46 protein-coding genes, 4 tRNA genes and 1 pseudogene (1 of these 51 cut by a window edge) are annotated in these 57421 nt (G+C 66.3%); 14 read left to right on the forward strand and 37 right to left on the reverse strand.

Annotated features, from left to right (window positions below; translation table 11 throughout):
* Positions 1–929: prealbumin-like fold domain-containing protein (locus ACTJJK_RS14635; protein ID WP_440730587.1), on the forward strand; the 929-nt coding region annotated here is incomplete at its 5' end.
* 558 nt (positions 930–1487) lie between these two features.
* On the opposite strand, the gene ACTJJK_RS14640 is transcribed toward ACTJJK_RS14635, so the two are convergent.
* Together ACTJJK_RS14640 and ACTJJK_RS14645 are read right to left on the reverse strand one after the other, a co-directional pair.
* Positions 1488–1742, reverse strand: a complete 255-nt coding sequence (locus tag ACTJJK_RS14640) for a hypothetical protein (RefSeq protein ID WP_223621150.1) — start codon at positions 1740–1742, stop codon at positions 1488–1490.
* A gap of 358 nt (positions 1743–2100) precedes the next feature.
* Positions 2101–2176 (reverse strand) — tRNA-Phe (locus ACTJJK_RS14645).
* 170 nt (positions 2177–2346) lie between these two features.
* Between ACTJJK_RS14645 and ACTJJK_RS14650 the strand changes: the two genes are divergently transcribed.
* The 7 genes from ACTJJK_RS14650 to dxs all read left to right on the forward strand — a co-directional run bounded on the left by ACTJJK_RS14650 (position 2347) and on the right by dxs (position 10478).
* On the forward strand, positions 2347–2790 hold the full coding sequence (locus ACTJJK_RS14650; RefSeq protein ID WP_057919981.1) for a DUF6491 family protein: 444 nt from the start codon (positions 2347–2349) through the stop codon (positions 2788–2790).
* Between the two features lie 554 nt (positions 2791–3344).
* Positions 3345–3662, forward strand: coding sequence for a hypothetical protein (locus ACTJJK_RS14655; RefSeq protein ID WP_440730588.1), 318 nt, complete (start codon positions 3345–3347; stop codon positions 3660–3662).
* A gap of 121 nt (positions 3663–3783) precedes the next feature.
* Positions 3784–4266, forward strand: a complete 483-nt coding sequence (locus tag ACTJJK_RS14660; protein ID WP_031370366.1) for an LEA type 2 family protein — start codon at positions 3784–3786, stop codon at positions 4264–4266.
* 131 nt (positions 4267–4397) lie between these two features.
* Positions 4398–6188, forward strand: coding sequence for an acyl-CoA dehydrogenase C-terminal domain-containing protein (locus tag ACTJJK_RS14665; RefSeq protein ID WP_440730589.1), 1791 nt, complete (start codon positions 4398–4400; stop codon positions 6186–6188).
* 160 nt (positions 6189–6348) lie between these two features.
* A complete protein-coding gene (locus ACTJJK_RS14670) occupies positions 6349–7062 on the forward strand; it encodes an HNH endonuclease (RefSeq protein ID WP_081930556.1) in 714 nt (237 codons plus the stop codon).
* Positions 7063–7204: 142 nt separating this feature from the next.
* A complete protein-coding gene (locus ACTJJK_RS14675) occupies positions 7205–8419 on the forward strand; it encodes a hypothetical protein (RefSeq protein ID WP_031370369.1) in 1215 nt (404 codons plus the stop codon).
* A gap of 151 nt (positions 8420–8570) precedes the next feature.
* Entirely contained in the window at positions 8571–10478 is a 1908-nt protein-coding gene (gene dxs, locus ACTJJK_RS14680) for a 1-deoxy-D-xylulose-5-phosphate synthase (RefSeq protein WP_223621153.1), read from the forward strand.
* A 102-nt stretch (positions 10479–10580) separates the two neighbouring features.
* Here the strand turns inward: dxs and ACTJJK_RS14685 are convergent, their stop codons facing one another.
* From ACTJJK_RS14685 to ACTJJK_RS14695, 3 genes are read right to left on the reverse strand one after another with little or no spacing between them, the layout of a single operon-like run.
* Complete coding sequence (locus ACTJJK_RS14685) at positions 10581–10913, reverse strand: DUF3325 domain-containing protein (RefSeq protein WP_440730590.1); 333 nt, start codon at positions 10911–10913, stop codon at positions 10581–10583.
* 10 nt (positions 10914–10923) lie between these two features.
* Positions 10924–12504, reverse strand: coding sequence for a PepSY-associated TM helix domain-containing protein (locus ACTJJK_RS14690; RefSeq protein WP_440730591.1), 1581 nt, complete (start codon positions 12502–12504; stop codon positions 10924–10926).
* Positions 12505–12514: 10 nt separating this feature from the next.
* Positions 12515–12859 (reverse strand): hypothetical protein, encoded by a 345-nt coding sequence (locus ACTJJK_RS14695; protein WP_440730592.1) that lies wholly within the window; start codon positions 12857–12859, stop codon positions 12515–12517.
* A 361-nt stretch (positions 12860–13220) separates the two neighbouring features.
* On the opposite strand from ACTJJK_RS14695, the gene ACTJJK_RS14700 reads away from it, so the two are divergent.
* The gene (locus ACTJJK_RS14700) at positions 13221–14228 is read left to right on the forward strand and encodes a TraB/GumN family protein (protein WP_440730593.1); all 1008 of its coding nucleotides are present in this window, start codon (positions 13221–13223) and stop codon (positions 14226–14228) included.
* A 34-nt stretch (positions 14229–14262) separates the two neighbouring features.
* Here the strand turns inward: ACTJJK_RS14700 and ACTJJK_RS14705 are convergent, their stop codons facing one another.
* The 6 genes and pseudogenes from ACTJJK_RS14705 to ACTJJK_RS14730 form a co-directional block, all read right to left on the reverse strand.
* On the reverse strand, positions 14263–16818 hold the full coding sequence (locus ACTJJK_RS14705; RefSeq protein ID WP_031370375.1) for a PEP/pyruvate-binding domain-containing protein: 2556 nt from the start codon (positions 16816–16818) through the stop codon (positions 14263–14265).
* Positions 16815–17495 (reverse strand): TetR/AcrR family transcriptional regulator, encoded by a 681-nt coding sequence (locus ACTJJK_RS14710; protein WP_051884325.1) that lies wholly within the window; start codon positions 17493–17495, stop codon positions 16815–16817. Before ACTJJK_RS14710 ends, ACTJJK_RS14705 begins: the two co-directional genes overlap by 4 nt.
* 115 nt (positions 17496–17610) lie before the next feature.
* A pseudogene (locus ACTJJK_RS14715) lies at positions 17611–18351 on the reverse strand (YoaK family protein); the annotation flags it as partial.
* An 89-nt stretch (positions 18352–18440) separates the two neighbouring features.
* Positions 18441–19439 (reverse strand): glucokinase, encoded by a 999-nt coding sequence (gene glk / locus ACTJJK_RS14720; protein ID WP_440730594.1) that lies wholly within the window; start codon positions 19437–19439, stop codon positions 18441–18443.
* Complete coding sequence (locus tag ACTJJK_RS14725) at positions 19439–21508, reverse strand: glycoside hydrolase family 97 protein (RefSeq protein WP_440730595.1); 2070 nt, start codon at positions 21506–21508, stop codon at positions 19439–19441. Before ACTJJK_RS14725 ends, glk begins: the two co-directional genes overlap by 1 nt.
* Before the next feature lie 20 nt (positions 21509–21528).
* A complete protein-coding gene (locus tag ACTJJK_RS14730) occupies positions 21529–24273 on the reverse strand; it encodes a TonB-dependent receptor (protein WP_440730596.1) in 2745 nt (914 codons plus the stop codon).
* A gap of 610 nt (positions 24274–24883) precedes the next feature.
* On the opposite strand from ACTJJK_RS14730, the gene ACTJJK_RS14735 reads away from it, so the two are divergent.
* A complete protein-coding gene (locus ACTJJK_RS14735; protein WP_440730597.1) occupies positions 24884–25528 on the forward strand; it encodes a LacI family DNA-binding transcriptional regulator in 645 nt (214 codons plus the stop codon).
* A gap of 74 nt (positions 25529–25602) precedes the next feature.
* On the opposite strand, the gene ACTJJK_RS14740 is transcribed toward ACTJJK_RS14735, so the two are convergent.
* From ACTJJK_RS14740 to grxD, 24 genes are all read right to left on the reverse strand, one after another.
* Positions 25603–25679, reverse strand: a tRNA-Pro gene (locus tag ACTJJK_RS14740).
* A gap of 171 nt (positions 25680–25850) precedes the next feature.
* A complete protein-coding gene (locus ACTJJK_RS14745) occupies positions 25851–26207 on the reverse strand; it encodes a MerR family transcriptional regulator (RefSeq protein WP_031370382.1) in 357 nt (118 codons plus the stop codon).
* Positions 26200–26502: an integration host factor subunit alpha gene (locus tag ACTJJK_RS14750; protein WP_031370383.1), complete on the reverse strand. Its 303-nt coding sequence runs from the start codon at positions 26500–26502 to the stop codon at positions 26200–26202. Before ACTJJK_RS14750 ends, ACTJJK_RS14745 begins: the two co-directional genes overlap by 8 nt.
* Positions 26503–26566: 64 nt before the next feature.
* Complete coding sequence (pheT, locus tag ACTJJK_RS14755) at positions 26567–28963, reverse strand: phenylalanine--tRNA ligase subunit beta (RefSeq protein ID WP_031370384.1); 2397 nt, start codon at positions 28961–28963, stop codon at positions 26567–26569.
* Between the two features lie 123 nt (positions 28964–29086).
* Entirely contained in the window at positions 29087–30097 is a 1011-nt protein-coding gene (pheS, locus tag ACTJJK_RS14760) for a phenylalanine--tRNA ligase subunit alpha (RefSeq protein WP_031370385.1), read from the reverse strand.
* Between the two features lie 389 nt (positions 30098–30486).
* Positions 30487–30846: a 50S ribosomal protein L20 gene (gene rplT, locus ACTJJK_RS14765; protein ID WP_031370386.1), complete on the reverse strand. Its 360-nt coding sequence runs from the start codon at positions 30844–30846 to the stop codon at positions 30487–30489.
* Positions 30847–30858: 12 nt separating this feature from the next.
* Positions 30859–31056: a 50S ribosomal protein L35 gene (gene rpmI / locus ACTJJK_RS14770; RefSeq protein ID WP_027083463.1), complete on the reverse strand. Its 198-nt coding sequence runs from the start codon at positions 31054–31056 to the stop codon at positions 30859–30861.
* Positions 31057–31516: 460 nt separating this feature from the next.
* Positions 31517–32050, reverse strand: coding sequence for a translation initiation factor IF-3 (gene infC / locus ACTJJK_RS14775; RefSeq protein WP_200875790.1), 534 nt, complete (start codon positions 32048–32050; stop codon positions 31517–31519).
* 79 nt (positions 32051–32129) lie between these two features.
* Positions 32130–34031, reverse strand: coding sequence for a threonine--tRNA ligase (gene thrS, locus ACTJJK_RS14780; protein ID WP_223621219.1), 1902 nt, complete (start codon positions 34029–34031; stop codon positions 32130–32132).
* A 441-nt stretch (positions 34032–34472) separates the two neighbouring features.
* On the reverse strand, positions 34473–36341 hold the full coding sequence (locus ACTJJK_RS14785) for an acyltransferase family protein (protein WP_031370389.1): 1869 nt from the start codon (positions 36339–36341) through the stop codon (positions 34473–34475).
* A gap of 238 nt (positions 36342–36579) precedes the next feature.
* Positions 36580–36654 (reverse strand) — tRNA-Val (locus tag ACTJJK_RS14790).
* Positions 36655–36764: 110 nt separating this feature from the next.
* Positions 36765–38795: an excinuclease ABC subunit UvrB gene (gene uvrB / locus ACTJJK_RS14795; RefSeq protein WP_223621220.1), complete on the reverse strand. Its 2031-nt coding sequence runs from the start codon at positions 38793–38795 to the stop codon at positions 36765–36767.
* 133 nt (positions 38796–38928) lie between these two features.
* Complete coding sequence (locus ACTJJK_RS14800; RefSeq protein ID WP_031370391.1) at positions 38929–39381, reverse strand: type IV pilin protein; 453 nt, start codon at positions 39379–39381, stop codon at positions 38929–38931.
* 12 nt (positions 39382–39393) lie between these two features.
* Positions 39394–43233, reverse strand: coding sequence for a pilus assembly protein (locus ACTJJK_RS14805; protein WP_031370392.1), 3840 nt, complete (start codon positions 43231–43233; stop codon positions 39394–39396).
* 10 nt (positions 43234–43243) lie between these two features.
* Positions 43244–43756 carry a pilus assembly PilX family protein gene (locus ACTJJK_RS14810; RefSeq protein WP_031370393.1) on the reverse strand — a complete coding sequence of 171 codons (513 nt, stop codon included), beginning with the start codon at positions 43754–43756 and terminating at the stop codon, positions 43244–43246.
* Between the two features lie 8 nt (positions 43757–43764).
* Complete coding sequence (locus ACTJJK_RS14815) at positions 43765–44994, reverse strand: PilW family protein (protein WP_031370394.1); 1230 nt, start codon at positions 44992–44994, stop codon at positions 43765–43767.
* Positions 44991–45449: a type IV pilus modification protein PilV gene (gene pilV, locus ACTJJK_RS14820; RefSeq protein ID WP_031370395.1), complete on the reverse strand. Its 459-nt coding sequence runs from the start codon at positions 45447–45449 to the stop codon at positions 44991–44993. The genes ACTJJK_RS14815 and pilV overlap by 4 nt, the downstream gene beginning before the upstream one ends.
* Positions 45450–45469: 20 nt before the next feature.
* The gene (locus ACTJJK_RS14825; RefSeq protein WP_161786065.1) at positions 45470–46003 is read right to left on the reverse strand and encodes a GspH/FimT family pseudopilin; all 534 of its coding nucleotides are present in this window, start codon (positions 46001–46003) and stop codon (positions 45470–45472) included.
* Positions 46004–46578: 575 nt separating this feature from the next.
* Positions 46579–46655: transfer RNA gene (locus ACTJJK_RS14830), tRNA-Asn, on the reverse strand.
* Between the two features lie 59 nt (positions 46656–46714).
* Positions 46715–48097, reverse strand: coding sequence for a nucleotide 5'-monophosphate nucleosidase PpnN (gene ppnN, locus ACTJJK_RS14835; protein ID WP_031370397.1), 1383 nt, complete (start codon positions 48095–48097; stop codon positions 46715–46717).
* Between the two features lie 203 nt (positions 48098–48300).
* Entirely contained in the window at positions 48301–51531 is a 3231-nt protein-coding gene (locus ACTJJK_RS14840; RefSeq protein WP_031370398.1) for a TonB-dependent receptor, read from the reverse strand.
* Positions 51532–51892: 361 nt separating this feature from the next.
* On the reverse strand, positions 51893–52489 hold the full coding sequence (locus ACTJJK_RS14845) for a YhgN family NAAT transporter (RefSeq protein ID WP_031370399.1): 597 nt from the start codon (positions 52487–52489) through the stop codon (positions 51893–51895).
* Between the two features lie 13 nt (positions 52490–52502).
* Positions 52503–53252 (reverse strand): SDR family NAD(P)-dependent oxidoreductase, encoded by a 750-nt coding sequence (locus ACTJJK_RS14850; protein WP_031370400.1) that lies wholly within the window; start codon positions 53250–53252, stop codon positions 52503–52505.
* Positions 53249–53569 carry a Grx4 family monothiol glutaredoxin gene (grxD, locus tag ACTJJK_RS14855; protein ID WP_031370401.1) on the reverse strand — a complete coding sequence of 107 codons (321 nt, stop codon included), beginning with the start codon at positions 53567–53569 and terminating at the stop codon, positions 53249–53251. The genes ACTJJK_RS14850 and grxD overlap by 4 nt, the downstream gene beginning before the upstream one ends.
* 191 nt (positions 53570–53760) lie before the next feature.
* Here grxD and ACTJJK_RS14860 point away from each other — a divergent pair, with 191 nt between their 5' ends.
* Positions 53761–54339, forward strand: a complete 579-nt coding sequence (locus ACTJJK_RS14860; RefSeq protein WP_031370402.1) for a superoxide dismutase — start codon at positions 53761–53763, stop codon at positions 54337–54339.
* A gap of 125 nt (positions 54340–54464) precedes the next feature.
* On the opposite strand, the gene ACTJJK_RS14865 is transcribed toward ACTJJK_RS14860, so the two are convergent.
* Positions 54465–55604 carry a 5-(carboxyamino)imidazole ribonucleotide synthase gene (locus ACTJJK_RS14865; protein ID WP_031370403.1) on the reverse strand — a complete coding sequence of 380 codons (1140 nt, stop codon included), beginning with the start codon at positions 55602–55604 and terminating at the stop codon, positions 54465–54467.
* The gene (purE, locus tag ACTJJK_RS14870; RefSeq protein WP_031370404.1) at positions 55601–56119 is read right to left on the reverse strand and encodes a 5-(carboxyamino)imidazole ribonucleotide mutase; all 519 of its coding nucleotides are present in this window, start codon (positions 56117–56119) and stop codon (positions 55601–55603) included. The genes ACTJJK_RS14865 and purE overlap by 4 nt, the downstream gene beginning before the upstream one ends.
* Positions 56120–56183: 64 nt before the next feature.
* Here purE and ACTJJK_RS14875 point away from each other — a divergent pair, with 64 nt between their 5' ends.
* The 3 genes in view from ACTJJK_RS14875 to ACTJJK_RS14885 are tightly spaced (at most 40 nt apart) and all read left to right on the forward strand, a layout consistent with a single transcriptional unit that may run on beyond the window.
* On the forward strand, positions 56184–56453 hold the full coding sequence (locus ACTJJK_RS14875; protein WP_223621228.1) for a Trm112 family protein: 270 nt from the start codon (positions 56184–56186) through the stop codon (positions 56451–56453).
* Positions 56450–57328, forward strand: a complete 879-nt coding sequence (nadC, locus tag ACTJJK_RS14880; RefSeq protein WP_223621229.1) for a carboxylating nicotinate-nucleotide diphosphorylase — start codon at positions 56450–56452, stop codon at positions 57326–57328. The genes ACTJJK_RS14875 and nadC overlap by 4 nt, the downstream gene beginning before the upstream one ends.
* Positions 57329–57368: 40 nt before the next feature.
* Positions 57369–57421, forward strand: partial view of a DUF3301 domain-containing protein gene (locus ACTJJK_RS14885; RefSeq protein ID WP_031370407.1) — the start only. The gene runs 271 nt beyond the window's last position; the window shows 53 of its 324 coding nt (coding positions 1–53); its start codon is at positions 57369–57371; the stop codon falls past the right edge of the window.

Below are 57421 nucleotides of genomic sequence, written 5' to 3' on the forward strand. Positions count from 1 at the left end.
ACTGCACCGCCAATGGCGCCAACACCATCGTCACCTGTGCGCTCAACCCGACCCCGCTCGCGGCCGCGGCATCGCCCGGCGCCAACGGCGGCACGGTCAGCTTCACCATTCCGGTCACGGTCAACTCGCCGACGCTCAGCGGCACCTACACCGCGAATGCCGCGCTCGGCCGCAGCGTGCCGGACGGCGACGGCGATACCACCAACAACGACTACAACACCGCCAATGACACCGCCAGCGGCCCGCTGGTGTTCCAGAAGCAGCCGATTCTGCGCCTGCGCAAGGCGCTGCCGCTGGGCCGTTTCGTCGCCGCCGATCAATTCGCGCTGAGCATCGCCGGCACCGGCGGCCCGGCCACGGCGACGACCACCGGCACGGGCAGCACCGCGACCGGCGAGGCCTTGCTCACGAGCGGCAGCATCGGCTCGGCCTACACCCTGTCCGAAACCGGCGCCGCCGGTGCGAACCTGGCCAACTACACGACCAGCTATACCTGCACCAACGCCCGCGCCGGCGGACAAACGCCGAGCGGCAACGGCAGCAGCTTCAGCCTCACGCCGGTGGCCGGCGACGACTTGACCTGCACGCTCTCCAACACGCGCGCGCCGCTAGCCGATCTGGTGATCACCAAGACCAATACCCCGGGCTCCGGCCCCAACGATCAGAGTGGCGACAGCGTAGTCCGTGGCGCAACGACCCTGTATTCGATCGTGGTTACCAACAACGGCCCCGACGCAGTCACCGGCGCGATCCTGCGCGACCCCATCGCGAACCGCAGCAATTTGAGTTGCACGACCCCGCCGACTTGCAGCGGCAGCGCCTGCCCGCTTACCCCGATCACCCTGTCGACGCTCGACACCGGGGCGACCCTCGGCACCTTGGCGAACGGCGCCAGCATTACGGTGACCTTGAGCTGCACGGTGAACTGAGGCAACGGACTGCGGCCAGAGACGAAAGGCGAAGCGCCACGACTTTCCGCGTTTCGCGTTTCACTTTTCGTTTTTGCACCTTCGGCCAGCGACAGCGACAGCGACAGCGACAGCGACAGCGATGATGCGCTCACAGCGGGGGGCGTCTACCGCAAGTGAAGCCAGCACGCAGGCGTGGAGCGCCCTGAACAACGAGGTGTGCCGTTGGCGCGCAAGCCGCCACAGCCTTTCGAGCAGTCGCCGTCATGTTGCTGGCGGGCCTTCGTTCCCTGAAGGCCCCTGCCGTGTGGAAACAACTACCGAGGGAGGGCCACACGTTGCCAGCCTGGCCAGCTTGGCGATTTGGCCGGCGCTGCGCAGTCGGCGGGCACCGCACCGAAGGGTCGGATTTCCCCTACCCACCGTAAGGGCAAGGCCATCGTCGCTACAGGCCGAGGTTTTTGCACAGACACCTCGCCTCGCAGCCGTCGCCGAATCATGTCCTTTCCGCGGCAGGACAGGACGGTCGAATCCAGTTGAACGGCGCACGAGGCCGGGTCCCGTGGCCGCTGCCGGCCCTCATGGCCGACCGATCAGCGATACGAGGATCATCGCCAAACCGATGATCAACAAAAGGTAGAAGTAGCGATCGACACGAGTGCGATAAGACGCCGCGGTATCCCGCAGTTTCTTCGCATTGTCTGCATAGCCCGCGTCCTCGTGAGCGTCGGCGAGCGAATCGAAGCTCGATGCGCCGCCACGGCCGAAGAAAAACCTGAGAATCACGGCGAAAACGATCATGGCTACGCCGCCGCCGAGAAATTCTTCGAGCATCTCGCACCCAGTCCTTTAGTCGATCGGCACATCGTGATGCCGAGCGCCTTGCCCAGAGTTCGTCATGCGACCGTTGCCGGCCAATACCGGGCTCGGCCGGGCGCTCTGTCCGGGTCCGCTTCGATCTGCGCGATGAAGGACCGGATAGACGGAACACGCCGGGCATCGGCCGACGCGCCTTGATGGAGTCTGGCGGCTTGCGGTCGCGAGTCGGCGTTCGCTGTCGGCACCTGTCGCCGAAGCATCCGGCGAAAGGCGCTGCGCGCATCGAAAGAACCGTCGCGTTCGACGCCGGCACGAGCATGGCCGCGCCACAAAAACCAAGGGCCTAGCGCGAACGCTAAGCCCTTGATGCAAATGGTGGCCGGGGAGGGAATCGAACCCCCGACACGGGGATTTTCAATCCCCTGCTCTACCAACTGAGCTACCCGGCCGTTCTTTCACGGTGCGCCGTGAGAGGAGCGGGATGATACGGATGCCGATGGAATCTGGCAAGCCTCATCGGCGCTGAACGAACCACGAGCTCGATGCGACGCTCCGCCACGGCCGGCGCATCATGTCGGCCTAGCCCGCAATGGCGGCCCGCGCCGCCGAGGAGTGGATCATGAAACGCCTTGTTCCGGCCGCTCTCGCCCTGCTCTTGCTGAGCGCCTGCGCGAGCAATCCCAAGATGGACGATGCGCAGCGCCTGGCGCTGTATCGCGCGCATGCCGCCGCGCCCGTCGACAGCTTCCAGTACTTCGGCCGCATCGACGGCTGGACCCCGCTCGGCGACAGCGCGCTCGCGGTGTGGACCAAACCCAACCAGGCCTATCTGCTCGAACTGCAAGGCCGTTGCCCGGACCTCGACTTCGCCTCGGCGATCAGCGTGAGCAATCAGATGGGCCGCGTGCATTCGCGCTTCGACAAGGTCACCGTGCTCGGCCGACAGTCGATCAAGATGCCCTGCTTCATCGGCCGCATCCTTCCGCTCGACGTCAAGGCGATCAAGCAGGCGCAGCGCGACATGCGCGAAGCCGGGACGATGCCGGAAGATCCGAAGCCCTGATGTTGTGAAGTCGGTGGACGCGCGGCTTCGCATCGCGCTTAAGCGGCGTTCGATCGAACGCGCGGATGGGCGCGAGCGAACGCATGCACCCGTTGCGAACAGGTCCTCGCACATGTCGCCGGCCACGAGCGGACGGCAACGCACCGACGTTTAGGCGCTGCAGCGCCAACCGGCGCCCGGCGACGCCGCCCACGATGATTCGCATCCGGGCCTCCGCAGTCCGCCCTCGCCGCCCTCGCCGCCCTCGCCCGAGGCCGCCTGCAGCCGAACGTGACCGGGGTCAGAAAAATCCTACACGGTGCCGCGCGTTCGACCTACTGCGCCGGACCGCGCCTCGGTCCAATCTGTACTTGCCCCGGCAGCACGGTCGATGCGATGACACGGATGCCGCTCAGCAACGGATTAAGGCCGTCACCTTGAGCAGGTGAGCCAGCGGAGTCGGGGCTACTCTTTGCAAGTGTTGGGGAAGTGGGCATGCACGGCGAAACGGAGTTCGCACCGAGGGCCAGGACGGCCAGTCGGTTTGTGCCGCGTGCTCTACGCGGGATTCGTGCATGAAGGCAGCATCGGTGGTCCAGGACATGCTCCACGAGCTGCCTCGCTATCTCCTCGTACTGGCCGCCGTCTCGGTGCTGGCTTTGCTGGCCCAGGCGGCGGCGCCTTCTTCCCCGCTTACCCCCTCGCCCCTGGCCTCGCCCGATCCCTCGCCCAACCTCTCGCCGCTGGCGGGTGGCCACGACGCGCGCCCGGCGCCGAATCCCCAATCCCCGCCCGCCCAGCGTGGCGGCATGCTGCGCGCAACCGCGGGCCAGCCCCTCGAGCCGGTCGCGACCGCATCGCCCACACACGGCGAATCCCGCGTAGCCCGCTGAGCCCCGGCGCCGGGAGTTACCGCAGCGCTCCGTCGACATTCCGTCCGCCGGCACCACCACCCTGACGACGCCACCATTCGCCGTAGTATCCTCGCGGTTCTCATCACGACGGAGCGGCGGCATGAAAGCAGGGTCCTGGATGCGTCTGTTCGGCCTGGCGCTCGCCGCCGCCTTGCTCGCCAGTTGCGGCGGCGGACAGGTCCGCCGCGTCTCCGAGCCCGCCGCCCGCATCCAGCAGCTGACCGTGCGCGCCAACGGCAGTTGGGCGGTCGAGGTGCGGATCGAGAACTTCAGCAGCATCCCCATGCGCTTCGACCGTTTCGACCTGCAGCTCAAGCTCGGCGAGGACATCGCCGGCCAGCTCCAGGCCCAGCCGGCGGTTTCGATCGGCCCGGAATCGGCCGACGTGGTCACCGTCAGCCTGACCCCGTCGGGTGCGGCCAAGATCGCCATCGCCGACGCCCTGTCCGGCGGCCGCAGCCTGGCCTACAGCCTCAAGGGCGACATCGCCGCGACCCCCGACGAAGCCAAGCAACGCATCTTCACCATCGAGCGCAGCAGCGCGCTGAGCCCGGCGCCGGGCTTGCCCGGGGTGATGCGCTGAATTCGGGAGTCGGGAATGGGGAATAGGGAATCGGTTGAATCCGCCGCTCCTGTTTCCCTGCCCGAATCCGTCGCTCTCACCGCGTCCTTGCCGTTTCGATTCCCCTTTCCCTATTCCCCATTCCCGAGCCTATGAGCACCTATAAAGCCCCCCTCGCCGACATGCGTTTCGTCCTGTTCGACGTCCTCGGCGCCGAAGCGCAGTTCCAACGCCTGGGTTACACCGACGCCACCCGCGACGTGCTCGACGCCGTGCTCGAGGAAGGCGCGCGCTTCAACGAAACCGTGCTCGCTCCGCTCAACGCCATCGGCGACCAGATCGGCTGCAGCCACGACAAGGCCACCGGCGCGGTCACCACGCCGCCGGGCTTCAAGCAGGCCTATACCCAGTTCGTCGAAGGCGGCTGGTCCGGCCTCACCGCCGAGATCAAGTTCGGCGGCCAGGGCCTGCCGCACGCGGCCGGCGTGCCGCTCAAGGAAATGATCGACGCGGCCAACCTGGCCTGGGGCAACTTCCCCCTGCTCTCGCACGGCGCCACCGAAGCCTTGCTGCACCACGGCGAGGAGTGGCAGCAGGAAGTCTTCCTCAAGCCGCTGGTCGAAGGCCGCTGGACCGGCACCATGTGCCTGACCGAGCCGCACTGCGGCACCGACCTGGGCCTGCTCAAGACCAAGGCCGAACCGCAGGCCGACGGCAGCTATTCGATCAGCGGCACCAAGATCTTCATCACCGCCGGCGAGCACGACCTCACCGACAACATCATCCACCTGGTGCTGGCGCGCCTGCCCGACGCACCGGCCGGCAGCAAGGGCATTTCCTTGTTCATCGTGCCGAAGATCAAGGTCGCGCGCGACGGCAGCATCGGCGAGGCCAACGCGGTGCGTTGCGGCAGCCTCGAACACAAGATGGGCATCCACGGCTCGGCCACCTGCGTGATGAATTTCGACGGCGCCCAGGGCTATCTGATCGGCCAGCCGCACAAGGGCCTGATGGCGATGTTCACCATGATGAATACCGCCCGCCTCGCCGTCGGCCTGCAAGGCCTGGGCCTGTCCGACCGCGCCCTGCAGAACGCGTTGCGCTACTCGCGCGACCGCCTGCAGATGCGTGCGCTGTCGGGCGCGAAGTTTCCGGAGCTGCCGGCCGACCCGATCATCGTCCACCCCGACGTGCGCCGCATGCTGCTGACCTGCAAGGCGCTGGTGGAAGGCGGCCGGGTGATGGGTTACGACGCCGCGCTGCAGGTCGACATCGCCCACGCCAGCGGCGACGAGAAAGAACGCGCCGAAGCCGATGCGCTGATCGGCTTCATGACCCCGATCGTCAAGGCCTGCCTCACCGAGTGGGGCGTGGAATGCACCTACCACGCGCTGCAGTGCTTCGGCGGCCACGGCTACATCGCCGAGCACGGCATGGAACAGCTCGCCCGCGACGCCCGCATCACCACCTTGTACGAAGGCACCACCGGCATCCAGGCGCTCGACCTGCTCGGCCGCAAGGTCATGCAGCTGCAGGGCGCCGGCTTGCGCGTGATGCTCGAGAAGATCGAACGCTTCTGCGCCGACAACGAAGGCAATGCCGCGATCGCCGAATTCATCGGCCCGCTGCGCGCCAAGGCCGGCGAGTGGCAGCAGCTGACGATGGCCGTCGGCAAGCGCGCCGCCGCCAACCCCGACGAGGTCGGCGCGGCCGCCTACGACTACCTGATGTACTCGGGCTATCTCTCGCTGGCCTACTGGTGGGCGCGCAGCGTCGCCGCGAGCGAGGCCTCCTCGCAATCGGCGCGCTTCAAGACCGGCAAGCGCGAAACCGCGCGCTTCTACTTCGCCCGCCTGTTGCCGCGCAGCCAGGCCCACGCGATCGCCATCGGCGCCAGCGTCGAGACCCTCACCGGCCTGGACGCAGAAGCGTTCGACGTCTGAGGCGTCGCCCCGACGATGCGGTTCCGCCGGCCGGCTCCGGCGGAACCGTAGTTTCTACGGCATTCGATCCAGACCAGGCCGCCCCTTCGGACCGGGCGCGCGACCCTTCGCCATCGCAACTACCAAAATCGTCATCAAACGGGTATAAGCTGGATTCCCGATGGAGACCGATAGAGCGAAGATCCGCCTGGTCCGAACCGGAACCCACGCTGAAATGCTTCAGCGTGAGCCGGATGCCACCGGCGTCCCCGATCCTTACTCGCCTTGGGCCGGTCCCCGCGCGGTTCCGCGCAACGCTCTCGAACGACTCAACTCCGTGCGGCTGCTGTCGCTCGATGCGCATGGCCGCGTGCTCGACTGGATGAACTGGCAGGAAGCCAGTTGTCTGTACGTGCGCGGCGCGGTCGCCTGGACCTTGGGCGACCCCTGCCTGGAAGTGCACGGCGGCACCAACCGCCTGACCGGCGAACGCAGCGTGCTCGAACTGCATCCGATCGTCGCCGCGCGCGGCCACGCCCGTCCGAGCGCGCTCGACCCGACCCCGGCCCTGACCAACGCCGCGCTGTTTGCGCGCGACAGCCACCTGTGCATGTACTGCGGCCACGACTTCCACCGCCCGCACCTGACCCGCGACCACGTCGTCCCGGTGTCCAAGGGCGGTCGCGACATCTGGGAGAACGTGGTCGCCGCTTGCTTCCAATGCAACTCGCGCAAGGGCAACCGCACCCCACAGCAGGCCAGTATGCCGCTGCTCGCGGTGCCGTATCGCCCGAGCTGGGTCGAGCATCTGATCCTGTCCAACCGCAACATCCTGGCCGACCAGATGACGTTCCTGAAAAACCAACTGCCGAAGAACGCCCGCCTGAACGCATGAAGGCGTGAACCCCGTCGCAGTATTGAGGCAATAGCCCCGGCCGGGGTGCCGAATAAGGGTCATAAACGACGTATAGCGCGCGTTGACGACAATCCAGTCGTCCCGGACACTCGTCGCAATCGATTTCGTGGACACCTCACAGATGCCTTTGACCCTCGGTCTGACCGGCATGGACCCGGCGACGGAGTCCGCCTTGCAGACGGCCTTCAAGGTCGCCAATGCCCAACTCGGCGGTCACTGGACTCTGCTGCCCGAACAACAGGCCCACTTCGTCGTCGTCGACATGGACAGCATGTACGGCCCGATGAGTTGGCTGCGCCTGCATGCGACCGGCAAGTCGGTGATCGCCCTGACCGCGGCGCAACGCACCCAGGCCGATTTCCTGCTGTCGCATCCCTTCACCAGCGATTCGATCTCCAAGCTGCTCGGCGAGATCGCCTTGCAGTCCGGCCAGGCCCTGCCGACGCCCTCCCCGGCACCCGCACCGGCGACGGTCGAGATCCCGAAACAGCCGCTGACCGACCCGACCGCGGCTCTGCCCGAGGTCGTCGTCGAACTGCTGCAGACCGACCGCGCCCAAGCCAACGCGGCGGCGGCCAAGGCGGCGGCGCAGCAAGCCACACCCGCCCCGGCCGCGACGAACGCACCTGCGCCGGCGGAACCTGCTCTGGCGCCCACGCCGATTCCTGCCGTGGCTCCGGCGGCCGTACCGGCGCCAGTGACCGACGCAATCAGCATTGCCGCGAGCGCTATGCCTGCGACCACGCTCACTCCGACCGGCCCGACCATCACCGCACGCGGCGACGGCCTGCTCGACTGGCTGGTGCCCGGCCGCCTGCGCGGCCTGTTGCGCGTGGCCCAGGGCAACGATCGCTTGTTGATCGACGCCGACCAGCGCAAGTACCACGGCCCGGCCGCACTCAAGCCGCTGGCCGACTGGTTCGACCGCGGTTTCGCCGCCTCCGATTTCGAAGTCGTGCCAGCCGCGCAGTGGGAGACCGCCGCTAACGAACTCGGCGCCCCGATGCCGCTGACGCGCCTGGTCTGGTTCGGCAACCTGCTCGCCGGCCAGGGCCGCCTCGCCCCGGGCTACGACCCGCAGCGCCGCTACCGCATGACCAAGTGGCCGCAGACCGAACGCGAGTATCCCAAGCACTTCCGCATCGCCACGGTGATGATGAAGGCGCTCGCGACCGTGGCCGAGATCGCCGAAGCCAGCGGCGTCACCGAAGCCGAAGTCGCCGATTTCATCAACGCCAGCCTCGCCACCGGTTTCGCCGAGCCCGAGGGCGACCCGACTCCGGTCGAGCCGGCCAAGTCCAGCGGCGGCCTGTTCGGGCGTTTGCGCGGCCGCTGAGCCGCGCCTGCGGCAATCCGCCGCGGCGTCCGGTTTTTCCCCGGCACGGCGCCTTGCCGTGCCTGCTGTCTGAACATGAAGCGGCCGGACTTCTTGCTCGCCTCACGCGGGGGCGGGACAATGACCGACTAGCTGAAGACAGATGGTCGTAATGATCGATTCGCAGCGCTACCCGCGTCTTTCCCGTATTCAGGTCCCCGCCGACCTGCGCCGGTTCCCCGAAGAGGAGCTCCCGGCGATCGCCGAGGAACTGCGCGCCTACCTGATCGAACAAGTCGCGCTGGTGGGCGGCCATTTCGGCGCCGGGCTCGGCGTGATCGAACTCACCGTGGCCTTGCACTGGCTGTACGAAACCCCGGTCGACCGACTGGTGTGGGACGTCGGCCACCAGTGCTACCCGCACAAGATCCTCACCGGCCGTCGCGACGAGATCCACACCGTCAAGCAGAAGGATGGCGTGGCGCCGTTTCCGAAGCGTGACGAATCCGATTACGACACCTTCGGCGTCGGCCACAGTTCGACCTCGATCTCGGCCGCGCTCGGCATGGCGCTCGCGCTGCAGCACGCCGGCGACGAGCGCAAGGTCGTGGCGGTGATCGGCGACGGCGCGATGACCGCCGGCATGGCCTTCGAGGCGCTGGCCCACGCCGGCGGCCTGGAAGATCCCGAGCCGAACATGCTGGTGATCCTCAACGACAACCAGATGTCGATCTCCGAGAACGTCGGCGGCGTCACCAAGATGCTCGGCCGCCTCACCAGCAGCCGCACCCTCAACGCGATCCGCGAAGGCGGCAAGAAGCTGCTCGGCGACAAGCGCAAGCCGGCCGCGAAGTTCGTGCGCCGCTGGGAAGAGCACTGGAAGGGCATGTTCGTGCCCTCGACCTTCTTCGAGGAAGTCGGCTTCCACTACACCGGCCCGATCGACGGCCACGACCTGCCCGCGCTGCTGCACGCGATGAAGACGCTCAAGGGCCTCAAGGGCCCGCAGCTGCTCCACATCATCACCACCAAGGGCAAGGGCTACGAACTCGCCGAGGACGATCAGATCGGCTATCACGCGGTCGGCCCGTTCGACCCCGAGAAGGGCCTGATCAGCAAGCCCGGCGCGAAGAAGCCGAGCTATACCGATATTTTCAGCGAGTGGCTGTGCGACATGGCCGCCGCCGACGAACGCCTGCTCGGCATCACTCCGGCGATGCGCGAAGGCTCCGGCCTGGTGCGCTTCAGCAAGGAATATCCGAAGCGTTACTTCGACGTCGCCATCGCCGAGCAGCACGCGGTGACGCTGGCGGCCGGCATGGCCTGCGAAGGCGCCAAGCCGGTGGTGGCGATCTACTCCACCTTCCTGCAGCGCGGCTACGACCAATTGGTGCACGACGTCGCCATCCAGAACCTCGACGTGCTGTTCGCGATCGACCGCGGCGGCGTGGTCGGGCCGGACGGCGCGACCCACGCCGGCAACCTCGACCTGTCCTACCTGCGCTGCGTGCCGAACATGGTGGTGATGGCGCCGGCCGACGAAGACGAGTGCCGCAAGATGCTCAGCACCGGGCATCGTTACGAAGGCCCGGCGGCGGTGCGTTATCCGCGCGGCACCGGCCCCGGCGTGGCGATCCAGCCGAGCCTCGACACCTTGCCGATCGGCAAGGCCGACCTGCGCCGCAGCGGCTCGCGCGTCGCTCTGCTCGCGTTCGGCGCGATCGTGCCCGCGGCCGAACAGGTCGGCGCCGAACTCGGCCTGACCGTGGTCAACATGCGCTTCGTCAAACCGCTCGACCGCGCCCTGATCCTGGAACTGGCCAAGACCCACGAAGGCTTCGTCACCCTCGAGGACAACGTCGTCGCCGGCGGCGCCGGCAGCGGCGTGGCCGAGTTGCTCGCGGCCGAGGGCATCGTCCTGCCGATCCTGCACCTGGGCCTGCCCGACGAATTCCAGCACCACGCCAGCCGCGAGCAACTGCTCGCCGAAGCGGGACTGGATGCGGCCTCGATCCGCGCCTCGATCCTGCGCCGCTGGCCGCAGGTGAGCGCGGCGCCGGTGCAGACGGCGATCGGGTGATTCATGCATCAAGCGACGGCTCACGCCGTCGCTTTAGAGTAGGAGCGGCGCAAGCCGCGACCGTGATGTCGCCGAAGCGACGCGTGCTGGTTTCGGCGGGCCCTACCCCATCCAAACCGGCATCATCACCAGCGCGCTGAGCACGCTGGCGATGGCGATGCGGGTGCTCGCGCGCGGCGCGAGCGTCATCAACAAGGTCCAGGCCAGCGCCGACAGCATCAGCGCCGCGCACCAGAACACCGGCCCCTGCGACCAGCCCCAGCCGGTAACGAACAAGGCGAAGTCGAGCACCAGCAAACCCCAACCGAGCGCACGCAGCCAACGGCCGCGGCGCGGGTCGAATGCACGCGCGAACAACTGCCGGTGATGCTTCTCGAGTCCGAGACTGAGCAGACACCAGGCCGCGACACCGAGACTGAAACCCAACCACAGCATGCGACGCTCCTCAGTGATCGGCCACGGCCGTTTCGTCGACCACGGCATCGCCACGCGCCGCGCGGCCGCGCGCGGGACGCGCCGGCGCCGGCTGGCGCGCCTTGGCGAACGAATGCCGCGCGAGCCAGGCGAAACCGAGGCACAAACCGAGCGCGGTCAGGTCGACGCCGGCCAGGGCCCAGTCGCCGCGCGCGATCGTCGCGAACACATGGCTCCGTGGCGACGTCGCCAGGTTGACCAGCGGAATCAGCGCGCAGGCAACCGCGTTGAGGGCGAAGAAATGGCCCCAGCCACGACTGCGCACCGCCGGGATCGCGGCGTACAGCGAAGCCAGTATCCAGACCGCGCAGAACACGCCGATCTCCCAGCTCGCGCGTTCCGCCGTCGCGGCCGGGATCAAGCGATTGGCGATCAACATCGCCGCGCTCGCCAGCGGCATGCCGCCGACCACGCCGAGATTCAGCGCCTGCACCAGCCCATAGCCCGACCAGGCGCCGGCTTCGGCGACCTTCTTCGCGCGCTTGGCGACCCAGACCTGCATGCCGCTGGCGATCATCACGCAACCGGCCAGGCCGAGCACGAAGTACAGCCAACGCAAGGCGCTACCGCCCCATTGCGCCATGTGCAGGCCGCCGAGGAAGGTATAGGTCTTATAGCCGGACTTGAACGCGCCCGACTCGTGCAACAGCTTGCCGTCGTTGGCGTCGTAAAAGACCTGGTCGAAGTTCCAGGCGACCGCACGGCTGTGGTCGCCGCCGAACGAGATCGTCGCGCTGGTGTCGTCCGGGTGGTGCACGCTGACCCAGGAGATCGGCTGGCCCAGGCGTTCGCGCGCGTCGGCGATCAACTTGTCGATCGGATAGATCGACTTCAGCGGCCGGTGCGTTTCCGGGCGCTCGTAGCTGTCGCTGGCTTCGACATAGAACTTCTCGACGTCGCCGTCGTAGGCCGCGAGCAGCCCGGCCGGCATGTAGTTGGCGACGAAGATCGCCACGCCGGTGTAGGCGATCATCAGATGGAACGGCAGGCCGAGCACGCCGGTCAGGTTGTGGCCGTCGAGCCAGGCGCGCTGCCCGCCGCTGTTGGGGCGGAAGGTGAAGAAGTCCTTGAAGATGCGCTTGTGGATCACGATGCCGGTCAGGATCGCGATCAGCATGAACATGCCGGCGATACCGACGATGTACATGCCCCAGGTTTCCGAATGCAGGTTGTAGTGCAGGGTGAAGAAAAACTCGCCGCCGGCGGTTTCCGGTATCGCCTGGCCGGTGCTGGTGTCGATGTTGATCGCGTCGTGCGGGCCGGCGTCGTAGTACACCGCCGATTGCAGCGCCGGGCTGCGCTCGCTCGGCAAGGTCACGTAATAGGCGTGCGGATGCGGCTTGGCGATGCCCTGCAGGCCTTCGATAGTCCGGCTCAGGTCGATGTTCGCGACCGGGGTCTTGCCGTGCAGCGCCGGCTGCATCCAGTGCGTCAGTTCTTTGTCGAAGCAGGCGATGGTGCCGCCGACGAAAATCACGAACAGCAGCCAGCCGATCACCAGACCGGCCCAGGTATGCAGCCAGGCCATCGCCTGCGAGAAGGTGTTCTTCATGCGCGCGGGCTCACGGTCGGGCACCGAGTTCGGGGAACAACGCGGCGATGCCGTACAAGGCGATCGCCCATAGCGCCGGCGCCCAGCACGCACGCCAGGGCGTGCGCGCGGCGAAGGCGTACATCGCGACGCCGCACCAGACGAAGAAACACAGCAGGCTTGCGGTAACGACCCGATCGTTACGCCCCAGCGGCAACACCAGGGTCAGGAAGGCGGTCGAGGCGTAGGCGACGGCGTAGCCGATCGCGAAGGCGGCGAATGCGCGCACCGCGACTTCGCCGCGATAGCGCCACGACAAGGTCGGGCGTGGCTTGCGGGCGGGCACGGAAGCCGCAGGAGCGAGGGTCTGGGTCATACGCGGATCATGGCCTGGCCGGTCCCCGCGGCACTCCGGCCGGATGGATGGCGAAGCGTGCTCGGAGCGTGCTTGTAATGGGGCGAGCTGCCAGTCTAATTGGCAATGGTTCTCATTTGCAAACCACTCGCATCGCGCCGCATCCTGCCGGGCGCTCCACCCCGCCGTGCTGGCAAGTCGTGACCAAGTCATGGCCGCGCCGTGGCCGAGCGGTCGCCCGACCGAGCTTGCGAACCGGCGCAGTCGCGCACCGGCGCACAGTCCGTACAAGTCCAATACAACTCCGACCCACAGTCCGCCCCGGGACCGGCTACGATCCCGGCTTCCGCTGAGTCCCATCCCCCGCTCAGGAGCGTCACGGATGCGTCGTGCCCTTTTTGCCGTACTGCTGTTGGCCTCCACCGCCCTCGCCCAGCCCGTTGCCCACGCCCAGCAGGCCGCGCCGCCGGCCGGCGACATCCGCGATCTCGACACCCTGGTCGTCACCGGCGAGCAGCCCGGGCCGGGCATGTGGAAGGTCGTGCGCGGCGGCCACGTGCTTTGGATCCTCGGCACCCTGAGCCCGCTGCCGAAGGACATGACCTGGCTGTCGCGCGATGTCGAAGCGGCGATCGCCGAGTCGGAGGAAGTGATCGCCCCGCCCTCGGTCAACTTCGGCACCGAGCTCGGCATGCTGCGCACGATGATGCTGATCCCGACCGCGCTGAAGGCGCGCAAGAATCCCGACGGCAAGACCTTGCAGGAAATCGTCCCGGCCGATCTCTATGCGCGCTGGCTGACGCTCAAGGCGCGCTACATCGGCCGCGACGGCGGCGTCGAGAAATGGCGGCCGATCTTCGCCGCGCAGGAACTCTACGAAGCGGCGATCCGCCAGTCCGGGATGACGCTCAAAGGCGTGGTCCAGCCGGTGGTCGAGAAGACCGCGAAGCAACATGGCGTGCCGATCGTCGAAGCCCGGGTCACGGTCAAGATCGAAGACCCGAAGGCCGCGCTCAAGGAGTTCTCGGCCAGCGCGCTCGACGACCGCGAGTGCTTCGCCAAGACCTTGTCGCGCATCGAAGGCGACCTGGAGTCGATGCGCGCACGCGGCAACGCCTGGGCGGTCGGCGACATCGCCAGCCTGCGCACCCTGCCGCAAGGCGATCAATACCGCACCTGCCTGGAAGCCCTGGCCACCACCGGCGTCGCCAAACGCCTGGGGTTCGGCGATCTGCGCGAGCGCGTCACCGCGACCTGGCTCGAACGCGCGCAAGACTCGCTGGCGAAGAACCGCAGCACCTTCGCGACCTTGCCGGTGTCGGACCTGCTCGAACGCGGCGGCCTGCTCGACCGTCTGCGCGAACAGGGCTATACCGTCGAAGATCCCTGAGCGGCAGCAATCGAACCCTTGCGCCGCTGCGCGATCAATCGCGCAGGCGGCGCACCCGGCCGCGATGGCCGTCGACTTCGATGCGCTCGCCTTCGCTCAGCTCGCCCAGAATGCCGGGCAGGTTCGCCACCGCCGGAATGCCGAACTCGCGCGCGACGATGGCGCCGTGGGACAGATAACCGCCGGTCTCCATCACCAGCGCGCCGGCCTTGAGGAACAACGGCGTCCAGGCCGGATCGGTACTCGGCGCGATCAGCACATCGCCGGTTTCGAGCGCACCCGCTTCGCGCGGGTCGCGGACGATGCGCGCCCGCCCGCTGGCGCGACCGGCGCCGATCGGCGTGCCGAACCAGGCCCCGTCCTCCGCCTCGTACACCGCCCTCGCAGTGCTCTGCGCCGCAATCGCCGCGAATTCGCCGTGTTCGACCACCACTTCGGGTTCGGCCGTCGCTGCCCAGCGCAGGCGCATCGCACGACGTTCGTCGGCGCGGGCCTTGGCATGACGTAGGCCGAGCCGGCCTTCGGCTACGGCGCACAGCTCCTCGGCGGTCAGATCGAAGACTTCGTCGGCCTGTCCGAAACCACCGTCGCTGCACAGGCGCTCGCCCAGCTTCATGGCGAGACGGCGTATCGCCTCGAAGTAAGCCATCAAGGCGCTGCGTGCGGCCTCGCGCTGGTTGCAATCGACGATGGCGCTGCGCAACAGGTGACGGATCAACGGCCGCAGCCAGGCCGGTGTGCACGCGCTCAGACGCTGCCAGGCCTGCGCCGAAATCTCGCGCTGGCGCTGTCGCAAGGCCTCGGCGTCGCGTCCGACCAGGGACGCCACCATGTCGAGCAGATAATCCGGTTGCTCGCGCCAACGCGGCTGGCGCAGATAACTCTCGGCCACCGCGCGGTGGCCGTAGCGTTCGAGAAAGCCGGCGAATTCGCGGCGGAATGCGCTGTTCTCCGGCAACTGCACCGACCACTGCCCACTGTCGCGCCCAGCGCCGCGCAGCCACGCCAATGCGGCTTCGTCTCCGGCCGCGACCTGCGCCAACGCGATCAGGTCGTAGCCTTGTTGCGCGGTCACGCTCGCCTCGCCGCCGGCCATCAACGCCGCCGTCAGCGCCTGCCCTTCGCCGGGACAACGTTTGTCGACCAGGTCGACGAGGGTGGTCAAGGTGCCGCCCGCCGAACCTTGCAGGAAGAACAGTTCGTCCGAGGCGCGCACCTGCGCGACCTGGTGGCGCAATAGCGCGGCGAGCCCGCGATTGCCCTGCGACAAGTCCTGTTCGCGCCAGGCGCGCGCCTGCTCGCGCGCACGGGCCAGGTCCGCCGCCGCGTCGCGGCGTTTCTTCAGCGAGCGCCGCATGAAGCGCAACAAACGTCCGCCGCGTTGCGCGCGTGCGCGCCACGACGGCGCCGGCACCGCAATCGTCCCCTGGCTGCCGCCGAGCAAGGCGTTGATCGCCGCGGGCGCGATGCCGTAGGCGTCATGGCCCTCCCATTGGATCAACGACGCCTCCAGATAGACCCGGCCGTGATGCAGGCTGGCGTGGGCGACGCCGGGCAGTACCCGATAACCGCCGAGTTCGTAACCGAGCGTCAACATGCGATCGGCAGCGATCGCATACAACGACCAGTCCATCGCCGACAGCGGCTCGGGCAGGATTTCCTTGGTGTTGCCGCGCGTCCACAGGCTCGGCTGCTGCGACAGCGCCGGATAGGTATGGCGCGCGCTCGCTGTGACCGGTCGTGCCTGCACGATCCAGAAACGTTCGCCGTCCCAGACCCACTCGACGTCGAAGCGCGGCCGGGCGAAATCCAGCGCTGCCGCGGCATCGCGTGCAAGCGCGGCGATCTCCAGGGCGCCCGCCGCGGTCAGCACCGCGCGCTGGGCCAACTCGCGCGGGGTCTCGGCCAGTTCCGTGCCGCCGTCGGCGCGTTCGCGCGTTTGTTGGCGCTTGGCGCCGATGCGTTGCTCGATCGGCTCCAGGCCGTCGTCGATGCGCCGCACTTGCAGGCGGTATTCGTCGACGTCGGCATGACCGCCGACCAGGGCCTCGCCGAGCCCCCAATGCGCATTGATCAGCACGCGGTCGTCGCGGCCGGACAGCGGGTCGCAGGTGAAGACCACCCCGGAAGCGACCGCAGGCAACAGCGGCATGATCACCACCGCCATCGCCGTGTCGTCGGCCGCGAAGCCGAAACGTTCGCGATAAGCGACCGCTGCAGGCTCGCGCGCCGAATCCCATACCGAGACGATCGCGGTGGCGAGCGCCTGCGCGCCGCGGACGTTGAGGCAGGAGCGATGCAGGCCGGCGAACGAAGCGCGCGCCGAATCCTCCTGCGGCGCCGACGAACGCACCGCGAGTGCGCGCTCGCCCCAACCGCGGGCGTGTATTTCCTCAAGAATGGATGCCAGCAATTCCGGCGGCACCGAGCCGTCCTCGGCCCGTTCGCGGCTGGCCGCGGCAGCGATCACCAGGCCCTCCGGCACCGGCAATCCCAACGTCGCCATCCGGCCGAGTTGCCAGCCTTTGCCGCCGGCCTGCGCAGGCCCGGCCTCGGCCGCGGCCGGCCAGTCCAGCAACGCGGCGCTCATCGCGATTTCCGCACGCCGACCGGACGGCTCGCACCATGCACGAAGACATCGACGATCGCGGCGAATTCGTTTTCCAGATCGCCGTCCGCGCTCGCCAGCCAGCGCATCAGCGCGGCGAGATGCAGATGCTGCAGCAAGCTCGCCAGGTGCGCCGGCGACAAATCGTCGCGCAGTTCGCCGCGGCCCTGCCCGGCGGCGATCAAGGCCTCGAACAAACGCTCCATGCCGCTGCGTTCGCCCTCGTCGTCGCGCGCACGCGCCGCGGCGTCGACCTGCCGGAAACGGAAGCGCAGGTAATGCGGCAGATACGCGCGCCGCCCCTGGTACCACTGCGCCGAGGCCTCCAGCCAGCGCGACAGGCGCGAAACGAAGCCGGCGGGCTCGCGGACGCTGTCGCTCGGCCCCTCCATGGCGCCCATGGCCGAGGCCAGCTCGCCATGGAACTGATGCGCCAGCAAGGCCTCTTTGACCGGAAAGTGGTTGTAAAGCGTGCCCTTGGCCACGTCGGCGGCGTCGGCGATCTGCTCCATCGTCACCGCTTCGAAGCCGCGCGCCTCGAACAAACCGAACGCGGTCGCGGCGAGATGGTCGAGGGTCTGGTTGCGCTTGCGCTCGCGGCGGCCGGGCTCCGCTGCAGGTTCGCGCACGGGTTCGGGCTGCAGTCTGGGAACGGGCATGGCCTTGACCTTGGTGAACCAAGGACAATTTTATACATCGTTCAATTTTAATGACAAGCCCTGGCCGCGGCGCCAGGACGACAGGCCGGCAACCCGCCGGACGCCTCGCTCAACGACGCGAGCGCACGTCGTCCAGCACCGGCACCAGGGCCAAGGTCATCAGCAGGGCGGCGAGCGGGATCGTGGCGCTGAAACCGATCCGGCCGAACCCGACCGCCCCGGTCACGCCGCCGACGAAGAACGCGGCGACCAGAATGGCCAAGGTCCTGAGCTTGCGGGGATTCGCCGCCACCCGCGGCACGCTTTCGCTGTCGGGGGTGCGATTCCAATAGGCGAGCTTGCCGAGCTCGATGCCGAGGTCGGTGATCATGCCGGTGACGTGGGTCGTGCGGATTTCGGCGCGCGACAGTTTGGTGATCATCGCGTTCTGCAGGCCCATGATGAAACACAGCACCATCACCGTGACCGACACGAACAACAGTTGCCGCCCCTGCAGGCTGGCGCCCAGCAGACCGAACGCGAGCAAGAGGCCAGCCTCGATCAACAACGGCAGAGCGAACTCACTGTGTAGCCGGCGTCGGCGCGCCCAATTGATCAGGATCGCCGAACACGCGGCGCCGGCGAGGAAAGACAGCAAGGCGCCGAGCCCGTCGAGCATCAACCCCAGACTGCCGAGCGCGAGGTCGTCGGCCATCGCCGACAAAATGCCGGACATGTGCGAGGTGTATTGCTTCACCGCCAGAAAACCGCCGGCGTTGACCGCGCCGGCGACGAAGGCCAGGTAATACGCGAGGTGGCGGTCGGCGCCCGGACGGCGTTCCTTGCCGGTCAGGTTACGGAGATAAGCGACAGGCATTCGGCCCTCTGCACAACCGCGCCGGCGAATCGCGACGGCCTGCATTATCGCTCGCGCGCGGCGATGCGGCTCGTTCCGCGCCCGTCCGCCTAACTCGCCGCCCGATACTCGTCCGGCAGCGCATGGCGGGCGTAACTCGCCGCACCGAGCAAGCCGGGATGCGGGTGGGTGATCGCCAGCACCGGCACGGCCGCCATGACCGGCGAGAAGCGCCCCTTGTGCTCGAAGCGTTGCCTGAACCCGGAGCGTTGCAACGAGTGCAGCATCTTCGGCACCAGCCCTCCGGCCAGGAACACGCCGTCCCAGGCGCCCAGGGTCAGCACCAGGTCGCCGGCAACGGCGCCGAACAACGCGCAGAAGATGTCGATTGCGCGCAGACAGCGCGCATCGCCCTCGGCCGCCATCGCGGTGATGTCGCACGGCTGCAGCGGACCGGGATCGGTCTTGGCGATCTGGCTCAGGGCGCGATGAATGTTGACCAGGCCCGGGCCCGAGATCAGCCTTTCGTTCGACACCCGACCGAACTCCTTAGACAGATATTTGAGGATCTGGATTTCCTCCGGCGTTCCCGGCGCGAAGCTGATGTGGCCGCCTTCGGTCTCGAGCGGGTGACAGCATCCCTCGCGCACGATCAACCCACCCACGCCGAGCCCGGTGCCCGGCCCGAGCACGGCGTAGTTGCGCGCCTGTCGCGGCTCGTCGGGCCGCCAATCGGCACCACCGACGCTGACCACGTCCTCGGGCTGGAACAACCGGATCGCCATCGCCTGCGCGGTGAAATCGTTGATCAACGACAAACGCTCGAAGCCCAGCATCGCCCGGGTGCGTTCGGTGGAAATCACCCAGGGATGGTTGGTGATGCGCGCTTCCTGCCCGGCGACGCGGCCGGCGACCGCGAACACGCCGCTGCCGGCGCTCGCCTCGACTTGCGCCAGATAGTGCTGGGCCGCATGGCCGAGCGAAGGGAAATCGCCAACCGCGTAATCGCGCACGCTGTCGAGCCGAACCGTCGTCGATCGGTCCGCATCGCACAGCGCGAATCGGGCATTGGTTCCACCGATATCGGCCAGCAGGATATTCGGGGCCATCAGCGCCCGCCGGCCGGTGTAAAACGGATGGCCTGCCCGCCGCCCGGCGCCAGGCGGATCGACAGCACCTCGCCCCGACGCACGTCCCGGCTCTCGCGCGCGAACGAAAAACGCTCGCCCTTCCAGTCGGCATCGGCGCCGTCGCGGTAGATCTCGGCGCGATAGGTCTTGCCGGCATCGAGGAAATCCAGCGGCACCTTCAAGGTCCGTGCGTTCTCGTCGGAAATGCTGCCGAGGAACCAGTCGTCGCCCCCGCGTTGCTTGCGCGCCACGGTCGCGTAGTCGCCTACTTCGCCGTTGAGCACGCGCGTATCCGACCAATCCACCGCCACGTCCTTGATGAACTGGAACGCCTCCGGATAACGCTCATAGTGCTCGGGCAAGTCCGGCACCATCTGGATCGGGCTGTACAGCACGACGTACAACGCCAGTTGCTTGGCCAGGGTGCTCTGGATCGGCATACCCTTGGCGCCGGTCAGGCTGAGGATGCCCGGGGTGAAATCCATCGGCCCGGCGAGCAGCCGGGTAAACACCAGATTGGCTTCGTGCTCGGGGGGATTCGGCGGCTTGCCCCAGGCGTTGTACTCCATGCCGCGCGCGCCTTCGTTGGAAATCCAGTTTGGGTAGGTCCTGCGCAGGCCGGTGCTCTTGATCGGTTCGTGCGCGTTGATTGCAATCTGGTGCCTGGCCGCTTCCGATACGACCTTCAGATGGTGGCGCGCCATGTCCTGGCCTTCGTGCCAGGCGCGATGCAAGCGGCCATCGGCGCCGCGCAGTTGGATATCGCCGGCATCGGCGACATAGCCGGTCTTGACCGCGTTCACGCCCATGCGCTGATACAAGGCCAGCGCCGCCTCCAACTGCGATTCGTAACGGGCGACGTTACCGGCGGTTTCGTGATGGCCGATCAGCTGCACGCCCTTGGACTTCGCGTACGCGCTGAGCTTGGGCAGATCGAAGTCGGGATAGGAACGGGTGAAATCAAACTCGCCGCCGTCGCCGAACCAGTGCCCGTCCCAGCCCAGATTCCAACCTTCCACCAGCACGCCCTTGAAGCCGTTCTTCGCGGCGAAATCGATATGGCGGATCACGTTCTCGTCGGTCGCGCCATGGCGCAGCCCGGAGGACCAGGTCTTGCTGTCGAGATGCATCTCCCACCAGACCCCGGCGTACTTCATCGGCTTGAACCAGGACACGTCGCCGAGCTTGTTCGGCTCGTTGAGGTTGAGGATCAGGTTCGACATCGCCAGGCCACCGGCATCGTCGGCCACCTGGAGCGTACGCCACGGGGTATGGAACGGGGCCAGGCGCACGACTTTGCCCACACCTTCGCCCGGTGTCAGCACGCTCTTGAGCCGGCGACCGTCCACCCGTACCAGGTTCATGCCCGAGTAGTCGACCAGGGCCGCCTCGTGGATCGAGACATGGGTTCCGTCGGCCAACTTCGCCGTGACCGGGGTCTGGGCGAAGCCGATCGCTTCGATGGGCGTGCGGCGATACAGGTATTCCTCGCGATTCCATTCGCCCGCGGGGATCCACCAGGCGGTGCCTGCTTGAGCCAGGTTGAACTCGGTCAGTTCCTCCTCGATCACGACCGGCTCCGGCCCCTGCTCGGGGAACTCGTAACGAAACCCCAGGCCGTCTTCGTACAAGCGGAAGACCACATCGAACCTGCGTTTCGCCCCCAGGGTTTCGCCGATCGCGACGCGCAGTTCGTTGTAGCGGTTGCGCACGAACTGACGCTCGCCCCAGGGCTGCTCCCAGGTGTCGTCGTGCGGACTCGTGCTTTTACTCACGAAGGCGAGGTTCCGCTCCAGACGCCCGCTGCCGAGCAACATGCCCAGACGCGAGTCGCCGATCAACGCGACACCCTTGCGGTCGACGCGATAACTGAGTTTGCCCTCGTCTTCGACGACGACGCTGACCTTCAGACTGCCGTCGGGCGATTGCGCCTCGGCGACGGTCGCTGCGCGCGCGGGCTCGAAGGGCGCCAGCAAGCCTCCAAACAACGACAGCGCAGCCGCCATCGCGCAACGCTGCCGCCAGGATGAAACGAACACGGTTCTCATCGGAAAACTCCACTCGACGGTCAAAAGGCAACTCGCACGCCCAGCTCGAAACGCCGCGCATAGGGCTCGTAGAAGGTGGTAAAGCGCTTGTCCATCGCGTAGGTGTGCTCCTCTTCCTCGGTGATGTTGTAGATCTGCAGGAAAGCGGTGACCGCATCATTGAACTGATAGCTGCCGCTGAAGTCCAGGAAGCCCGAGGCGGCGGTGGTGGCCGGCGTGTTGACCGGCCCGCACACCGAGCAGGCGACGTACTTGTCGCGGTACGAGTACGACAGCCGTGCCGCGATCGGCCCCTTCTCGTAGATGGCCTGCAGGTTGAGGGTATTCCTCGACACGCCGTCCAGCGTGGTGGTCTTGCGCGCGCCGTTGATCGTCACCTCGGCCTTGCTGTCGACGTAGGTGTAGTTGATCTGCCCGCCAAAACCGCTGGGGAACATGTACTGGTAGGCCGCTTCCAGGCCCTTGAGCTTGGCCGTGTCGCCGTTGAGCGGCGCGGTCACCTGGAAGGTCTGGCCCAGGATCGTTTCCGGGAACAGGCCGGAGGTGATGAAGCCGTCGATGTTCTTGTAGAACGCCGCGACCGAAGCCGCCGCGCCCTCGTCGCCGTACCACTCCAGCGAGAGGTCGAAGGCATCGGAGCGGATCGCCTCCAGCTTCGGGTTGCCGTTGCGGGTCACCCGCGGCGGATAGCTGTTGATCTCGTAGTTCACGTCCACGCCGAGTTGCAGGAAGGTCGGCCGGGTGATGGCGCGGGAAGCGGCGGCGCGCAATTGCAGGTGGTCGTTGAAGCGATAAGTGAAATTGGCCGACGGCAGCCAGTCGTCGTAGTTGTGATCGACGTCGACCGGGCGCACGTCCGAGAAGGTCGGCGTGTAGTTGGTGCTGTTCGGGATCGGCACCAAGGCCAGCAGTTCCTGGGTATGCCCCTTCGAGACCAGGTCGGTACGCACATAACGCACGCCGACGTTGCCGTCCCAGCGGTCGCCGCTGAAATTGGCCTGCAGATAGGTACCGTATTGATCCTCTTCGATCTGCGACGACGAACGCTGCTGCAAGCGCGGGGCGATGGTCGCGTTGAAGTAGTCCTGCCCTCGCAACTTGATCGCCGCCGCGAACAAGGCGTTCGCGTCCAGGGCCGGCCACCGGTTGCGCCCGCCCACCAGGCCGGCGCGGTATCCGCCGTCCGGGAACGGCACGACGGCGTCGATACCGGCTTCGCCGAGGGTATCGCCGAAGCCGCAATAACCGCAGCCGCTCGGCGAAGCGTAGTACTGCTTGTCCTTCTGCCGGCTCGAGTAGAACAAGCCGCCTTCCAGGACCGCCATCACATCGCCGAAATAAGTGGTGTAGTCGAGATCCACGCGCGTCGAGAACGCCTCGTCGCGGGTCGACTCGCCCTTCGGCTCCATGAAGTGCAGGCCAATTTCGTCGTTGCCGACGTCCAGGCAGCTGCGCGCGTCCGGCAATACGCAAGTCACGCTCGGCACCGGGCTGGTCGCCTCGTAACGATAGCGGCCGCCATTGACGCCGGCGACGGTGAAATAGCTCTTGCCGCTGTTCGGGCGGTCCGCGACCGAGTAGGCCAGGTCGAACACGGCGGTCAGCTTGTCGGTCGCATGGAAGCGGGTGTTCCAGCCCAGCTGGTACAGGTCGACCTTGCGCTCCTTGCTGTCGGTGCCGATCTCGAGCGGGGTGTTGTCGAGATCGAAGGAAGTGATCAGATAGCGATTGACGCCGCCGCCGTTCCACGGCGCCAGGGTCGCATTGGCGAAGCGTCCCCAACCGTCGTTGCTGTAGAAATTGACGTTGTAGGAGTAACTGGTCTCGGGCGTGTCGTAGCGCGAATAGAACGCATCGACGGTGCTCTTCAGGCGATCGTTCGGCTCCCAGGTCAGCCCCCCAACCCAGCTCAGGCGCTCTCGGTCGCCGGTCTTGACCTGATAGGAAATGATCCCGGGGAACGCGCCGCGCCCGTCGACCCGATCGTTGCGCACGCCGTCGCCGTTGGAATCGGTGGTCTCGGTGCTGCGCGCGAAACTCTCGAACGTGTCCGAGCGCCACTTGCGCTTGTAGTAGTACAGCCCGCCGAAGACGCCGACGGTGTTGTCCTTGAAGGTGTTGCTGGCGACGAAACCCAGGCGCGGAGTCGTATCCGACGAGGCCTCGTCGTACAGACCGCTGAACGAGCCGTTGAAGTGCAACCCCGGCCGCGACATCGGGTCGAAAGTCGACAGCTCGACCAGTCCGCCGATGCTGCCTTCGATCTGCGATGCGGTCGGCGACTTGTAGACCGTCACCCGGCTCAAGGCTTCCGCCGGCATCACGTCGAAACTGAAATCGCGACCGGCGTTGTCGGTGGCGAGGACGCGGCCGTTGAAGGTGGCCAGGTTGAACTGACTGTTCAAGCCGCGGATCGAAACGAAACGGCCTTCGCCGCCGGAGGTGCGGGTGATCTGCACGCCGGTCACGCGTTGCAGCGCATCGGCGATGTTGGCGTCGGGAAACTTGCCGACGTCTTCGGCGCTGATCGTGTCGCTGATGGATTTTTCTTCCTTCTTGCGATCGGACGAACGCTCCAGGCTGCCGCGGATACCGACCACTTCGATCCTGTCCAGGTCGGTGACCTCCGGAACCGCATTCGGTTCGGTCGCTTTGCCGGCAGCGGCCTCGACGGGCGCGTTCTGCGCGTGCGCCCGCTGACTCATGGATGCGATGCCCAGCAGGCAGGCAGCGGCCAAGGCCGCCAACTTCGGTGTCTCGCTCATCGGTGTCACCTCCCGCCGCCGATATGACAGCGCTGTCATAGCGGACACTAGTGCAGAAAATTTGTGCCATGCAATTGCTGCAAACCAGTGTGTTCTTCCATGACAAAACACCTTAAAACTAAGCACATTCCTTAGATCGATGCGCCGACCAGCGAGAAACCATGCGATTGCATTCGTAACGGCCGAGACTGGCCAAGATCGATCCGCGCTCGCGCAGCAGCACAGCGCTGCAGGAATCCCGCATCGCCCTTGGTTTCTTATGCCGAATCAAACGTTTGGCCCCCAGTCGTGGTCCGTCTGGCAATTCGCGCAAGCGTCGAATCGGGGCCCGGCATCTGCGGCGGATGCGGGCGCACTCGTGCTTGCATCCGCTGCCACAACGGCCGGAGCTTGTCGGGCAAAGGACGGCCACGCTCACCGGCACACGGCGGCGAATTGCTGCAAGCGCACAATCCGCTTGCGCAAACACACACTTTGACGCAGCCGACGGACGCGCGAATGCGGCCACGGCCCGTCGCTTCGTTCGTGGGCGCGGTACAACGCAGTCGCCGGACTGCGATCGCTGCCGTCGAACCGCCGCGCTGCCCTCTCCGCGCCGCAGACTCCGTCCTTGAATCACTCCGACGATGCCGCGCCAGGGGACAAGAAATTGCGCCTGGAAGACATCGCCAAGAAGGCCGGTGTTTCGATTTCGACGGTTTCGCGCACTTCGAACGGCGGCGCGCGCGTGAATGCCGAAACCCGCCTGATGATGATCAGCCTGACCCAGCATGCCCGGCACGCCGCGCCCGGCCGTCGGCGCGCTCGCTCGATGCCGGCCAATGCCGCCAGCGACATGCTCGCGATCGGCGCGATGCGCAGGCTGAAGCGCCACGGCCTGCGCATTCCCGAGGATGTGGCGGTGGTCGGCTACGACGACGTCGAGATCTCCACCTACACCCGCCCCACACTCTCGACCGTCCGCCAAGACCCGGTCCAGGCAGGCCGCCTGTTGGTCGCAAAAGCGCTGCTCGCCCACGAGGGACAGAAGCCGACCTCCCAGCGCCTGCCTCTGCGACGCGTAGGGAACCCGTTCGAAGGCCGGCTGGCCAGGAGTTCAACCCAAGCTCGACCGTCACCCGCCCATGCCCCGGCACAAAACGCGTGCGCTCGGCCGCATTCGCCATACGGCGGAGCGCGGACATGCGATAGCTCCGGCATCGTTACCCGGCAGGACGTTGAGTCTGGGAAAGGCCTTGGCCTCGAACGCCGATGAATATCGGCAGCGTCCATCCCGCTGGGATGGAGGACCGCGCGCCCTGCGTGAGGCAGCCGGTCTTTAGAATCTAGTGGTCGGGACGGCCGGATTTGAACCGACGACCCTCTGCCCCCCAGGCAGATGCGCTACCAGGCTGCGCTACGCCCCGACGTGTTGCTAGATCTTTTCCCGAGAAATCCGTTCTCGCGAAATCCGCTCTTGCGAACGGGCGGCAAGTATAGCCGTTGCCGCCGGCAATGGGGAATCGGGAGTGGAGAATCGATGGACCGCGGTGCCGCGTCCGATCCCCCACTCCCGATGCCCGAATCCCGGCGGCCCTTCAGCGGCGCAGCAGTTGCAGGACTTCTTCTAGCTCCATGCGCACCTGCTTGACGATCTGCGAGCTCAGCGCCGATTCGTCCTTCGCCGAGTCGCCTTCCAGGCGCAGGCGCGCACCGCCGATCGTATAGCCCTGCTCGTACAGCAGGCCGCGGATCTGGCGCACCATCAACACCTCGTGGCGCTGGTAGTAGCGGCGGTTGCCGCGGCGCTTGACCGGATTGAGCGTGGGAAACTCGGTCTCCCAGTAACGCAGCACGTGCGGCTTGACGTCGCACAGCTCGCTGACCTCACCGATGGTGAAGTAGCGCTTCGCCGGGATCGGCGGAAGTTCTCGGTTACTGCCCGGGTCAAGCATGCTCGCCTCCGCTGTAGGCTTCGACGCGTTCCTTCAGTTTCTGGCCCGGACGGAAGGTCACCACCGTACGCGCCGAAATCGGGATCTCCTCGCCGGTCTTCGGGTTGCGACCGGGCCGCTGGTTCTTGCGGCGCAGATCGAAATTGCCGAACCCCGACAGCTTGACCTGCCGTCCCTGCTCCAGAGCCTCGCGCAACGCATCGAAGAATGCGTCGACGAACTCCTTGGCCTCGCGCTTGTTCAGCCCGACTTCGTCGAACAACCGCTCCGCCATTTCCGCTTTCGTTAGTGCCATTTTGTCCTCTGCGCGACGCCCGGGCTGGGACCGGAGCCGCAATCGCCACACGCCTCGCGAGTACTCACGTGCGCAACCGGGCGCCGTGTTCGCGTTCCACCGCTGCCGTCACTTCGGCCACGACCGCGTCCACATCCCGATCGGTCAGGGTGCGCGATTCATCCTGCAGAATCAAGCCCATAGCGAGACTCTTGAATCCGGTTTCCACGCCCTTGCCCTGGTAGCGGTCGAACAGGACCAGCTCGCGCAGGCTGGGGCCGGCGGCCGCCTGAACGGTGGCCTGGATGGCCGACCACGCCACCGATTCGGCGACGATGAAGGCCCGATCGCGGCGCACCGAGGGGTACTTGGACAAGGCCGCGGCCCTGGGGATGGCGCGCTCGACCAGCGGCGCCAGGTCCAGCTCGAAGGCGACCACGTCCTGATCGAGGTCCAGCGCCTTGAGCAGACGCGGATGCAGCTGGCCGATCCAGCCCAGGCGGCGCTCGGCGCCGCCGTCGACCCGGTAGACATCGGCCGAGCGGCCCGGGTGGGCCCAGGGCTGCTGCGACGGACGGTAGTCCAGGCGCGCACCGGCGGCAGCGGCCAGGCTGTCGAGGTCGCCGCGCAGGTCGTGGAAACCGACCGGGCGCGCGCTGGCGCCCCATTGCTCGGCCTGGACATCGCCGCAGACCGCCGCGGCGATGCGCTGGGTTTCCAGCGGCGAAGCGGCCGGATTGGCACGGAACACGTTGCCGAGCTCGAACAGGCGCACGCGCGCCTGCTGGCGCGAGGCGTTGCGGGCCAGGGCTGCGACCAGCCCCGGCAGCAGCAGGGTGCGCATCACGCCGAGTTCGGCGCTGAGCGGGTTGGCCAGCGGCACCGCGCCCTCGCCGGCCTGCCACAGCGCCAGCCAGGCGGCGTCGACGAAGGCGTAGTTGACTGCTTCCAGATAATCGCGCGCGGCCAACTGGCGGCGCACGGTCGCGGCATCGACGCGGGTCTCGCTCGGAGCGACCAGGCGCGCGGAACCGGCCGGCAAGGTGGTCGGGATCCGGTCGTAACCGTGGATGCGGGCGATTTCCTCGATCAGGTCTTCCTCGATCGCGATATCGAAGCGTCGGCTCGGCGGCGTCACCCGCCAGCCGTCGTCGCTGGCTTCGACGGTCAGGCCGAGCGCACCGAGGATGCGCTCGACTTCGGCGTCGGCCACGGTCAGCCCCAGCACACGCGCCAGGCGCGCGCGTCGCAGCCTGACCGGTTGCGGATGCGGCAAATGCTCCGGCAGCGCCGACTCGCTCAGCGGCCCCGGGGTGCCGCCGGCGATGTCGAGGATCAGACGGGTCGCGTATTCGATGGCGATGCGCGGCAACTCGGGATCGACGCCGCGCTCGAAACGGTGGCCGGCATCGGTGTGCAGGCCGAGCTTGCGGCCGCGGCCAATGATCGCGGCCGGGGCGAAATGCGCGGCCTCCAGGAACACGTTGCGGGTCGCATCGGTGACCCGGCTGTCGAAGCCGCCCATGATGCCGCCGAGGGCGATTACGCGCTGCGCGTCGCCGCTGCCGTCGGTGATCGCCAGGAACGACTCGTCGAGGCTCACGGTCTGGCCGTTGAGCAACTGGGTGGTCTCGCCGGCACGGGCATGGCGCACGCCGACCGGCCCCTGCAGGGTGTCGCGGTCGAAGGCATGCATGGGCTGGCCGATTTCGAGCATCACGTACTGGGTGACGTCGACCAGCAGCGAGACCGGACGCACGCCGCTGCGGCGCAGGCGCTCGGCCATCCACACCGGGGTCGGCGTGGTCGCGTCGAGGCCTTCGATCACGCGGCCGCAATAGCGCGGCACGTCGGCGCCGGCGTCGAGCTCGACCTGCAGGCTCGCGGCGATGGCGGCCTCGATCGGCGCGACCTGCAACGGGCTCACCGCACTGCTGGTGGCCGCGGCGACGTCGTAAGCGATGCCGCGCACGCTGAAGCAATCGGCGCGGTTCGGGGTCAGCTTGATCTCGATGCTGGCATCGGGCAGCGCGAGATATTGCGCCAGCGGCGTGCCGACCGGGGCGTCGGACGGCAGTTCGAGCAGGCCCGAAGCATCCGGGTCGACGCCGAGTTCCTTGGCCGAACACAACATGCCGAAGGACTCGACGCCGCGCAGCTTGGCCGCCTTGATCGCCAGGCCGCCGGGCAGCGAGGCGCCCACCGTGGCCAAGGGCGCGATCAGGCCGGCGCGCGCATTGGGCGCGCCGCAGACGATCTGCACGATGCCGTGGCCGGTATCGACCTGGCAGACCTGCAGGCGGTCGGCTTCGGGATGCTTCTCGGCGCTGACGATGCGGGCGACGACCACGCCGTCCAGCGATTCGCCCAGGGCGACGACTTCTTCGACTTCGAGGCCGATCGCGGTCAACGTCGCAGCGAGCTGCTCACGCGTGGCGGTGGTCGGCACATGCTGACGCAGCCAGTTTTCGGAGAATTTCATGGGAGGCCGGGAATCGGGAATAGGGAATGGGGAATCGGACGGCGCTACGCGGGTCGGGGTGGGAGTGTGGGAATCGGAGCTCTCGCTCTTACGATTCCCTATTCCCCATTCCCGATTCCCGCCTCAAGCAAACTGCTTGAGAAACCTGACATCGTTCTCGAAGAAACTGCGCAGGTCGTCGACGCCGTAGCGCAGCATGGTCAGGCGCTCCACGCCCATGCCGAAGGCATAGCCGGTGTAGCGCTCCGGGTCGATGCCGACATTGCGCAGCACGTTCGGATGGACCATGCCGCAGCCCAGCACTTCCAGCCAGCGGGTGCTGCCGTCGGGCTGCTGCCAGGCGATGTCGACTTCGGCCGAGGGCTCGGTGAAGGGGAAATAGCTCGGGCGGAAGCGCATCTCGAAATCGCGCTCGAAGAACGCGCGCACGAATTCGGCCAGGGTGCCCTTGAGGTCGGCGAAGCTGGAGTGTTCGTCGATCAACAGGCCTTCGCACTGGTGGAACATCGGCGTGTGGGTCTGGTCGCTGTCGCTGCGATACACCTTGCCGAGCGCGATCATGCGCAGCGGCGGTTTGTTCTGCAGCATGTAGCGCACCTGCATGCCCGAGGTATGGGTGCGCAACAGGCGCGCGACGCCGGCCTCGTCGGGTGCGAAATAGAACGTGTCGTGCATCGCCCGCGCCGGGTGATGCGGCGGGAAGTTCAGGGCTTCGAAGTTATGCCAGTCGTCCTCGATCTCGGGACCGTCGGCGAGCTCGAAACCGAGGCGGCCGAAGATGTCCGCCATGCGCTCCATGGTGCGGCTGACCGGGTGCAGGCCGCCGCGCGCGGCGTCGACGCCGGGCAGGGTCACGTCGATGGTTTCCGACGCCAGCCGCGCATCGAGCGCGGCATCGTCGAGCGCGATCTTGCGCTCGCCCAATGCGGCGGTCAGCGCGTCGCGCGCCTTGTTGATCGCTTCGCCGGCAGCCTTGCGTTCTTCGGCCGGCAGGGTGCCGAGCTGCTTGAGCTGGGCGGTGACGCTGCCGGACTTGCCGAGCAACGAAACGCGCAGCGCTTCGATCGCATCGGAAGACGCCGCCGCGGCGATCTCGTCCAGCGCCTGTCGGGTCAGTGCTTCGATTCCACTCATCGCCTTTCCAATCTCTTAGCGCCCGACGCGGATGTCGCCGGGCATCGTCCTCGGACCGTCGCTGCGGCGAACAACCGGACCCCGCTGGCGGTGGCGCTGTCGGGAACCGAAGCGCGGCGACCGCAAGAACGGATGGATTCGGCTTTGACCGAGCGACGAGCGGTACAGCAGCCTGCCGTTGCCGCGAACAAACCGCGGTAGCGACCGGATCGAACGACCCCGCCGGAAACCCGCCGCGGAATCCGACGATGGATCCGAAAGCAGGGCCTGGGAACGGGGCCCAGAAACGACAATGGGGAAGGACTTGCGCCCTTCCCCATGCCTTAACCTTGTGCCCACGTCGCGAACCTCGTGCATCGGCACTCGGCTCGGACGGGGAATGAAGCAGGTTACGCCGCGAGCGCGCTCTTCGCCTTTTCGGCCAGCGCCGCAAAACCCTTCGCGTCGTGCACGGCGATATCCGCCAGCACCTTACGGTCGAGGGTGATGCCGGCCTTCAGCATGCCGTTGATGAAACGGCTGTAGCTCAAGCCGTTGATGCGGGCCGCCGCATTGATGCGGGTGATCCACAGCGAACGGAAATTGCGCTTCTTCTGCTTACGACCGATGTAGGCGTACTGCAGAGCCTTCGTGACCGCCTGCTTGGCGACGCGGAAGACCTTGCGGCGGGCGTTGTAGTAGCCCTTGGCCTGCTTCAGGATTTTCTTGTGACGGGCTCGTGCCGTTACACCACGCTTAACTCGTGCCATTTTCTATTCTCCTCACAAATACGGAAGCATGCGGTCCAGACGGCCAGCGTCCTCGGCACGAACGTGGTTCGTCTGCCGCAGGTTGCGCTTACGCTTGGTCGCTTTCTTGGTGAGGATGTGGCTCTTGTTGGCGTGGCCGCACTTGTACTTGCCGGAAGCGGTCTTCCGGAAGCGCTTGGCTGCCGCCCGATTGGTCTTGATCTTGGGCATTGCGATGTCCTTTCGGAGGTTTATGTCACTGGCCTGGGCGGTGGCACCGATGCGCGCAATGCGCTGGCCACTCTTTCCGTCCTGCCCTTGCCGGCTTGTAAGTCGTTGATCTGAAACGAATCTACGACAGGTCCGTGATGCTGCATACAACAACCCCGGCGAACCGGGCCGCATAGTATGCGCGAGGCCGGAAGCTTACGCAAATCAGCGGCTTACGAGGCTCGGTTCGCGGCCGGGCCGGCAGGCCGGCGATGCCTGGCCACAGGGCCGGGACGGGGCCCGGCCAGGGCCGAATGCGCGAAACCTCCGCGCCGGCCCGCGGCCCGATCTTCGATGCGGCCGTCGATGCGGGCCGTCGTGCGGCGAGCGCCGCAGCCGCTGTGCGGGGGCGATCGACACGGTTCGCAGCGCCGGTTCGCGGCGCTACGAAGAAGGGCCGCTTTCGCGGCCCTGTGCAGGCTTACTGCTTTTTCTTCGGCGCGATCATCATGACCATCTGCCGCCCTTCCAGTCGCGGACGCGACTCGACGACGATGTCCTCGCCCAGGTCGGCCTCGATCCGGGCCGCCATCTCGCGACCGAGTTCCTGATGGCTCATCTCGCGGCCACGGAAACGGATGTTGACCTTGACCTTGTCGCCCTCTTCCAGAAAACGGCGCATGTTGCGCAGCTTGATCTGGTAGTCGCCTTCGTCGGTCACCGGACGGAACTTGAGTTCCTTGATTTCGACCTGCTTCTGCTTCTTTTTGGCCGCATTGGCCTTCTTCTGCAGTTCGAACTTGTACTTGCCGAAGTCCATGATGCGGCAGACCGGCGGATCGGCATTCGGCTGAATCTCGACAAGATCCAGCGCCTCGTCCTCGGCCATGCGCAAGGCTTCGTCGCGCGTAAGCACGCCGATCATTTCGCCATCGCTGCCGATCACGCGTACGCGCGGTACGCGGATCTCGTTGTTCTTACGATTCGGCTTCTCGGGGGTACTGATTGTTGCAATCTCCAAAGTGGATACGCTGTTTGCGCATCGGGCCGTCCCGGGCTCGGACCGGGACGGGATCTGTACGAGCTGCGCGCGGTTAGCCGACGTTCTCGCCGTTCAAACGCGAAGCGAACTCGGCGACGGTCATCGTCCCCAGGTCCTCCCCACCCCGCGTACGCACCGCAATCATGCCATTGTCCTTCTCGCGGTCGCCGGCCACAAGCAGGTACGGCACGCGCTGCAGCGTGTGCTCGCGAATCTTATAGCCGATCTTTTCGTTCCGCAAATCCGACTGGACCCGGAACCCTTGATTTGCAAGGAGTTTCCGGACTTCGTCCACATAATCGGCCTGGGCGTCGGTGATGTTCATCACGGTGGCCTGAACCGGGGCCAGCCAGGCCGGGAACTGGCCGGCGTGGTGCTCGATCAGGATGCCGATGAAACGCTCCATCGAGCCGACGATGGCCCGGTGCAGCATGACCGGGGTGCGGCGCTGGCTGTTCTCGTCGACGTATTCCGCGCCCAGCCGGCCCGGCATCATGAAGTCGACCTGCATCGTGCCCAGCTGCCAGGTCCGGCCGATCGCGTCCTTGAGGTGGTATTCGATCTTGGGGCCGTAGAAGGCGCCCTCGCCCGGCAGTTCCTGCCATTCGACCCCGCAGGCGCCCAGGGCGCTGCGCAGGGCCGCCTCGGCCTTGTCCCAGGTGGCGTCGTCGCCCAGGCGCGAGTCCGGGCGCAGGGCGATCTTGATCTGGATGTCCTCGAAGCCGAAATCGCCGTACACCGCCAGGGCCTGGCGGTGGAACGCGGTGACCTCGGACTCGATCTGGTCTTCCAGGCAGAACACGTGGCCGTCGTCCTGGGTGAAGCCGCGCACGCGCAGGATGCCGTGCAGCGCGCCGGAGGGCTCGTTGCGATGGCAGGAGCCGAACTCGCCGTAGCGGATCGGCAGGTCGCGGTAGCTGTGCAGGCCCTGGTTGAACACCTGGACGTGGCCCGGGCAGTTCATCGGCTTGACCGCGTAGGTGCGCTTCTCCGACTCGGTGAAGAACATGTTCTCCTTGTAGTTGTCCCAGTGGCCGGACTTCTGCCACAGCGACACGTCGAGGATCTGCGGGCAACGCACTTCGCCGTAGCCGCTGTCGCGGTAGACGCGGCGCATGTACTGCTCGACGACCTGCCAGATCGACCAGCCCTTCGGGTGCCAGAACACCAGGCCCGGCGCCTCTTCCTGCAGGTGGAACAGGTCCTGCTGCTTGCCGATGCGGCGATGGTCGCGCTTCTCGGCTTCCTCGATACGCTGGATGTAGGCCGCCAGCTGCTTCTTGTCGGCCCAGGCAGTGCCGTAGACGCGCTGCAACTGCTCGTTCTTGGAGTCGCCGCGCCAGTACGCGCCGGAAATGCGGGTCAGCTTGAAGGCCTTGAGGAAACGCGTGTTCGGCACGTGCGGGCCGCGGCACATGTCGACGTATTCCTCGTGGTAGTACAGGCCCATCGCCTGCTCGTCGGGCATGTCCTCGACCAGGCGCAGCTTGTAGTCCTCGCCGCGCGACTGGAACACCGAGATGACCTCCTCGCGCGGCGTGACCTTCTTGATCACGTCGTAATCCTTGTCGATCAGCTGGACCATGCGCTGCTCGATCGCGGCCAGGTCCTCGGGCGTGAACGGACGCTCGTACCAGATGTCGTAATAGAAGCCTTCGTCGATGACCGGGCCGATCACCATCTTGGCGGTCGGGTACAGCTGCTTGACCGCGTGCCCGACCAGGTGGGCGCAGGAATGGCGGATGATCTCGACGCCTTCCGGGTCCTTGGGGGTGATGATGCGCAGCTTGGCGTCGTGATCGATGCGGTCGCTGGCGTCGACCAACTTGCCGTCGACCTCGCCGGCCACGGTGGCCTTGGCCAGGCCGGCGCCGATCGAGGCGGCGACGTCCATGACGGACACGGGATGTTCGAATTCGCGGCGGCTGCCGTCGGGGAGCGTAATGGCGATCATGGCGGGGTCTTCGTAGGCTCGAGCGTTGGTGAGTGACCGCCCCAGCCGGCAGCGCCCCTTGCGAGGGCGGATCTGCGGCGGCGGCAGCGACCCGGAATCGGGAGTCGGTGCGAAACAAACAGCGGGGAGCGGCGAAACCGGTGGGATCGCCCGACGGGCAACCCCGGATCGGGCAGCGCCAGTGGAGACGCCGACAAGCCGGCGGCAAGAAAAAAGCGCCACGAAGGCGCCTGCATCTGCGGGGCCTCGGGCGATTCAGCGATGGGCGCGGGTAGTGTCCATGTCGCACGCTAGGCCGGCGGTTCGCGCGGGCCACCTCGGGTTCGGGAACGGCCCAGTGCCGATCCAGACAGCAATAGTTGGGGACGCGGGCAGCCAAGTCAACGGCGACAGGCCGGCCGGCTCAGCAGATCCGAGCCCAGCCGGGCCGGCGCCGGTGAATCAACGCCGGGAATCCTGCCACTGCTCCGCGAAGCGGCGTGCCGCCGTGGAGGAAATATGGTCGTCGTCCCAATACAGCGAGAACCCGTCTCGCAGGACGCCGCAGGACTCTGCGCTGCAGAAGTAGGCCTCCGGGTCGACCACCTGCACGTTCGGGTAAGTCGCCGCCACGGCATAGAGCAACCTGCGCGACCGCTTGGTGCGCGCCGCATAGTGCGCCCTGGGTTCGGCGCAGGATTGCAGCTTGCCGAGATCGATGCACTGCTGCGCGCGTGCGGCGAGCTCGGGAGTCGGGCCCATGATCAAAACGCGCTCGGCCAGCCCGCTCGCGATCGCCATGGTTTTCATGAACGCGCTCTCGAATTCCGCCGCGCGCGCATCGCCGAGGAACGACGACCATCGCGCGGCGACGATCAACGTGTGCGGCCGGGACCGCCCGAGATACGCCAGCGCCATTCGATTCGAGGCCTCGCAAGCCGGCGCCTTCGACTCGTATCCCTTGACGCCGGCGAACCCCAATGCCGGACCGCAAGAATCGCGAGTGATGTTGATGGCGGCGCGATCGGCGATCTCCCAGGCGAACGGCTGCCATGCCAAGGCATGAGAATCGCCCCATATCACCGTATCGATCGCCTCGCCGGACGAGGCGCACACCGGATCGGGAGCCGCCGGCACCGGCGACGAACTGCTGGCATGGCAAGTCGCCATATTCTCGGGGCGGTCGCGCGACGCGCGCGCACCGGCGCCCTTGCCGTTATCGATATAGCCGACTAACCCTAATAGCCCCATGGCGAGCGCGGCCGATATCGCAGTACCTGCACTAATCGTCCGGACCGGGCCGGCGCCGACCATGCCGCGAAAGGGCCGTTCGATCCAGCGATAACTGAGCCAGGCCAAGACGATGGCGGCGAAGACCAGCCCTGCCTTCAGCTCGGGCGACATCGCTCCGATGCTTCCAGCCTTGGCGATCGCCAACAACGGCCAATGCCACAGGTACAGCGAATACGAGATCAAGCCGACGAATACCATCGGGCGTGCGCGCAACAGGGCACCCGCAGCCCCCAAACGGCCATCGACATGGATGCTCCACAGGATCAAGGCTGCGCCGGCGACGGCGGGCAGCGCGCCGAGCCCAGGGAAGCGCCCCGGCAGAAACGCCACGAACAACGAGATCACCGCCAGGGCCACGCCCGCGTAACAGGCAAGCAGCGCTCCCCTGCCCGTTCGCATCGGCGACATCGCGACCAGACCGCCGGCCGCCAGCTCCCAGAATCGCGTCGGCATCTGATAGAAGGCCGCGTCGTTGCCGGCGCCGATGAGGCGCTCGGCCGCGACCAAGGAGGCCGTCGCCAGGCACAAGGTCAGTGCGATCATCCACGGCCGCCGCAGCCGCAGCAGGCCCAGCAACAGCAGCGGCCAAAGCAGGTAGAACTGCTCCTCCACGCCCAGCGACCACAAATGCAGCAAAGGCATGGCGCCGGAGTCGGCGTCGAAGTAGCCGCCGGTTCGCGACTGGAAGAAGAAATTCCCGACGAAGAGCAAGCTGGCCGCGCCCGATTGCGCCACGGTGCGCTGATCGTCCGGAGATGGCACATACAGCGCCGTCGCGACGACGGTCGCGATGCATACGACGATCAGCGCCGGCAGCAGCCGCCGCGCTCTGCGCGCATAGAATCCGAGAAAATCCAGGCGCTTCCGCTCGTCCCATTCGCGCAACAACAGGCGGGTGATCAGGTAACCCGATATCGCGAAAAAGATATCGACTCCGACGAAGCCGTTGTCGAGCAGCGGCACCCCGGCGTGATAGAGCACTACGCCGATCACCGCGATCGCACGCAGACCATCGATTTCCGGACGATAGGCCGGCATGCCCGGACCCGGATGGCGATCCGCTCTCATACCCATCAGTTCGTCGAATTCGCCATGACCAGCCCCGCCCCGGACCGCGCCGGAGCTCCCGAGTTTCGCGATTGCCACGGCCAGACCGGCCGGCCGGATTCCCCATGAGCCACGCGGCAATGCGTGGCGCACACATCCTATCGCCGCACGCCCGGCCGCGCCAAAAAACAGAAAGGCCCGGCTTGCGCCGGGCCTTTCGTCACCGAATTGGTGGGCGGTACAGGGTTCGAACCTGTGACCCCTACCATGTCAAGGTAGTGCTCTACCGCTGAGCTAACCGCCCGTCGCCGTATTGCCCGAAACCTTCTGCAAACTCCCCGGCGAGGGGCGCGCAGTGTAGCCCAGCCTGCGACGGCGAGCAACCGTTTTTCGTTTCGGCCGAGCAGGCCGCCCTCATGCCGCGAACCCGGCGTCCTTGAGCCGGCGCAACTGGTCGCGCACCGCCGCGGCCTCCTCGAACTCCAGATCGCGGGCGTGCTGGTACATCTGCTGCTCCAGGGCCTTGATCCGGGCGGCGAACTGGGACGGGCTGAGCGCGGCGTAATCGGCGGCCTCGTCGGCGACCTTGCGCCCCTTGCCGCGGGCTTTGAGGCCGTCCGGATCGACGCGCGCGCCTTCCATGACGTCGACGATGGTCTTGCTGACCGACTTTGGGGTGATGCCGTGCTCGGTGTTGTACTCGACCTGCTTGTGGCGACGGCGGTCGGTCTCCTCGATCGCCTTCTGCATCGAGTTGGTGACGCGATCGGCGTACAGGATCGCCTTGCCGCGCAGGTTGCGCGCGGCGCGGCCGATGGTCTGGATCAGCGAACCGGCCGAACGCAGGAAGCCTTCCTTGTCCGCGTCGAGGATCGCTACCAGCGATACCTCGGGCATGTCCAAGCCCTCGCGCAGCAGGTTGATGCCGACCAGCACGTCGAACTTGCCCAGGCGCAGGTCGCGGATGATCTCGACGCGCTCGACGGTGTCGATATCCGAATGCAGGTAGCGCACCTTGACCCCGTGCTCGGCGAGATACTCGGTGAGGTTCTCCGACATCCGCTTGGTCAGGGTGGTGATCAGCACGCGGTCGCCCATCGCGACCCGCTCGCGAATCTCGCCGAGCACGTCGTCGACCTGGGTCGCGACCGGGCGGATCTCGACCTGGGGATCGATCAAGCCGGTCGGGCGCACGACCAGTTCGGTCACCTGCCCTTCCGACTTGCGCAGCTCGTACGGCCCCGGCGTCGCCGAGACGAAGATCGAGCGCGGCGAGCGGCCTTCCCACTCTTCGAACTTCAAGGGCCGATTGTCGAGCGCCGACGGCAGGCGGAAACCGAACTCGACCAGGGTTTCCTTGCGCGAGCGGTCGCCTTTATACATCGCGCCGATCTGCGGAATGGTCACGTGGGACTCGTCGATGACCAGCAGAGCGTCCGGCGGCAGATAATCGAACAGGCACGGCGGCGGTTCGCCCGGCATGTGCCCGCTCAAGTGCCGCGAGTAGTTCTCGATGCCGTTGCAATAGCCGACCTCGGCCAGCATCTCCAGGTCGAACTGGGTGCGCTGGGCCAAGCGCTGGGCTTCGACCAACCGGTTCTGGGCGTAGAGCAGCTCCAGCCGTTCGCGCAGCTCGTCCTTGATCGTTTCGATCGCATCGAGCACCGTGCGCCGCGTCGTCACGTAATGCGAGCCGGGATAGATCGTGTACCGCGGGACCTTGCTCAAGGTTTCGCCGGTCAGCGGGTCGAACAGGGTCAGGTTCTCGATCTCGCCGTCGAACAGCTCGACCCGCAGGGCCTCCGAGTCGCTTTCGGCCGGGTGCACGTCGATGACCTCGCCGCGCACGCGGTAGGTCGCACGGCGCAGCTCGGTGTCGTTGCGGGTGTACTGCATTTCGGTGAGGCGACGGATCAGCTCGCGCTGGTCGATACGCTCGCCACGGACCATGTGCAGGACCATGCGGAAGTATTCGTTCGGGTCGCCGAGGCCGTAGATCGCCGACACGGTGCAGACGATGATCGCGTCGCGCCGCTCGAGCAGGGCCTTGGTCGCCGACAGGCGCATCTGCTCGATGTGCTCGTTGACCGAGCTGTCCTTCTCGATGAAGGTGTCGCTCGAGGGCACGTAGGCCTCGGGCTGGTAGTAATCGTAGTAGCTGACGAAGTACTCGACCGCGTTGTGCGGAAAGAACGCCTTGAACTCGCCGTACAGCTGCGCGGCGAGGGTCTTGTTCGGGGCCATGACCAGGGTCGGCTTCTGCACCGCCTGGATCACGTTGGCGACCGTATAGGTCTTGCCCGAGCCGGTCACGCCGAGCAGGGTCTGCTGGGCCAGGCCGTTGTCGAACCCCTGGATCAGGCGCTCGATGGCCTGCGGCTGATCGCCCGCGGGCGAATAAGGCGCGACCAGCTGGAAACCGGGGGACTGCTGACTGTCGTCCATCATGCGACCCGAGCGTTGCGAGTCGTCCAGTTTAGCCAAGTCGGTCGCAGCGGGTGCGACCGGTGCCCCCAACGGCGAAGGCCCGCTCCAGGAGCGGGCCTTCGAGGGCGTCCGAACTACCGGCACTCGAAGATCAATTCAGGTTCCAGCATTCTTTCCGCGGAGCATCGTTTGGCGTTTTCACACCGGTATTGGTAAGCCCGAGTGTGCCGCACTTGTCCTTGTCCTGGCCGGTACTGGCGCTCGGCACGGCCTGTAAGCTGAATGCACTGGCGCTGGGCGCCCCGTTCAAAGAAATCGTGTATTGGGGCGTATCCGCCCCTTGTGGAGACTTGGTCGGTGCGCCGATCACGGCCAAATCCGCTCCGACATAGGTATTTCGCATCGTGTAGAAACGTTCCATTGCCTGAGCCGCTTCGGCCAAGTCGGCCTTGGCTTGGCCGCGACGGCTCTTGCGCACGCTGTCCTGATAGGCCGGCACCGCGATGCCGGCCAGGATGGCGACGATGGCCACCACGACCATCAACTCGATCAGCGTGAAACCCCGCTGCAGGCGCTGTGCCGCTTTCGCAAACTGCTGCTTCATGTCGGTTCCTCGTTATCGGATCTGGCGCCAGGACTGGCGGCCGCAGGGTCGGGGCAGATAGATAGGCTGTGACCCGGAGGTCTGCACCATCACCGAGCACTTCGAAGCAACCGCTTGAGCGATCTGCTCGTCGGTCGCAGTAACCGGCAGGATATCGGTCTTAGGCGTCGCCACCACTGCGATGTCCTTGACCGGCGCCGAACCCTTGCCGCTCGCCTGGCCCTTCAGCTTGACCGCGCCGACCTTGTCGCCGAAACGATTGCCAGTCGCCGAGCCGACGCGCGCATTGGCCAAACCGCCCGCGCCGCTGAGTGCATCCAAGCCGTACAGCCAGTTGTTGCCGTCGGTCGAACAACCGTCGGCGCTGTTCGGATCGTAGGTCGGGAAGAACAAGATGCCGTTCTGCAGGCGTGGATTGCCAATGAAGCGCTCGCCTTTCGCGACCGGATTGCCGGTGCCCGCGCTGTCCACGCCGAGATTGATGTACCACCCCTTCTTGGTGGCATCCAGACGACTGTCCGTCATATAGCGCAGCATCGCACCAGAGGAGTCCCTCTCCTCTTTGATGAACTGCGCCTGCAATTCGCTGCGGCCGGCGACGACCGCGCCCCGGTCGATAATGCCGTAAACGCTCTGCATCGCCTTGTCGCTGGGGTCGTCGCTGAACGAGAAGCTGCCGGTACCGAACAGCACCATGACGTCGTTGCCGACCGTGGTGACTTCGAGGCCGCCGAGGATCGGCTGGCGCAAGGCATAGTCGTCCTTGTAGCGCGCGATGAACAGCGGCTTGCCGCCGAGGGCGACCGAATTGTCGCGCAGGTCGAACTTCCAGACCGCACCGTTGAGATCGCCGGCATACACGGTGTCTGCGAAACCGTCGCGAACCTGAGTGGTACCGGTACCTTGATAGCGGTCGATCACGACGACATTGCCGAGACCATTCTTAGTCCGGGTCGGCAGGGTACCGCTGGTCTCGGTGGCGGTGATCCGGGTCACCTTGCCGTCGGCGATGTCGACCAGGAACAGCACGGCCTTGCCGTTGACGCTGTCGTAACCGTTGCCGAAGATCGCCTTCCACTTGATCGCACCGCCGGCTTCCTTGACCGGCACGATCGCGATCTTGCCGAGCACGCTGCCGATGTCCTTGCCGCCGTTGGCGTCGCTAACCTTGTCGTTGATCTCCCACAGCACGTTCAAGGAGGTCTGGTTCGTCACATCCAGTGCGAACACGCCACGGCCACCGGCGCCGACACTGGCTGCCACCACGGTCTTCCAGGCACTGCCGTCGTGCGCGTCGGATACCGTCACCAGGCCGTCGACGTAGTAACGGTGCTGGAACACCTGGTCGTTACGGTCCGCGGCGACATAAGGGAACAACAGATTGCCCATATGGCCCACCGACGTAGCCGGGATGTAGGCGAAAGCCTCCTTACCGTTGGAACCGTCGAAAGCGTGGAACATGCCGTCGTTCGCGCCGACATAGACGAACGGCTCGCGAGTGCTGGTGCGCTTGGTCGTCAAATAATTGGCGTAGTTCAGCACGTCGCCGGTCGCACCGTCCGCGCTGCGCAAGCCGCGATAACCGTAATCGTCGCCCTTCGCGGAGATAATCGGAGTCGAATTGACGATGTCGCCGAGCAGGGTCGTACGCTTGCGCAACTTGCCGCCGTCATTGGCCCTGTCGCCGCGCAGGTAGGCCACCGCCTCGGCGCCGGTCACGCCGCCGACGATACGGTTGAACTTGCCCGCACAATTCTGCAATGCATCGGCGCACAACGCGGTCTGTACCGCGGCATCGGTAGCGCCCAATGCGGACGCGGCGAAATCGACTACGGTCGGCTTGACGTTGCCGCCCGCGGTCGTTCCGAACCTGACCGTACGACCCGCCGAATTGATCTGACTGGCAGCTTCCCACTTGGTGGTGAAGGTGATGGTGCCGGTGATGGGATTGTTCTGCGCGGTATACGCGGTCAAGCGGCTGAACCAGTCGGTGCCGCTGTTCGCCGACTCATAAGTCGGTTCGACCGATAAGGTATTGCTACCGACACGGGAACCGCTCAGACCGATCGTGCCCGAAGGCGTCGCGCCGCCGCCGACCGAAGCCAGGATCTCGCGCATGGCCGAGGTAATGTCGGCGGGGGTGCTGGCATTGATAAATTTGCCACGCGCGTTCATCGTCGCATGCCAGATCTCGTCCACGGTGCTCGGGGCGTCGTTCTGATAGGCGCGCCAGGCAGGGTATCCGGCCGGCGTGTACGGATCCGGCGTGTTCGTGACCGGGTTGTAGGTCTTCCCGTAGATGTCGCCCTTGGCGCCAAGCGTGATCCCATAGAAATTCATGTGGGGATCGGTACGACAATCGAGCTTGGGATCGTTCGGCGTGGTCTTGCAGGCCTCAGGCACCGGCACCATGCCCAAGCCCAAATCGCTGCGCAACCTTGCTTTGTAATACTTGGCCGCGATATCCGCCAGCGTATCGGCGTGGCCGTCGGCGAGCGGCGCCGGCATATCGGCATCCAGACTACCTACGCTCGGGCCGCCGTCGTTGCTGTAGCCGTCGGTGAACAGCATGCCTGCATTGATCTGGCAGCCGAACCTGATCGGAGCCTTGTCCTTGAGGGGATTGTCCGGGTCTTGCGGGTCCCGCTCCTTTCCGCGCATGAATTGCTCGCCGATATGCTGGACAGCCCAACGGTTCGGCGTATTACCGTCCGCCTTCAAGGTCAACAAATCGGTCGTATAGAGCGCCGCCTTATCCGTCGCGACCGACATATCGCGCATGGTGACTTTCGGATAGTTTCGCGTATCCAGATCGCTGTTGATCGTGAACATGCCGACGCGCATCTTCTCGGTCCTCTCGAGAGATTGCGTCATTGCGGCTTTCATCGCGCGATTGCGGTTGCCGTAGAAACTGAACCAATTGGCGAAGTTCTGCAGCGCCGCGTCGAACTTGGTCTGAGAAGAGAAATTATCTTTATGGATCTTATAGCGGTACAGGCTGCACCCACTACCGCAAGCATTCACCGCCTCTGGAGCAGCGCCGGTATAACCCCACGCGGCACCGGCCGTAGCAGACTTGAGATAAACCACCGCCGGGTAATACTCCATCGCAACTTCGCAGTTGCCGGTCATGGTCAACGCCGAATTCAACGTGCGCCACGCCCCTCCGCCGGTCAGCCCGCCGCAGTTATTGTCCTGCCAGGTCCGATAGACCGTGCCAGTAGGCAAGGTCGTGCCTCGCGGAATATAGAAGTAATCGTCGCGGGTCGCGTTCGAACGCCAATTCGAGGCAAGACTGATCGTCGGGCTGGCGAGGTCGGGATCGACACGGGTAGCGGCCGTACTGGCCTGCGGATAGTCGACGATCTCATTGGCGCCGTTTGGCCGCTTCCAAGGCGTATAGGTCACCAGCGGATTGAAGTAGGCAGGATTGACGTCCGGCGAACGTGCAAAACCGAAGTTATCGATCGGCGCGATCGCGCGGCGTTCGGCGGTACCGATGCGGTAGCCGGCCGACGGGATGTTGTGGTGGAAATTGTCGAGGTCGAAGCTATCGCTCTGAGTGCGCGGGCGGGCGCTGGCCCCGGTGCCGATGAAATAGCCGTTGGTCGCCGCCGCATCGTTCTCCCAGAACGCCGCGCCGTCCTTGCCCGGGAACAGGGTCTGGAACCTCATCGAGCCCGAATCGTCGACCGCCATGATGAAGGCCGGCGGCACCGTGATCGAAGAATTCAACGGCACCTGTGCCAGCGAGCCGCCGGCCTGGATGGCGTTGGCGTTGTAGAGCCAGTAGCCGCCGCCGGCAAGCGCCAGCACGAGCGGAACGGCGATGTATACGCGCGGGGAAGTCATGGCGATACCCTCAGGGCACGAAAATGGTGTCGATGACGGCGTCCGAACCCGGATTAGCGCCGCGATCCACGGCGTAGGCCGTGACTTGGAAAATCAGATTGGTATTTTCGCTGATCGGTGCGGTGCCCATGCCGATGCCGGTGCCGCCGGAGACGCACTCGTCGATGCGACGGGTATAGCTGAGCTTGGCCGGCAGCGGGTTGGCGTACTTGAGCGTCTCCGCCCACGCCGAGGGGTCGAAGCCGGCGGTGCAGACCGATTCGTCCAACTCGATGGACTCGCCGCCGCCGCTCTGCACCTGGCGCTGCAGGTCGCTCTCTTTGCCGCGCGCACGGCCCTCGGCGTTCTGGAACGCCATATTGGTCGAGCGATAGCTGGCGGTCATGCGCTCCTGCAGTCCGGTAACCTGCATTGCGGTGATGCCGATCAACGCGAGCAGGATCAGCATGATCAAGGCTACGTACAGCACCGCGCCCCGCTGAGTGCGGGCCCCGGTAAACGGTCGAGGACGGATCGTATTCATGGCGGGCCTCAATTTCCGTACAGCCGATTGCGCAAGGCGATATTGGTTTCGTACACGGTGCGGTAGCGCTGGTCGTTCGGCAATGTCAGCTGGGTACCGAGCGAGCGCGGCGCGGTCGTGCGTTGCTGCGCCGAAGCCGGGTCGGTGCTGCGGATCAACAGGCCGACCTGCATCCCGCCGACACGCTGCCAGCCGCCGCTGCTGTCGCTGGCCGGCAAGAGTCCCGCCGCCGTACGGACGCCGTCGATGACGCCGGTCGGAGGCTGCGCCGGATCGGTAATCGCGTCCTGCGCAAACAGCAACTGCATGTTCTCGACGCTCTCGACGATTTCCTCCGCGATACCGCCGTCCAGCGATACCGCCGCGGCACCCGGGGCCGCGTTGAAGCGGGCCCGGAACAAGGTCGGTTCCTTCATACCATCGGGCCGAACCTTCAAGCCGATGTAGTAGACGAGGCTCTCGGCGCGATACAGACGCGCCTGGCCGGAAGCGAACGTATCCGACCCGTCGAAACTGATTTGATTGACGCCGCTGCTGCCCACGGTAACGACCTTGGCGCCGGTAACGTCGGCGAGCGCACTGGCTTGGAACAGCACCACCGACCGACAGTCTGCGATGCCGAACAAACCGGGATTTTCGACGGCCTTCGTCAGCACGCCCCATTGTGTCGAATTGACTCGGATGGTCGCGGGATTACCGGTGGTAAAGCCCGTGACCTCGGCGCTCTCGGGCGACAAGAAACGCAGCACCAGGATATCGCTGCCGCGGATCGGCTTCGGGTTCAAGGCGGCAAAAAACTGACTCTCCACTGTGGGCACCCAGTCACCAGCGCTGCCTTCGACCGGGTTAGCCGACAGATTCAAGGTATCCGTGGGCCCACTATTGGCAGCTTCGTACCCACGTACCGAGTAATCGAAACGCAGCGGCAGGCGATCGACGGGGACAGTCGTGTAATTGCTGCGATCGCTGAGGAACAGTTCCCCAAACATCCCGTTTCCGGCATAGAAGTGCGCCTGATCGGAGACACAGCCGAAATGCCCGCTCATGCGCGCATCGCGCTGCAGCGCATCGATCGCGAAACGCGAGCTTTCCTGGGCTCGTGCCAGGCCCTGCGCCATCTGGTAGGAGGCGCGAGAGGCCGAGAAGATCTCCACCAGACCTAGCATCAGCAGGCCGCTCAGCAGCAAAGCCACCATCAGCTCGATCAGCGACAAACCCAGTTGCGGTCGACGGCTCACAGTGCGCTCTCCATCAGGAATTCGGTTCCAGTGCCGCTGACGCCTCTCCAACGCTTGTCGTCGTCCCAAGTTATTAAGATGCTGACGGTCTTGTCGGGGTTGACTTGAACGACCGCCTTGCCGCTCTCGCCCAAGGCCTCGCGCATCCGGCAAGTGAAGGCCGCCTTGCGGTCGTCCGGCGTCACCTTATTGATTTTGGCGCAACTCGCGTTCGCGGTCGCCGACGAAGCGAGGTAGGTCCCGCTGTATTTGGCCGCCAGCAGGCGGTTCGAACGGATATCGTCGAGCAGATCGCTGGAGAGGTTGGTCGCGATGGTGCGCTGGTTTGCGCTCTGCGATAGGCGCAGATTGGTCGTTTGCAGCATCGCCAGGCCGAGCAAGCCCAATCCCAGCACAAGTACTGCGATCAGGACCTCGATCAGACTGAGGCCGCGCTGCGCCCTCACGGACGTCATGCCGGGCGAAAGTCGACGGCTCATGGGCAATATCCCTTGGTCACGCTGACGCGGCCGATGCGGTTGATGTCGAACGAACGCACGTTGCCGGCGCCGACCTTGCAGGTGGCCGCCTTCATGCTGAAAGCAAAATTGGAAACAACCGCGCCGGTGGGCTTCTTTTCGATCGCGCGCCCGCGGTCGTCGAAACCGATCGCGCTGATGGTGCCCATGCTGAGAGCGATTCCTTCCTGCGGCTCGATCACGCGCTTGATTTCCGCCGTGGTGCGCGCGCCGTTGCCGTCCTCGTCGGTCCACACCAGCATGCCGTCGGCCCAGCTCGTCCCGCAATCGGTCCTGGTGTCGTTGCTCGGGCAAACCCAGGATTGACTCTTGCTGCGCACAGCCTCCGCGCGGGCAAGATTGATCGTCGCCAGCATCTGGTTGGTCGCCGTCGACACGCGGTTGGAGCGGATCGATTCGGTAAACGTAGGCAGCGCCAGGGCCAACAGGATCGCAGCGATCCCGATCGTGACCATGAGCTCGATCAGTGTGAAGCCGGCAGCCCGACGCATTGGCATGAGCGGTTCTCTTCCCCAGAGGACATGAGGGATGCTAACAGCGGCTCCTGGCCCCAAATGGCACACTACCGACGAGCGGTCGGGCTGGGTTGGCCAGTGGTTTCGGGGCTGGAAATATCCCGACCTGCGTCACGCCGCAAGCGGCTTCCCGGCAGCCGATGCGCGAAATCCGGACGGGCCGAGCCGGGCCGGGCGGCTCGGCCAGCGCCTTGGGACGGTGTGGCGGCTGGGTCCCTAGGGTTGGCCGACACAGCCGCCCCTGCCTCATCCCTTCGTGCGACCGGCATCCGGAGCGGTCGGCGACTCCTTCCGGACCACCGCGCGGTTTGCCGAGCGCATCGGCCCACGGGCGAAGCGACACTGCACTCCGCCGTCTATCGCATGCTCAGGCATCGAGGCATACGCGCCGAATCTGCGCTCACTCCATCGCGATCGTCGCGAGATGACTTGCGAGCCGAGCTTCGGCGCATTCGTCGACAGGCTCGCTGAACGCCGGGCTTTCCTGGAGAACCGCACAGGAAGCGAACCAACAAAAAAGGCCTCGCATTTCTGCGAGGCCTTCCGGTATTTGGCGCCCGAAGTTGGACTCGAACCAACGACCCCCTGATTAACAGTCAAGTGCTCTAACCGGCTGAGCTATTCGGGCGGGGCTGCATATGATGCTCAATGCCCCGCCCTTCGTCAACACTTCGGAGCGAAATTAACTCAGGTCACGACGCGGTAGCAGGGGCGGTATTCACCGGCGATCTTCATCCGGCGCTGCTCGACGAAGGCCCGCAGCAAGGCATCCAGCGACTGCATCATGTCGTGGTCGCCGTGGATCTCGAACGGGCCGAATTCCTCGATGCGGCGCATGCCGTCCTCCTTGACGTTGCCGGCGACGATGCCCGAAAACGCTCTGCGCAGGTCGGCCGCCAGTTCGTGCGGCTTGCGGCCGTGGTGCAGGTCCAGCGCCGCCATCGCCTCGTGGGTCGGAATGAACGGCTTCTGGAAGGTCAGCGGGATGTCGATCGACCAGTTGAAGAAGAACGAATCCTTGTGCTCGATGCGGTTCTCGCGGACCCGGCGGATGCCGGCGGCCATGCGCTTGGCCACGCGCTCGGGGTCGCCGACGATAATCTCGTAGCGCGAGGTCGCCGCCTCGCCCAGGGTCAGGCGCAGGAAACGGTCGATCTGCTCGAAATACGGGGCCGAGGCGGTCGGGCCGGTCAGGATCAGCGGGAACGGCAGCTCGGCGTTTTCCTCGCGCAGCAGGATGCCCAGCAGGTACAGGATTTCCTCGGCCGTGCCGACGCCGCCCGGGAACACGATGATGCCGTGGCCCATGCGGACGAAGGCCTCCAGGCGCTTCTCGATGTCCGGCATGATCACCAGGTGGTTGACGATCGGGTTCGGCGACTCGGCGGCGATGATGCCCGGCTCGGTGATGCCGATGTAGCGCACGCGGCGCTTGCGCTGCTTGGCGTGGGCGATGGTGGCGCCCTTCATCGGCCCCTTCATCGCGCCCGGGCCGCAGCCGGTGCAGATATCCAGGCCGCGCAGGCCAAGCTCGTAGCCGACTTGCTTGGTGTAGATGTATTCGTCGCGCGAGATCGAGTGGCCGCCCCAGCACACGACCAGGTTAGGGTCGGCCGGGTGCAGGATGCGCGCGTTGCGCAGCAGGCCGAACACCGAGTCGGTGAGGCCGTCGCTGCTGTCGAGGTCGCGGCCACCGCCCTTGTCGAGCTCCATGGCGGTATAGGCCAGGTCGCGGACCACGGCGAACAGCAGTTCGGCGACGCCGCGGATGATCTCGCCGTCGACGAAGGCCATCGCCGGCGCATGGCGCAGGTCGATGCGCACGCCGCGGTCCTGCTGGTGCACTTCGATATCGAAATCGGGATACAGCTCACGCGCGGCGCGCGGATCGTCGGAGGCGCTGCCGCTGGTCAGCACCGCCAGGGCGCAACGGCGCAGCAGGTCGTGCATGCCGGTGGAGGCGTCGCGCAGGCGCGCGACCTCGTCGCGGGACAGGACATCGAGCCCGCCCTTGGGATAGATGCGGGCGTTGACCGTCGGCAGGACGGCCGCTATGGGGGTTGCGGTCATTGCGTTTTTCTCTGCTTTTTTCATCGATTAGTGGGAAAGGACTCTAGCAGTTCGGGGTCGGGCTGCGGCGGCCGCCCCGTCCGCCGGACCGGTCCGCGGCCGTGCCGCCCCACCCTGTCCGGCCGCGAATGCTGCGGCCCCACAAAAAGGAAACGGCCGGGGTCGCCCCCGGCCGTTTGCGTTGTCGCCAGATACCGCAAGAATCAGAAGCGGTAGTGGAAGCTCAGCTGAGCCGCCCAGCGCGAGATGCCCTTCTCGTCGTAGATCTGTTCCGGATCGGGCTTGGTGAAGCGGTAGATGTACTTGCCGGTCGCCGGGTCGATACCGCCGTAATCGACGATACCGCGCATGCCCGGGAACGCGACCTCTTCGATCTGTCCCCAGTCCTTGTTCAACAGGTTGCCGACGTTGAGGATGTCGAGCGCGAGCTCGGCCTTGTGGCCTTCCCAGAAGCCCGGGAATTCCTGGGCGATGTGCAGGTCGAACTGGTTGACCCACTTGCCGCGCACTGCGTTGCGCTGGGCGACCTGGCCGCCGTGGCTGCGCAGGTACTCGTCGCTGTTGTAGAACTGCCAGAACGCTGCCTCTTCGGCGGCATTGCGGAACAGGACGTCGCCCGGGCCCTTCGGGATGTACATCAGGTCGTTGAAGCGGCCGTCGCCGTTGGCGTCGTTGTCGAACGCATAGCTGTACGGACGGCCCGAACGGCCTTCGTAGAACAGCGAGACGATGGTGTTGTTGTCGCCGAAGAAGGCGTGCTTCCAGTTCAGCGAAGCGGTGAAGCGGTCGCGGACTTCGTAGCTGGAACGCGCGCTGACTTCTTCGTTGGCCTGGAACACGGCGACGTTGCCGAGCTGCGAGCTCGAGGTCGAGCTGGTCAGCGGGCTGACTTCGTCGGCATGCGTGTAGGTGTAGGCGACGCTCCAGCTCCAGTCGCTGTTGTTGAACGGCTTGTTCAACGACAGGGTGAACTGCTGGCTTTCGCCCTTGCCGGTCTGGCGGGCGATGATCGCGTCGTTATAAGCCGTCGCACGCCGCGCGCGGGCATTGGTGCGGCTGTTGGTGCAGGCCGAACCGTTCAGGCCGGTTTCGCGCAGGCAGGCGGTGCCGTCGGCGTTCCAGCTGGCCGCGGCCAGGCCGTTCGCGTCCCAATAGATGTTGCGGCCGTCCTGGCCGACCTTGGTGACGCCGCCCAGGTTGAGCTGCTGGTAGTACAGCGCGTCGTTGACCGAGGTCACCACCGCTTCGGCGGCGGCGACGATGCCGTACCACGGCAGTTCGGTATCGAATGCCAGGTTGGCCTTCCATACCGACGGCAGGCTCATGTCCTTTTCGATGAAGTCGACCGACTGGGTCGCGCCGGCGGCGCCGCCGGCGGCGTTGACCAGGCCCAGCTGGGCGTCCGGGTTCGGGCTGAAATCGTTGATGCCGTTGGTGAACACGTAGTCGGTGTACGACACGCCGTTGTTCGAGTACGGGTTGGCCAGCCACACGGTCGGGGTGCCGCCGCGGAACAGGCCGATGCCGCCGCGCAGCTGGGTCGGACGCTCGCTGTCGAAGGTGTAGTTGAAGCCGAAGCGCGGCGCGATCAGGTCGGTGCCGTCGATGTTGTTGTCGTTGCGGGTGCCGAACAACGCCGAAGCCGCCGGGTTGAAGACCGGGCGGTCGTCGACGATGGCGCGGTCGTAGCGCAGGCCGAAGGTCAGGCTCAACTTGTCGTTGACCGCCCAGGTGTCCTGCAGGAACACGCCGACGTTCTTCTGAGTGAAGGTCGCGGCCATGTTGTCGAGGTCGCCGCCGCGCGGGTAGAACAGCTGGTAGCGGCTGGAACGACGGGCCTTGTAATCGGCGACGCTGTTGAAGGTGTAGACGCCGTTCACGCGACGGCCGAACAGGTTGTAGACCTCGTTCGACTCGTAGTCGGCGCCGAACTTGACGGTGTGGTCGCCGAGGAACAGGTTACCGGCGAAGAAACCGTTCCAGGTCTTGGTCTCGAGGACGTTGACGTGGGTGTTCTCTTCGGTACCCAGGTTCAGCGTGTTGCTGCCGAAACGGATGGCGATGGCCGGCAGGTCGAAGCGCGGGCTGCGCACGGCCGAGTAGTCGCGGTACGAGACCTTGGCTTCGGTCGAGAAGACGTCGGTCCAGTCGCTGAACAGCTGCGCGGTGTAGGTCTTGAACTCGAAGTCGTTGACGTAGTGGTACGAGTTCAGCGCCAACGAGTTGGTGCCGAAGCCCTGCAGGAAGGCGGTGCTCTGCTCGCTCTTGGCGTAGCGGAAGTTGGCGCGGTGCTTGTCGCTGATGTTCCAGTCGAACTTGATGCCGTACTCTTCGGTATCGGTGTCCAGCGCCGGCAGTGCCAGGCTGCCCGGGTCGAAGCCGTACAGGCTCTTCGAGGCCGAGATCACCTCGTCGATCTGCGCCTGGGTGATGTTGACGATGTTGTTGGCGCCGGAGCCCGCAGGACCGAAGCTGGAGTTGCCGGTGAATACTTCCTTACCGGTGTACTTCTCGTAGTTGGCGAAGAAGAACAGCTTGTCCTTGACCAGCGGGCCGCCGAAGGTGGCGCCGAAGGTGCTTTCGCTGTCGAACAACTGCGGACGCACGTCGTTCTGGTTCTTGCCCGACCAGTCGTTGTCGCGGTAGACGCCGTAGATCGAACCGTGGAATTCGTTGGTGCCCGACTTGGTCACGGCGTTGATCACGCCGCCGGTGCCGCCGGAGATGGTCACGTCGTAGTTGGCGACGTCGACCGCCACTTCGTCGATCACGTCCATCGAGAACGGCTGGCGCGGGGTCGGCAGGCCGTTGCCGCCAAGGCCGAAGGAGTCGTTGGTGCTGATGCCGTCGACGCGGATCACGTTGTAGCGCGGGTTCTGGCCGCCGACCGAGATCTCGTTGCGCGACTTGTCGGTGACGACGACGCGCGGGTCGAGGCGGACGAAGTCCTGCAGGTTGCGGTTGATGGTCGGCATCGACTCCAGCTGATCGCGGGTGAGGATCGAGCCGGCGCCCATCTTGTTGGACGAGAACACTTCCGAACCGAGGGCGGCGACGGCCTGCACGGCATCCAGGGTGGTGACCTGGTTGTTCAGTGCGACGTCGACTTCGTTGACCTTGTCCAGGTTCAGGAACACGCCGTCCTGGCTGGCGGTGCCGGAGCCTTCCTTGTTGATGACGACCGTGTACGGACCGCCGACGCGCAGACCGCGCGCGTTGTAGCGGCCGTCGGCGCCGGTCGTGGCGCGGCTGACCGTGCCCGACTCGGAGTGGGTGATGGTGACTTCGGCACCCGCGACCGGCTGGCCGTCGGCGCCGAGGACGCGGCCGGCGAGGCCTGCGGAAGTGCTCTGCGCGAAGACCGGCGCAGTGGCGAGAACGGCAAGCAGGCCAAGCGTGAGCTTGGACAACCGGACGCGGTTCGGATGAGTCATTACGGTGACCTCGGGATGTGGAATGCGTGGCGGAGTTGGGCAGGCGCGGCTCTGCGCCGCTGCCGTGCTCTAAGTTGGATTGGCTAGCCCCTACCCGGACGGCGCGTGGCCGCTGGGTTAACAGCAGTTTAACAGGCTAGGGGGGAGGTGTGACAGAGACGTGACGCCGTTCATGGCTTGTCACACGGTGACCGCAGTCAAAGCTGAACGGGCACGTCCGGCAAAGCAGGAGTGAGAAGTGAGAAGTGAAGAGCCAGGGAGAAGGCGGTAGCCCCAGGGCTCAGCCTGCTGAGGTCCGGGGCAGCCTTGAAACGGAGCCGAGCCACTCACTGCTCACTCCTCCCCACTCACTCCCAGCCCCTCAGGGCGGCGAGATCTGCAGGTAGGTGCCCAGGCCGTCGAGGACCATCTGCACCGAGATCGCGACCAGCAGCATGCCCATCAGTCGCTCGATCGCGATCAGGGCGCGGCGGCCGAGCAGCTTGTACAACAAGGTGGCCGAGAACAGGATCGCCGCGGTCGCGCCCCAGGCGATCAGCAGGGCCAGGCTCCAGTCGGTCAGGCGCGAGGGGTCGTTGCTGCCCATCAACATGACCGCGGCCATGCCCGAGGGGCCGGCCACCAACGGGATCGCCATCGGCACGATGAAGGGCTCGCCGTCGGGCAGCTCGCCCATCAGCCCTTCCGGCGGCGGGAAGATCATGCGGATGCCGATCAGGAACAGGACGATGCCGCCGGCGATCGAGACCGACTCCTGGCGCAGGTGCATCAGGTCCAGGGCGTACTTGCCGCCCCACAGGAACAGCATCAGCACGCCGAGCGCGATCAGCAGCTCGCGCGCAAGCACGATCCGCTGGCGCTTGGGCGGCAGGCCGCGCAGCAGGCTCAGGAACACCGGGATGTTCCCGAGCGGGTCGAGAATGATGAACAGCAGCAGCGCGGCCGAGGCAATCGTCATGGGCGGTTGGCCGTCATGGGGTCGGCGCCCAGACCTGGCCGCGATGCACGGCGCCTTCGGGCGCCAGCAAGGTCACGCAGGCCGAGGCATAGGCCGCGGGATCGCGGGCACTGCGGTCGCTGTCTTCGACATAGGCGCGCGAACGCAGGCCGGTGCGCATCGGTCCGGGACGCAGGCCGGCTACGCGGATGCTCGAATTGACCAGTTCGGCGTGCAACATGCCGACCAGTGCCGCCAGGCCGTGCTGGGCCGCGCCGTAGCCGCCCCAATAAGCCTGGCCGACGCGCTGCGGGTCGTCGAGCGCGAACACCAGCGCCGCATCGGCCGACTTGGCCATCAGCGGCAAGCAGGCCTGCGACAGCCACCACGGCGCGGTGAGATTGACGTGCACGGCGCGCGCGAACGCGGCCGGGTCGGTCTGCGCCAGCGGCGTCAGGCCGGGGAAATCGGCGGCGCAATGCAGCACCCCGTCGAGGCGGCCGAGCTCGCTTTCGATGCGCGCGGCCATTTCGGCGTAGTCGTCAGGCTGCGCGCCTTCCAGGTCGAGCGGATACAGCAGCGGCTCCGGGCCGAGTTGGGCGACCGCGTCGTAGACCCGGTTCAACTTCGGCAGCTTGCGCCCGAGCAGGACCAGGGTCGCGCCGGCGCTCGCGCAGGCGGCGGCCGCGGCCGCGCCGAGTCCGCCGGCCGCCCCGGTCACCAGGACGACACGGCCGGCCAGGGCCTGCTGCGTCGTCGCCGTCGTGGCTGCCGTCGAACTCACTGCGCCTGGGTCTCGCTGATCATGCGCGCCAGCTCGCCGGACTCGTACAGCTCCATGGTGATGTCGCAACCGCCGATCAGCTCGCCGTGGATGAAGAGCTGCGGGAAGGTCGGCCAGTTCGAGTAACGCGGCAGATTCGCGCGCACTTCCGGGTCTTCCAGCACATTGACCGTATGCAGCGTGGTCGCGCCGGCAGCCTTGAGCGCCTGCACGGCACGGCTGGAAAAACCGCACATCGGGAACTGCGCGGTGCCCTTCATGAACAACACGATCGGGTGGGCTTCGACTTCGGCCTGGATCCGTTCCATAACGGACATGGGTACTGCTCCTGCGATGGTTTGTTGCCGACTTTGACGGTTCAGCAACGAAACGTGGGGATAGAATATGAATTGTAAGCCTACATGGCGCCGCCGACGCGTCCGTCCGGGAATGGTTTCATGCCCGGAACGGACTGCCGCCGGCGGCGTCCCTGCTAGCCAGCCCCCCGAATTCTGCAAGGAGCCCGCCAATGGCCATCGAATTGCCCGCCCTGCCCTACGACCGCACCGCGCTCGAGCCCACCATCTCCGCCGAGACCATCGACTTCCACTACGGCAAGCACCACAAGGCCTACGTCGACAATCTCAACAAGATGATCGAGGGCACCGAGTTCGCCGCGCTGTCGCTGGAAGAGATCATCAAGAAGTCGCAGGGCGGCATGTTCAACAACGCCGCGCAGATCTGGAACCACACCTTCTACTGGAACTGCCTGTCGCCCAAGGGTGGCGGCGAGCCGACCGGCAAGCTGGCCGAGCTGATCAACAAGGCCTTCGGCGACTTCGCCAAGTTCAAGGAAGAGTTCACCAAGACCGCCGTCGGTACCTTCGGCTCGGGCTGGGGCTGGCTGGTGCAGCGTCCGGACGGCTCGCTCGCCCTGGTCAGCACGCCCAACGCGGCGACCCCGCTGACCGGCGATGACACCGCCCTGCTGACCTGCGACGTCTGGGAACACGCCTACTACATCGACTACCGCAACGCCCGTCCGAAGTACGTCGAGGCGTTCTGGAACCTGGTCAACTGGGACTTCGTCGCTTCCAACCTGAAGTAAGCGCAAGCCTCATCGCAATACCAAACGGCCGGGGAAACCCGGCCGTTTTTCATTGACCCGTCGGCCGGGGAAACCCGGCCATTTTCGTTGGCCCGCTCAGGCCGGACCAGCGCAAGCCAAGGGGATCACCCCAGTCGCTCGATCACCGGCGCGACCTGGTCCTGTCGCTGCAAACGCTCGCCGACCCGCTGCAGGGCCAGGGCGAGTTCGCCGGCGCTGTCGGCGCGCAGCGTCGCGTGGCCGACCTTGCGGCCCTCGCGCGAAGACTTGCCGTAATCGTGCCAATGCCCGCCGGCCTCGCTCAGCACCGGCCCGGCATCGGGCATGGCGCCGATCCAGTTGAGCATGCAGGCCACGCCGAGCATGCGCGTATCGCCCAAGGGCAGACCGAGCACGGCACGCAGATGGTTCTGGAACTGCGAGGTCTCGCTGCCTTCGATGGTCCAGTGCCCGGAGTTGTGCACGCGCGGCGCCAGTTCGTTGGCCAGCAGCACGCCGTCGCGGCAGAACAACTCGAGCGCGAACACACCGACGTAATCCAGCGCCTCGGCGAGCTTGCGCGCATACGAAATCGCGGTCGCAGCGAGCGCCTCGTCGGTGCGCGCCGGCGCCAGGCTGGCCGACAGCACGCCGTCGACATGCCAGTTTTCGGTGATCGGCCAGGCGCGGAACTCGCCGTCGCGGCCGCGCACCGCGACCACCGACAACTCGCGCTCGAAACGCACGAAACCTTCGAGGATCAGGCCGACCTTGTCGGCCTGCGGGCCGAGCGCGGCCCAGGCGGCGTCGGCATCGGCCGGCGTCTTGATCCGGAACTGGCCCTTGCCGTCGTAACCCAGGCGCCGGGTCTTGAGGATGCACGGCGTGCCGATGGTCGCGATCGCCTCGTCGAGCGCGGCGCGGGTATCGATCGCGGCGAAATCCGGCACCGGGATATCGAGTTCGCGAAACAGGGTCTTTTCGGCCAGGCGGTCCTGGGCCACGGCCAGCGCGCGCGGGCTCGGAAACACCGGCCGGCGCTCGGCCAGCCAATGCGCGGACTCGGCCGGCACGTTCTCGAAATCGAACGTGGCCACGTCGATCTTCGAGGCGAATTCGTCGAGCGCGGCCTGGTCGGTGTAATCGCCGACCACCATCGGCGCGAACTGGCCCGCGCAGGCATCGGCGGCGCTGTCGAGCACCAGGAAACGCAGCCCCAGGGGCGCGCCGGAAAGCGCGAGCATGCGGGCCAGCTGCCCGCCTCCGAGAATGCCGACGGTGGTCATTGGCGCGGATCGTCGTTGGCGAGCACCTCGTCGGTCTGACGGGTGCGGAACGCGGTCAGCGCCGCACCGATCGCCGGGTATTCCGCCGACAGCAGCGCCGCGGCGAACAGGGCCGCATTGGCGGCGCCGGCGTTGCCGATGGCGAAGGTCGCCACCGGAATGCCGGCCGGCATCTGCACGATCGAGAGCAGCGAATCCATGCCGTTGAGGGCCTTGGACTGCACCGGCACGCCGAGCACCGGCACCGCGGTCTTGGCCGCCAGCATGCCCGGCAGATGCGCCGCGCCGCCGGCGCCGGCGATGATCGCGCGCAGACCGCGCGCCGCCGCCGTGTCGGCGTACTCGAACAGCACGTCGGGCGTGCGGTGCGCCGAGACCACCCGGACCTCGTGCGGAACGCCGAGCGCTTCCAGCTTGGCGGCAGCGTGCTGCATCGTTTCCCAGTCAGAGCGCGAGCCCATGACGATGCCGACGAGCGCAGGAGGGGTGACGGGCGTTGCGGAAGCTGGAGACATGGGGCGTGCCTTGGCGCAAAGACGTATTCTAACGCCCTGTCCCGTCGTATCGGCACCGCACCGTATGGATCGCAAACTGCTCGACCTGCTCGTCTGCCCCTCCACGCGCCAACCCCTGTTCCCCCTCGAGAGCCGCGGCCTGCAGGCCCTGAACGCTGCCATCGGCGCCGGCGGCATCGTCCGCGGCAGCGGCGACGCCCAGTCCGAGCCCCTGCGCGAGGCCCTGGTGACCCGCGACCGCAAGATCGTCTACATCGTCGACGACGGCATTCCGCTGCTCGACGCCGAAAACGCCCTCGCCACGGCCCAGGTCGAAGGCTTCCCGGCCGCATGAACGCGCCCGCCCGCGACCTCAGCCCTCCGCCGGCCGCCGAGATCGAGGCCGATGTCGCCGACGCGCTGGCCGAGGACCTCGGCAGCGGCGACGTCACCGCCGACCTGCTACCCGACATCGCCGACAGTGCCTATCTGCTGTGCAAGGAAGACGCCGTCGTCTGCGGCCGCCCCTGGTTCGAGGCCTGCCATCGCGCCCTCGACCCGGACGTGCGCATCGACTGGCGCGTGGCCGAAGGCGAGCGCGTGAGCAAAGGCACCGTGCTCGCCCTGCTGCACGGCCGCGCCCGCGCCCTGGTCAGCGCCGAACGCGCCTCGCTCAATTTCATGCAGACCCTGTCGGGCACGGCCACGGTCACCGCGAGCTACGTCGAGGCGGTGCGCGGCACCGGCACGCGCATCCTCGACACCCGCAAGACTCTGCCCGGGCTGCGCCTGGCGCAGAAGTACGCGGTGCGTGTCGGCGGCGGGGTCAACCACCGTATCGGCCTGTACGACACGGTCATGCTCAAGGAAAACCACGTCCGCGCGGCCGGCTCGATCAGCGCCGCGATCGCAGGCGCCCGCGCCAAGCATCCGCAACTGCCGCTGATCGTCGAAGTCGAATCGCTGGAGCAATTGCGCGAAGCGCTCGGCGCCGGCTGCGACCGCATCCTGATCGACGACTTCGACGCGCCGACCCGGCGCGAAGCCGTGCGCATCGCCCGCGCCGCTCCGTTCGATGGACGCATCCCGCTGGAAGTCTCCGGCGGCGTCGACCTGGCCGGCCTGCGCGCGATCGCCGAGGACGGCGTCGACTGCATTTCCATCGGTGCGCTGACCAAACATGTGCGCGCCATCGATCTTTCGTTGAAACTCGGGCCGCCGCCGGGTTGACCCCCTTGGCTTTGCGCCCGACCGTCGCCAGAACCCTGTCATGCCTACCTTGATCTTGTTGATGATCTTCGGCGCCGCCGCGTTCTCGTTCTG

Source organism: Lysobacter sp. 22409 (assembly GCF_052045105.1).
In the GTDB taxonomy this organism is placed as follows: Bacteria; Pseudomonadota; Gammaproteobacteria; order Xanthomonadales; family Xanthomonadaceae; genus Lysobacter; species Lysobacter antibioticus_B.

What these genes read in the sequence shown, in the direction of transcription:
- pilV (WP_031370395.1), bottom strand. Translation starts at nt 45,449, where the DNA reads ATGACGTCCGTGAGGGCGCAGCGCGGCCTCAGTCTGATCGAGGTCCTG.
- ACTJJK_RS14825 (WP_161786065.1), bottom strand. Translation starts at nt 46,003, where the DNA reads ATGCGTCGGGCTGCCGGCTTCACACTGATCGAGCTCATGGTCACGATC.
- ACTJJK_RS14810 (WP_031370393.1), bottom strand. Translation starts at nt 43,756, where the DNA reads ATGAATACGATCCGTCCTCGACCGTTTACCGGGGCCCGCACTCAGCGG.
- pheT (WP_031370384.1), bottom strand. Translation starts at nt 28,963, where the DNA reads ATGAAATTCTCCGAAAACTGGCTGCGTCAGCATGTGCCGACCACCGCC.
- ACTJJK_RS14650 (WP_057919981.1), top strand. Translation starts at nt 2,347, where the DNA reads ATGAAACGCCTTGTTCCGGCCGCTCTCGCCCTGCTCTTGCTGAGCGCC.
- glk (WP_440730594.1), bottom strand. Translation starts at nt 19,439, where the DNA reads ATGGCCCCGAATATCCTGCTGGCCGATATCGGTGGAACCAATGCCCGA.
- ACTJJK_RS14875 (WP_223621228.1), top strand. Translation starts at nt 56,184, where the DNA reads ATGGATCGCAAACTGCTCGACCTGCTCGTCTGCCCCTCCACGCGCCAA.
- ACTJJK_RS14660 (WP_031370366.1), top strand. Translation starts at nt 3,784, where the DNA reads ATGAAAGCAGGGTCCTGGATGCGTCTGTTCGGCCTGGCGCTCGCCGCC.
- ACTJJK_RS14705 (WP_031370375.1), bottom strand. Translation starts at nt 16,818, where the DNA reads ATGAGCGCCGCGTTGCTGGACTGGCCGGCCGCGGCCGAGGCCGGGCCT.
- ACTJJK_RS14690 (WP_440730591.1), bottom strand. Translation starts at nt 12,504, where the DNA reads ATGAAGAACACCTTCTCGCAGGCGATGGCCTGGCTGCATACCTGGGCC.
- ACTJJK_RS14685 (WP_440730590.1), bottom strand. Translation starts at nt 10,913, where the DNA reads ATGCTGTGGTTGGGTTTCAGTCTCGGTGTCGCGGCCTGGTGTCTGCTC.
- ACTJJK_RS14700 (WP_440730593.1), top strand. Translation starts at nt 13,221, where the DNA reads ATGCGTCGTGCCCTTTTTGCCGTACTGCTGTTGGCCTCCACCGCCCTC.
- ACTJJK_RS14670 (WP_081930556.1), top strand. Translation starts at nt 6,349, where the DNA reads ATGGAGACCGATAGAGCGAAGATCCGCCTGGTCCGAACCGGAACCCAC.
- ACTJJK_RS14865 (WP_031370403.1), bottom strand. Translation starts at nt 55,604, where the DNA reads ATGACCACCGTCGGCATTCTCGGAGGCGGGCAGCTGGCCCGCATGCTC.
- ACTJJK_RS14840 (WP_031370398.1), bottom strand. Translation starts at nt 51,531, where the DNA reads ATGACTCATCCGAACCGCGTCCGGTTGTCCAAGCTCACGCTTGGCCTG.
- ACTJJK_RS14745 (WP_031370382.1), bottom strand. Translation starts at nt 26,207, where the DNA reads ATGCTTGACCCGGGCAGTAACCGAGAACTTCCGCCGATCCCGGCGAAG.
- pheS (WP_031370385.1), bottom strand. Translation starts at nt 30,097, where the DNA reads ATGAGTGGAATCGAAGCACTGACCCGACAGGCGCTGGACGAGATCGCC.
- ACTJJK_RS14725 (WP_440730595.1), bottom strand. Translation starts at nt 21,508, where the DNA reads ATGAGAACCGTGTTCGTTTCATCCTGGCGGCAGCGTTGCGCGATGGCG.
- ACTJJK_RS14730 (WP_440730596.1), bottom strand. Translation starts at nt 24,273, where the DNA reads ATGAGCGAGACACCGAAGTTGGCGGCCTTGGCCGCTGCCTGCCTGCTG.
- ACTJJK_RS14805 (WP_031370392.1), bottom strand. Translation starts at nt 43,233, where the DNA reads ATGACTTCCCCGCGCGTATACATCGCCGTTCCGCTCGTGCTGGCGCTT.
- ppnN (WP_031370397.1), bottom strand. Translation starts at nt 48,097, where the DNA reads ATGACCGCAACCCCCATAGCGGCCGTCCTGCCGACGGTCAACGCCCGC.
- ACTJJK_RS14640 (WP_223621150.1), bottom strand. Translation starts at nt 1,742, where the DNA reads ATGCTCGAAGAATTTCTCGGCGGCGGCGTAGCCATGATCGTTTTCGCC.
- ACTJJK_RS14845 (WP_031370399.1), bottom strand. Translation starts at nt 52,489, where the DNA reads ATGACGATTGCCTCGGCCGCGCTGCTGCTGTTCATCATTCTCGACCCG.
- ACTJJK_RS14750 (WP_031370383.1), bottom strand. Translation starts at nt 26,502, where the DNA reads ATGGCACTAACGAAAGCGGAAATGGCGGAGCGGTTGTTCGACGAAGTC.
- ACTJJK_RS14800 (WP_031370391.1), bottom strand. Translation starts at nt 39,381, where the DNA reads ATGAAGCAGCAGTTTGCGAAAGCGGCACAGCGCCTGCAGCGGGGTTTC.
- nadC (WP_223621229.1), top strand. Translation starts at nt 56,450, where the DNA reads ATGAACGCGCCCGCCCGCGACCTCAGCCCTCCGCCGGCCGCCGAGATC.
- ACTJJK_RS14785 (WP_031370389.1), bottom strand. Translation starts at nt 36,341, where the DNA reads ATGCCGGCCTATCGTCCGGAAATCGATGGTCTGCGTGCGATCGCGGTG.
- rplT (WP_031370386.1), bottom strand. Translation starts at nt 30,846, where the DNA reads ATGGCACGAGTTAAGCGTGGTGTAACGGCACGAGCCCGTCACAAGAAA.
- rpmI (WP_027083463.1), bottom strand. Translation starts at nt 31,056, where the DNA reads ATGCCCAAGATCAAGACCAATCGGGCGGCAGCCAAGCGCTTCCGGAAG.
- ACTJJK_RS14710 (WP_051884325.1), bottom strand. Translation starts at nt 17,495, where the DNA reads ATGCCCGTTCCCAGACTGCAGCCCGAACCCGTGCGCGAACCTGCAGCG.
- dxs (WP_223621153.1), top strand. Translation starts at nt 8,571, where the DNA reads ATGATCGATTCGCAGCGCTACCCGCGTCTTTCCCGTATTCAGGTCCCC.
- grxD (WP_031370401.1), bottom strand. Translation starts at nt 53,569, where the DNA reads ATGTCCGTTATGGAACGGATCCAGGCCGAAGTCGAAGCCCACCCGATC.
- ACTJJK_RS14665 (WP_440730589.1), top strand. Translation starts at nt 4,398, where the DNA reads ATGAGCACCTATAAAGCCCCCCTCGCCGACATGCGTTTCGTCCTGTTC.
- uvrB (WP_223621220.1), bottom strand. Translation starts at nt 38,795, where the DNA reads ATGGACGACAGTCAGCAGTCCCCCGGTTTCCAGCTGGTCGCGCCTTAT.
- thrS (WP_223621219.1), bottom strand. Translation starts at nt 34,031, where the DNA reads ATGATCGCCATTACGCTCCCCGACGGCAGCCGCCGCGAATTCGAACAT.
- ACTJJK_RS14655 (WP_440730588.1), top strand. Translation starts at nt 3,345, where the DNA reads ATGAAGGCAGCATCGGTGGTCCAGGACATGCTCCACGAGCTGCCTCGC.
- ACTJJK_RS14695 (WP_440730592.1), bottom strand. Translation starts at nt 12,859, where the DNA reads ATGACCCAGACCCTCGCTCCTGCGGCTTCCGTGCCCGCCCGCAAGCCA.
- ACTJJK_RS14675 (WP_031370369.1), top strand. Translation starts at nt 7,205, where the DNA reads ATGCCTTTGACCCTCGGTCTGACCGGCATGGACCCGGCGACGGAGTCC.
- ACTJJK_RS14860 (WP_031370402.1), top strand. Translation starts at nt 53,761, where the DNA reads ATGGCCATCGAATTGCCCGCCCTGCCCTACGACCGCACCGCGCTCGAG.
- purE (WP_031370404.1), bottom strand. Translation starts at nt 56,119, where the DNA reads ATGTCTCCAGCTTCCGCAACGCCCGTCACCCCTCCTGCGCTCGTCGGC.